The sequence below is a fragment of the Microbacterium sp. NPDC055599 genome, from assembly GCF_053618975.1.
On record NZ_JBSHIM010000003.1, the window covers coordinates 80,731 to 132,068 of the forward strand.

Consider the following 51,338-nt stretch of genomic DNA (forward strand, 5'->3'; position numbering starts at 1 on the left):
GGGGGGATTGGGGGCAGGGGGGGAATCAGGAGGGGGGGGGGGGGGGGGGGGGTGGGGGGCGGCGAAGGGCGCGGGGGGAGGGAAGAGAACCGGGGGGGGGGGGCGGGGGGTTCCCACCCCGTCACCCCCGGACCGGTGACCGGTCAGGGGAGGTCGGCGACGTCGAGGTCGTCGTCGTCTTCGCTGGCCGGAAGGTCGTCGGGCTCGGGGTCGTGATCGTTGGTGACGATGTCGGCGTCCACACCGACGGCGTCCACCTCGGGGCCATCGTCGGCGGCGTTGCTGTTCGGGTCTGACATGGGGATCTCCGTTCCTCGGCCTCGTGGAGCGCCAGTCTCCCGTGCCGGCGGGCCCGAGCGCAGGGGCTTGACATGACCTCCGGGTTCCGGATGGCCCGTGCGGCCGAGAGGCGCTGGCCATCGTCGGGCGGCCCGGCGCGCGCGGGGCCGGGTGTCACGGTCAGCTCTGCTCCCCGACGGCCTGTGCGGGATTAGACGAGCCAGCGGGGGCAGAACGCGCCGCAGGCTCAGCTCCGCTCCCCCGGCGGCCTGTGCGGGATCAGCCGAGCCAGCGCGGGCAGAACGCGCCGCAGGCTCAGCTCCGCTCCCCGGCCGCCTGCGCACTGACGGTGACGATCGCGAACACGACGGCGGCGATGCGGTCGTCGTCCGCGTGGGCGTGGGGGTCCCACAGCACGTCGGTGCCGATCACCTCGGCGGTCATGTCGTCGAGCGGCTGCTCCTCGTCGCGGGCAAGCCCGTCGGCGAGCCAGGCGGCCGCGCGGCGCAGGTCGGCGCGATCGATCGTGTGGTGGGGGTCCTCGATCGACGCGCCGAACACGTCGGCGATGGAGACTCCCCGGCAGCGGAGTCCGGCCACCGCACCGGACAGTGCGCCCGCCGCGACCGCGAGGCCGTAGCCCGCGGCGATGAGCGCGTCCCAGGAGACGGGGCCCGCGATGTCCTCCAGTCCGAGCGAGACGCCCGCCCTGTCCGTCACGGCGACCATCACCGCCCGGTGCGCATGGCAGTAGACAGCGGTCGCGGAGGGAGCGGGGGTCGGCACGGCGGTCCTCTTTCCGGGGAGCCCGCCTCGCTCGTCCGCGCGAGGGCACGGAACGGCTCTCACTCTAGTCCGCGGATACGACGAAACCCCCGGACGTATCCGGGGGTTTCGAGCTGTAGCAGGAGCGGGGCTTGAACCCGCGACCTCACGATTATGAGTCGTGAGGAGGGGTCTTGTTTGACTTGATTTTAGTCACTTTCGGGGTGTACGCTCTCAATAACGGCCCACACGGAACCATGCCGAACTACGACAATGGCTACACCGAGGGCTACACGATACAGATCCTTGGCCGGAAGGGAACCAGCTGTGATGAATTTCGTAAGCACGAGAAGAAGAGACGCGGACAATGGGGTCCGCGCCATGAACCCAACAGTTCAAACAAGGAGAGTCATGAGAGACCATGAACTGCTCACCGATGTCGCCCGAACGTATCTTGCGGCGGCGGCGACATCAAGGTCACCCCTCAAGCGGGTTGCGGAGAGGTTTGCCATGTCGCAAAGCACCGCGACTCGCTGGGTGGCGGAAGCGCGCCGAGCAGGCCTGATCCCCGCCGAGTCCAAGCCGACCAATCCATACCTTCCACTGATTGCAGAAGAGCTAGGGGTCGCTGTGGAGGAACTTGAGTCTGCTATCCGCAAGCACGCCCCGAACCGGAACCTGCGAGTCAAGGTATGAGCGTCGCGGAGCGCAAGCATGAGCTAGTCGCGAGGATCGCTGGCCTAATCGAAGCAGCAGGCGTGAGCCAAAGCGAACTAGCTCGGCGGATGCAGGATCGCGGTTGGGTCTCCTACAGCCAGATGACCGTCAGTCGCACCCTGTCTAACAGGCGGCCCATCGGCGCACTCGAATACCAGGATCTCCTCCTTTCGCTCGGGGTTCCCCGCGTTCTCGAATCAGCGGATGGTATCGAGTTGACGCAACTCCGCGCCTTCAAGTCCCGGATCTTGGCTGCGGTGAAGGATGAATGAGCCACACGCCATCATCGAGTACGCCCGCAGGGCGCACCTAGCGAATCGACAAGGAGAGATACAGGATGCGCGGTAAGGGAGAGGGCGCCGTCTACCGGGTGCCCAAGGACAAGAAGAAGCCGTTGAAGTACTGGACAGGAGTGCTCGAACTGCCCCCTGGCCCCAATGGGGAGCGGCGACGTAAGTCGATTCGGCGAAAGAACAAGCAAGAACTACTCGACGCACTCGCAGAAACCGGCGCTGAACTGAAGAAACGGGGCGATCTGCCAACGCGGAACGAAACGGCCGCTCAATGGTTCACGTACTGGGTAGACCAGATCGCGGCCAAGGAAGTGCGACCCAACACCCTCGACGGATACCGTCGCACCGTCACGAACCACATCATCCCCGCCATCGGGAAGATCAAGCTCGACAAACTCACCGCCGCACACGTGCGCCGAGTGCACGACGCAATCCTCGCCAAAGGACTCTCCTCTACTACAGCCCTGCTTGCACACCGCATCATGGCCGTATCGTTCAAGGTCGCAGTCCGCGAGGGGCGAATCGGACGCAACCCTGCCGAGCTCACCGCCGCGCCACGACGCGCCGCACCCAAACTTGAGGCCCTGGACCTCGACGAGGCAATCAAGTTCCTCGACTACGCCTCCACCGAACCCGTCATGGGTGCACGGTGGGCAACAACCATCCTCTCGGGCGCTCGACGAGGTGAAGTGATCGGACTCACCCGGGATCGAGTCACAGACGTACTCGACCTGTCCTGGCAGTTGATTCGCATCAAACTCACTGACACCACAGGTCGCCCAGATGTGCCCGCGGACTACGAGTATCAACACCTCGTCGGCGGCCTCTACCTCACCCGCCCGAAGTCCTCGAAGGGGTGGCGGATCATCCCGCTGGTGGACCCGTTGAAGGGGATTCTCGAGCGGCACATCGCGAACACTCCACCGAACCCGTGGAACCTGGTCTTCGTAAACCCGAAGGGTATGCCCATCGGCCCAGACGTCGATTCAAAGAACTGGCGCAAGGCCATCCAGGAGGCGGGCATCACGAAGAATGTACGCCTCCATGACGGGCGCCACACCGCGGCCGACCTCCTCTACGAGGCCGGCGTGCAAGAGGACATGATTCAGGAGATCCTGGGCCACACGACGCGCGCCACGACCCGCGGATACAAGACGCCGCAGAACCGGGCCCGTCTGCTCAAAGCGATGGAACAGTTCTCCGCGCCATTCGTTTCGCCGCCGACCGCTCGCCCCGTTCGCGAACTTGACGCGCCGTCACCGGGTCGGCTTTGATCCCCTCGGCCGAGTGTGCGGCGCGCAATAGGAGAGTGTAGTAGCGGACTTCGGTGGTCCGGAGTTGGTGGCGGATCGCGTGGGTTTTGTCTGGGGTGTGTGCGGGGTGTTGGTGCTCGAAGGCGAGTAGGTCGGCGGGCGTCATGGTTCCGATTTTGACCGTGGGGTCTGACATTGGCGGCGAGGGTCCGACCCCGCCACTGGTGTGACTTTCGGACCCTCGCCATGCACAAGTGTGCCCGAGAGTTCGCGGATCGTCCAGACCTTAGATAGAACGAATGTTCGAATCTTGGTAGCCTCGAACCTGCACCACAAGCAGGGAGGGCATCATGGGCAACCCGGGACCACTGCTCTCCGCCCACCACGACAGACAAGCCGACACGAAAACCATCCTCGAGGCCGCGAAACACGGGCCGCTGCAAACCCTCACAGATGCGGAACTGGAACGGTGGGACCAGCCCGTCACCATCTACCCGCGGGCGAAACGGGTGCTGGCGTGGGTGAGGTTCGGCCCTGAGCCCATCCGCATCAGCGCGAAACTCATGCGGTCTACTCCCCTGGCTGCGGGTATCGAGTTCAAAGCCGGCGACCGAACGTTCCGTTGCTGGGTTTGGGGCAACGCCGTACAACTAGCCGAGGAGATCACCTAGAGTCATGTCTGTGGATAAGCTGAACGATCTGATGTGGGCCGTCGCCGTCATGGCGCTCGGCGTACTAGGCATGGTGCTGAACTTCGGCGCGCCAATGTTCTGGTATGCCGCGATCATGTTCACTGTTGGAGCCGTCTGGGTGCTCCTCATCCGTATCCGCCGCGCCAAGTTCGGCACACGGAACTGAACGACGAAGAGCCCCCTGCCCGCACCCCGGAAGGGATGAGGCAGGGGGCTTTGGGTCTACAGGTTTCCTAGTGCGGAGACGGTCCCGGACGTTGCCGACATGTACTGCCATGACGCTGTGCCGTCCGCACCAGACTCGCCTACCGTTGACGGGTTAGGTTCCGTCGATCCCGTAGTGCCGGCGGTCAGATACCGGATGACACGGCCATCAGCGAGCTTCCACCATGCACCAGCGGTCACCGCAGTGGAAGCAGCCCATGTAGCCGCGGACAGAGCCCCGTTCGCGGTCTGAACCCAACCGTTCGGCTGTCCCACCGCGGGGGCACTATTCGCCCACCGCATGTTGCGCCGGTAGATCCCCCGTGTCGGGGCGGAGCCGGCCATGAAGTTGCCGCCGTCGCCCCAAGCGTTGCTGTGGGAATGGGTCAGTTCTTCAACCGGGATAGCGTCGTTGGACGCGCCGTTCCCGACCGATCGGATCTTCGGCAGCGTCCACCCGGAAGCCTTACCTGCATCGGTTCCGTTGCCCAACCGGACGGGCTTGACGATCCCGCCCCTCGCGTCGATGTTGATCTGCGCGATGTTGTTGTTGCCGGAACCGCGAAGCTCGATCTCGGCGGACGCGGAGTTGATGCCACCCGAATGCTGGTTCGTGATGGACACGTTCCCGATCGACACCATGTCGTGGGCGTAGAGGCTCAAGCCGAGACTGTCCACACCCGAAACGCTGTCGATCGCGATCTCCGCCACGCTGACCCGGCGACAGAAGTCAGCACCAACGAACTCGACCTGCCGTGCCCCCGTGGGAGCCGCCGACAGCTTCGTCCCCGAAAGGATGTTGCCCTTGACCCCGTCGACGTTCTGGAAGCTGGCGAGCCCGCCGCACCGTTCCGCGATCAGGTTTCCGAAGGTCACGTTGTCGCTGTACTTGATCTGATACGCGGCACCCTTGACGTTGTCTACCGTGTACCACTTTCCGATCACTCCGGAGAGTGCTCGAGCGCTGGCGTCACCGGAACCGTAGATCGCGTGTGTCGGGTTGGTGCCCGACGAGTCGTCGAGGTCCTCGTGACAGTAGGCGTCACCCCAGTCGAACGCATCCTGCTTCACGTATAGGAGTGCGAAGTTGTATCGGGTTGCTTCGAGGTACCCGATCCGGTTGCCGACACCCGTCCGGTCGTAGGGACCCGTGCCGTCCCACGATGAGAAGAAGATTGGGGTCGGCATGCCGTCCGTGCGCAGGTACTCGACGTAGTTGCGGTCACCGTTCGACCAGACACCACAACCCGAGTTGTAGGGTGCGGAACCACGGATCGCGGTACCGAGATGGGTGCCGCGCGTACCCGTGTACTTCACCATCCCCATCCGGTACCGGTGACCGTCCGCCCCACCGTTCGCACGCAGGGCAAGGAACGCCGGGGTGCCCCAGTTCGACACCTGGAACTCGATACCCATTGCGTCGATCGTCAGGTTGTTGGCCTTCAACGCGAACCCACCCGACGGCACAGCGACCGGGCTCATCGCCGGCGGAAAGTACAAGGTCGCACCAGCAGGTGCCGCGTCGATCGCGGCCTGAACAGACGGGAACCGTGCCACATTGATGACGAGCTCGTCCGCCTGCGTGAAGTCCGGAACGAGCGCCATCCTGACCGGTTCAGGGAGACGGTAATCCGCATCATCTACAGCAACAAGCCGATCAACCATGAGATCCCCCGCCCCTCAAACCCAACTCAATGCTCGTCAAGGTCATCCACAACCCGAACCACAAACTCACCCTCAGACGGCGCCGTACGAACCTCGCCACCATCCGCGATCTCAAGCTCCACAAAATGTCGGCCAACCGCCCACGTCCCATCAACGTCGTACACGACCTTCCCCGCCGCAGCATCAGTGACCGTATGAGCCAACTCCTCAAACGTCCCCTTACGGTCCAGGTGCCTCACGATCAGACGCGTCACCGCACCAGTCAGGTTGTGGTTCACCGTGAACGTGAGCGGGAACATGTCGCCCTGTTTGATGTTCACCATGCGGCCTCCAATGTCAGTTGCGGCACGGTTGCCGTGAGTTCGAGCGTGATCGTGTCAGCGGTGAGAGTGAGGCGTTCGGGGAACGGTGTCCCGTTTGCGACTCTCCCCGTGCCCGTGAGCTCGAGGATCCCGGCCGCGTCGACGTCAACCTGAACCGTGGCCGTTGCGCTGCCAGCAAGCAGGACCGTCCCGTTTGCGGTGCGCGTGATACCACCGGACTCGAGCGCCCCGGCACCCGTGAGCACCAGCGTTCCCGCCGAAGTGCGGGTGATAACAGTGGACGCCTCAACGGTCCCGTTCATCGTGAGCCCGCCGGCAACAGACCTGGAAACAACCAGCCCCGGAACGGCAGCACCGGACACTGCAAGAGACCCCGCCGCGGCACGAGCAACAGCAACCGTCACACTCGCGGAACCCGTCAGAACCAGACCTCCCGCAGCAGTAACCACAGTCGGCGTCGAAAGATCCACGACCGAATGGAACCGCTCAACCTCAGTTGGTGCCGAAGCGGTAGACGAATACCCCCACAGTTCCAACTTGAACCCGGACACATCATCCGTGACCTGCGCGACACCATACTGGCGGGCACCAGACACCGAGGTCGTCGGGTACTTGTCCCCGCTGACCGTGTAACCGTACGCCTGCCCCGTCGTGTGCAACGGTGCCGCGGAAGCCGTGGGGAACCCGCCCCACAGGTTGTTCGTCCCGTTGTCGTAGAACAGGGTGTGCGTGTCGCCGTGCAACCGTACGATCCGCACACCACTCGCCGCAATGTACGTGCCGAGCTCGGTTCGTTCCGTGTTGTACTTCGCCCACGAGTTGTACGTGGCAGACGAACCAGGCGCACCAGTTGGCTCAATCCAGGGCCCGTCACCAAACCACACCACAGCCTGACCGGCAGCCTTCGCCGCATCGATCTGACCCTTAAACCACGCCTTCTGCTCAGCCCCAAGCTTCGTCTTCGACGCGTCATCCGTGGAGTCACGAACCGACGCGGCCGCAGTCTCATCCGTATGAACGAACCGCACCCGGCCAACAGTCCACGACCGTGCACCAGAGTTCGTCAACGGCAGGGTCGGGTGTGCGAACTGTTGACGGTATGCGGCCTGCACCGCTCCCGTCGCATGCCCACCCGTCGTGCCATCCGCGTTCGCACCCGCACCGTCACAGTCCGAGTACGTGTACGAGATGGGTCGGCCAGTGAAGAACCCTTGCGGGGCGGTGGCAGCCAACACGGGCTCACGGTGGGTGCGTACCGTCGCAACATCAGTCGGTGACGTGTTCCCGTTAGCCCCGCCAGTGATGTACTGGTACCCCCAGTCGCCCAACATGGCGAAGAACGCCGGGTTGCGGGCAGACATCAGGTCGAACACGCCGGACGTGTTCGTGTCGAAACAGGAACCCCAACCGAACGTGAACCCGCCATTCGACGGGAGCGTTCGGACCGTCCCCGTGCGTCGAGACACACCATCAACGGTCACGTCGTACGTGTGAGAGGTGCCGGAAGCGAGGCCAGTCACAGACGCGCGGAAGTAGCCGGCGCTGTCCGGGGCGACCGTAGTGGACACTCCCCCGACCGTCACCGCCACCTCAACCGCACCAGCAACCTTGCCAACCACAACCGCCGTCGACTGGTCAGCCCACACGTTCGACAGGAACGACAACGTTCCCGGAGCCACCGCACCCGCCCTGATCTGCTCCCCGTCCGACGACCACAGTTCACCGAACCGCATCGTCATCCCGGTCACACCGGTCGGGTTGAACAGGCGCACGTTATCTACAGCCGCAGCAGTGCTCCCGGTGAACGTCTCATCCGCCGTGGCGGTCGTGTTCCCCGGCTTCCACAACTGCAACGTCAACACCGTCGCGTTGTACTCGAGCTCAACCCACCACACGTCACCGTTGTTGATCGTCGTGGTCGACTGTCCCGCATAGGTGGTCCCACCGGAACCCGCACGAAGGGCGATCTGCCCGCCGTTCTGGTTGCGGAGGAACACGTCGCCACGGTTCGTGGTCCCCGAGCGCAGCAGCATGAACGCGAGACCCGCAGTCTGCGTGCCCGACACCCGGTTAACCCACATGCCCAGACGCCAGCGTGTGCCCGGAGTCGTCCACACGAAGTCGCGTGCGTTGGTCGCCTCAACCGACTGACCCGACGACCCGGAAACCCCAGCCTGATAGGTCATGTTGGTGGATGTTCCACCCGCAGACGACGCCCACGGTTCCGTCACTGTAGAGGGGTTAGTACCGATCGCCCCGCCCGTGAACGATGAAAGCAGGGTCTTCGTCATGGCAGCCCCTTACTGTGGCAGTGCGTACACCCGCACGTAATCAACCTGGAAGTCGAGCGGCTGCGTCAGCGTCCGATTCGCCGGGTCCGGCAAACCCCAGTAGCGGGGATCCGGGCCGACGTGCAGATTCAGCCGCATGTGCAACGGGGAACCGAAGTAGTCCGGGTTCCACAGGTCCGGGTAAGACACGGGCGTCTCCCGCATCACCTGAACACCATCGACGGTCATCGACGCGTAGTCCGGGGTCAGCTCGAACACGTACGTGTGCAGGCCATCCCACGGGACAACCTTCGACCCGCCGTCACGATGCCGCCAGATACGCTTCCGCCCCGTTCCATCCGTCTTCGTGTGAATCGTCGTCGCCGCGGTGTCCTTCAAGTACTTCGTGTGGTCAGCGGCCATCACGCCGCCGTACCCCCACGCCTCGAGGATGTCGATCTCGCCGGTCTGCGAGTTCCGCAGCCAGAACGCCGGCAGGGCACCGCGAGTGTTAGGCCCGGTCGGAGTCTGGCACCGGATCTCCCACCGGCCGTACCGCTGAGCGTAGAACTTGTTCCCGGCCCTGAGCGACTGCGTGTCGAGGTAGCCGGTCGAGTGTGTCAACGTGGTCACCCCGGTCGCGGAGGCCGTGCGGGTGGAAGTTGTGGGTAGCCAGTCGCCACGCATATGCAAGGTGCCGTCAGTCACCGAAACCGCACTCGCGGTAGGAACGGCCGCATCAATCGTCAACCCCAGGTCCGAACGAGTGCGCACGTTCCACTTCGCCAGGTCACCGTCGAACTCGTCACGCCACACCGGCGAACCCCAGAACGGCAACACGGCAGGATCAGCAGGCGTCTCGAGCTCGGCGATACGAGCAAGCAGACGTGCACGCTCAGCCTCAAGCTCCCCCACACGCGACCCCGCCGAATCCAACGCGCCATCCAACGCCGCAACATCAGCCTCAAGCTCAACAATCCGGGCACGCAACGGGACAATCGCGTCAGCAACCTGAGCAGCCACATACCCATCAAGCAGCCCACCCACCGCCTCCGCGTGAGACATCAGGCCACCGTGATCGAAGGCGTCACATTCACCGTCGTCTGACCAGGCAAAGCACCCGTAGAAGACGACAACGCGAACCCGGCAACAAACGTGCCAGCCGTCGCAGCAGTCCACACGCCGATATGCGTGTACGTGCCAGCCGGAACCTCGAACGACACCTGCGAACCAGTCACCGCACCATCCGCGGCACCACCAGTCCACGTGGTCTGCTTGCGCGCGTACGCCGGGGAACCACCCGACGCCTCACCCGTACCCGTCGTTCCAGGATCGGACGTGTGCAAGCTGATCCAGTTGCCGAGACCGGTGACCGCGAGAGCCCCAGCCTCCTTCGTCGCATTCGGGAAAGCCATCTCAGACCTCCTCGGCGGGCTTCTCAGCGTTAGGCACCAGCAGAACAGCCAGCGCAGTCAGGAACGACACAGTGGCCGCCACCCACGGCGCATACTCTGCGGGAACAGCAAACGCGAACGACGTGGCCGCGAGACCCAACACCGCCGCCACAAACTTCGCGTACTCAGCGATCTTCTGCTTCATTTCTTCTCCTCGATCAAACTCAACGCCCCCGGATGCGGCGCTCCTGAGGGAGCTGCACCCGACGCTGATAGATGAAAACCACCCACGCGAGGGTGACCAAAAGGGTGTACAGCCCGAACGCAACCCACTCACGCCCGGGGAAATCTCCGATGAACCGGACGACCGCTATGAAAGCCACCACCAGAACCAGGGCAGCCTTCTGCGACACCAGAATCCGTGTGATCGGCTGCAACTCCTTCACGCGCAGCAAACGGCGCCGCCAACGCGAAAACGGGACCGCAGTCGTCACCTGGTAGAAGATGAACAGGCCCAACGGGACAACCCACGTGAACAAGACAAACAGGATGATGTCGTCGATCAGCATCACGCCCCCTTGATCCCCGCCAGCACACGCTCACCAATGTGATTCACGTACCCGTGTTCCTGAATGCGGCCAGTCAACTCCGCGATCTCCGCAGTGCGCGCCCGGGCCACATCCAACGACCGTTGCGCAACCTTCTGCGCCTCCACGGCCTCCGCCTTATCGGCGCGGCCCGCGAACTTCCGAAACAGTTTCAGCATCCGATTCACCCCCTGTCGGGACAGGGAGCGCATCCAGCACCCGGGCGGACACCGACGCGGAACCGGCAAGAAGCGTGATCTGCTTCTCCTTCTCCCGGCCAGACGCCTGCTCGGTGAAGTACGCCGTCTTCCAGGCGTCAGCGACACTCTTCGGCACGAGGCGTCCGGTGAGGATGAGCATGACCGTCACCGCGAGCAGACCGGTAGAACCGAGATCCATGATGCTCAGGCTGGAAACGAACGAGCTCCACGGGTCCATGGCTCCCCCAATCCCCGGGCGGTCATCCGGTCTTCACTACGGCATCGATCGAGTCAAGCCATGCCTGCCGCGACACAACCCGCGCATTGCCCCACACCTCAGCCCACCGGTTAGCCCGAACCTGAGCGTCGGGCTCGTTCTCCCGGATGGTGAGATATGGCCGCGCGTTGCGGGAGTCTTTCCGCCACCCGGGGTTCAACAATCCCCAACCGCCGACGTCGTTACCGTCGATGTTGTCTCGCACATACACGAATCGCATGTCACCGTCCTCCTCGAACGTCAGTGTGGGAGCGAACGGGACAGCCCCGCCGCCAGTAGCAGCACCCGCAGCCCACGGCCTCTTATCGACCACGTGCCACGGCTCATCCGGGTACCCCCGCACCGTAGAGATCAGCCCAGGCTCGAGCCCGACCGCCCGCACGTCACGGTAGAAGTTCCCCCGGTTGCCGTTGTATACGTACGACCAGTTGCCGTAGTCGATCGCGGCGCACTCGATGCGCTCCCAAAACATGCCGTGCGAGGACGTGCCCGGTGTGGCCGCCCAGATGCCGTGCACCCTCTTCGCGTACACCTGCACGTCATACGGCCGATAACACGACCACCCCTCGGACGGCTTCAAGACCCGACCGGTGTTCCGCTTCGCCAACGCCACCAGAGACAGGTGCTTCGCGTACGTCGCGGGCGGCAACTGGTGGTACCAGGTGCCCTCGTTTGGCAACCAGCCCGACGCGAACGTGATCAACCGGTCCTGCGGAACCCGGCCGTTCGGGAACATCAGTCCAGCTCCCACGTCGCACCAATGGGGTGCGCACCCAACGACGACGCCGTTCCATAGCCGCCCGGAACCTGCAACGTTCCAGCCGGCGTCAACAACAACTCGTAGAACTGGGTCGCGCCGTTACTGTGCGCCCCCAAGAACATGTTGCGTGCGGGACGGTGACCCACCGGGATCGTCAGAATGCTCGACAACACACCACCCGCGTTACGGCTCGCAGCACCCACCAGCGTCCGCCGCTTCCCCTGCACCAACAGGTACGGCTCATACCCCGCCAACGCAGACCAACCAGTCGAGAACGACGTGATCGGGATAGTCGTGCTCCCACCAGCAAGCACCCACCCCGTACCGTCATGCTCATACTCGGTCGACGTGTCCAACGCATGCCCACGCAGACCCTTCCGCTTGTACGGGTACGCGTCCAACGCGGCCAGGTTCGCCTTCACAATCCGGTTACCCACCTCGGCCGCATAGATCGCCACCGCCCGCGGATCAACCTTGATATCAGGCGCATCACTGTCACTGAACAGCGGCGACCCATCAACCGGGTCGTATCCGTTAGCTGCCATGTGTCCCCCTTAGAAACACGAAACGCCCACCCGCAGGTGAGCGTCGAAGATGAAGATGAGAACGGGTCAGCGGACCCCGATAAGACGGACAGCACCAGACATGCCATCAGTCGACGTACCACGCCACCGCGTGTACCCATTGCCGCCCGGGGCGAGAACACCCAACCCGCGGCCACCCGCAGCCAAGTACTGGCCAACAGACGCAGTCAAAGCGACCCAACCATTCCTGCCACCCAACGGCAGAGGCACAAGAGACGACGGCAGCAACGAAGGGCCACCGCCAGGGATCGACGGGTGAGCGTGCGCACCGATCGACGCAAGACCAACCTGCGAAATCAACGGCAGAAACACGTAAGCTGCGGTGACCGTCCCGCCGCCAACAGCATCAGCAATCGTCGACCCGTACACCCAAATGCCCTGGTTGCTCGAGCTCGCCCACGGGTCATTACCCCACCAGCCCGAACCACCCTGATAGCGGCCACTGTTCAACGCACGAACCGTCACATCAAACGGGGCACCACCACCACCAGACTCCCCCGGCGTCTCCGGAGTCTCAGCGCCCGTGATCTTCCCCTGAATGATGCCCGTCGCCCAATTCACCTCAACAGGATCATCCACCGCCGGCGTGTACCCGTCACGGTAGAACAAGCTGTACGTCGCACCATCGACCATCACCGTCGCACGCGGATTACCCGTCGCCGTGATCGTCCCCAACGGGTTCAACGGACGCACAGGCCCCGTCACAGACGGCGACCCATTCACCCAATCCACTCGCACCGGCATACCCACCACCGGCGGGTAAAACCCCACGCACGGAACCGAAACCGTAGACGTGCCAATGTTCACCACCGCGAACCGGCCATCCATCCGCACAAACACACCCGTCTCAGAACGAGCAGACGTCAACGCGTTCATTCGACGCGCCAGAACCTCCGCATCACTCATGACAGCTCCCGGTGCACCCTCAACGTCACATTCATGTACGGACTATCCGACAGAGCCACCGACCGGACGCGACCAACCAACGGCCGCTTCCAGCCCACCAACTCCACAACATCACCGATCTCAATCAACGGATTCACGTGACACTGCACCTGCACGTCGTACTGCTGCGACCCAATCGACTCCGCAAGCACCGCCTTCACCGCGGCGTTCGCCTGAGCCTGCGTCTTCACCAAATCCGACGAGTAGTAGCGGGTGTTCGTACGGTACGGCCCATCCGGGCTCAACGGTCCCGCCGGCGCCGTCGCAACCGCATAAATCGGGTTGCCGTTCGCATCCTCAAACGTCCCCACAACCTCGTTGTAGACCGTGTCCGTGTCGATCTCATCCGACACCTCAATGACCGTACCCAGATCCCCCAACCGCAACGTGGCCACCGGCTCACCCACAGTGTCAGGAACAACCGTCCACGCCCCACGACTGTTCACCACAGCCGCACCACCCAGAACACGCCCCAACTCAAGAACCGCATCCAACCGGCCGCCCTGCTTCGCCTCCCACGTCTTCAACGACGGAAGAACCACATCAGGAACCGACTGCTCCACCGGCATATTCGTGAACCGCCGAATCTCCCCAAACGCCGACACACCAGCCTTCGACGCCTCCGGAAACCGGAACCCCCACCGCTCAACATCCGACTCCAACGAATCGAACTTCAACCCCACACGAGAAGCCGTCACAACCCGACGCCCCTCATACTCCGCCACAAAATCCTGAGCAGACGGAACAGCAACCACCCGGAACGTCCCCAACGACACCGACTCCGCAAACTCACCAGCACGAATCGTCATCACCGGCTCCACCCGGGCACGAAACGGCGACAACACACCATCCGTACCCACCGGAACCAAAGACTCCCCATCCACCGACGAATGCACCACGACACCCGAACCCTGACCGCAAATACTCCGACCCAAATCAGAACTCAACTGCCACGATTCAAACCGGGCCCCAACCAGTGGACGATCGGCCCCGTTGAACACGTTCACAACCAGCTCGCGCTCAAACGATCCAGACAGAACATCCACCAGCTCAGCACTGTGCTGCCGCATCAGACCCCCTCAGCCCGCCGCCCCCGCAAGGTCATAGCGACGATTCACATCCGCGGCCGTCAAGTGCTCACTGTTCAACACCGCAGCACTCGGAAACGACACATTGATATCCGCAGCAGTCAGCAACGGGACAAACAACCCGGGAATCGGCGGATCAACCTCATCGCCCTGGAACTGGTGGGCAAGATCCGACCCGCCCCACCGGCGCCCCATGTCGATCTCAGCGACGGTCAACGCCGACAGAAACAGGGGCTGCGGGAGACGAAGCCCCGCATCATCCGAACCCAACCGGACGCACACGATAGGAGGCATGCCACGATCACCGACCATGACCTGAACCCGGTCCGCGTCCTCATCGTTCAGAGTCCGAACGACAGCACGCAGACCCGAAACGCCATGCCGCGGCTCGGAGAGAACAACGCCCACACCGCGCCCAAGAGGCCGCGACACAACCCCGGGCGTTGGGCGAGTAACCACCCAGTCGCCATCCTCACCAAACACGACTCGCACCGCCCCAGACGGGTCCAGCGGGTTGTGCATCCACGACTGGGCAACATCCAGTGTGATGGTCGCCGAATCGGTGAAGCCCAGTGACGCGCCAGACGCATCGAACAACTCCGCACGGTACGTCACCTGCCTGTTGAACGGCACCTCGAAATCGATCCGGGTGAACGCCCCCGCAGTAGGAGCATTCACCGCCCCACGAACCTGAAACTCCCGACCAGCCGCCAACCGGTACACCGTGACCGACACCGCCTCCGGGATCAGGTCATCAATGAACACCTCCACGAACGGCGCCTCGGTCACATCGCTCAGCAACGTAATACCCATCAGATCGCCTCCGCGTTGTAAGGGGTGATAGTCACGTACCCGATCGCATACGCCAACGCGTCGAACTCGTACAGGCCAGGTTCCGCCAACGGCAAAGCCTGCGTCTCATACAACTGACCACCAACCGGAACCGACTCCCTGTTCGGCTGAAACAAGTCCGGCGCGTACCGGTCGGGGCGGAATGAGGACATCACCTCACCCCACCCCGAGAAGCCAGCGCACGCTTCGAGTCATACGAACTGATGTGCCCGTCGATGATCCGAGCAAGCCCGTCACCACCGATCTCGAGCACACCGGTGATCGACAGGCCATCCAGAGACAACGGCGCCGGCTGAGCAGGGGCACTCGAGAACATCCCGAGCTCCTGTCCAGTCCGCACCCACACAGCCTCAGACCGCTCGCGCCGAGCGGGGTCCATCGAGATGTACGCCTCCGAGTACTCCTCAGCGAACTTGTGAATCCCGCCCCGCACATACGGGTAGATCCCCGGCTCGAACCCCGAGTCCGCGAACGCCTTCACCCCACCCTGGTAGAGCGCGCCATCCGCATTCGGAGAAACCGTGATGCCGCGCGGCGCCTGATAGTTGACGTCCGCCGTGATCGTGATCCGCTTGCCCTGATTATTGATGATCAACCGGTCAATCGCGTTCTGCGCCCGCGTCGTATCCGCGAGGATCTGGATGTCCTTCTCGGAAGGGATCGCATAGATCTTGTCCGCCAGGGCAACCGCCTGCTTCTGCGTGTACCCCATCGCAATCGCACTATCGATCAGCGCCTGTCGCCCCGTTTGCATGCGAGCGATGTAACCCTCCGTCGAGTTATCCAACGCCAACTGCGCCGCCGCAGCGGACTGCGAATCTGCCGCCAACCCAACGAGCATGGCCATGTTCTCGCGGCCAGCCTCAGTCGACTCATCCAACCCATACGCACCATCAGCGATGGCCTGACGCACCGCAGCCAGAGTCTCCTCGTAACGGATGTTCTGCGAGATCGCGTCCTGCCCAACCCCGTTCGCTTGGTTGATCGTGTCGATCAGCGCCATGAGCTGCGACTGGAGATCCTCAACCTCGCTCGCCTGATCCATGTACGCATCAGCGGCCGAGCGAGCAACGTCTTCCGCGTCGCCCATAGCCAGGTTCAACAGCGTCTGATCATCGGCGGCTTCACCCGACGCAGACGCCTGATCGGTCAATGCCCGCTTGAACGGCTCCATCTTGTCGATCAGAGCCAGCATCTGCTTCTCGTTCAGGTTTCCCTCGAGTGCGAGCAGGCGGAACTTCTCCTGCGCTAGCGGCAGATTGGACGATGCCAGGTCGCCCAGCTCCTCGCCGAGCTTCGAAACCGCGTTCGCCGCGTTGAGCACCGGACGAATGCTGTCCCCCGTGGCCTGAGCACCAGACGCCGCAAGATCCAACATCTCCGCCAGGCCCTCAACAGCCGACTCCGCAACCTTGATGTCAGCAGTCGAACCGAAACCCTTGCCGAGCGCCGCAGACAGAACCTCAGCCGCGTTCGACGCGGACACAAGCTTGTTGTCCGTGACCTCAGCCGCGTCACCCATGCTCTGCATCGCCTTGGTCAGCAAGTCCAAACCGGCCGAAGCAGCCGCGAACCCGAGCAGCGCACCGCCACCGATCCTGGCGAGCCTCCCAAGCTTTCCGGTCAAAGCGTCACCGTCGAGACCAAGCTGATTCAACGACTCCCGCAGCTCAACGAACTTCGGAATCGCGAGCAGCAGTGCGCCACCAGCGAGACCCACGCCCGCCGCCAACGCGGCCATGCCGATCCCAACCTGCTTAGCCCAATCGGGGAGGTCGTTGAACCCATCGACGAGCTCGGTGAGCGACTGAACCAGCCACCGCAGTGGCCCGTTCGCACCCTCACCCATGCTGATGAACGCCGTGTCCAGGGCGCCCGTCAGCGCTTCCCAGTCACCAACGAGGTTGTCCAGCCTGGTCGCGGCCGTCTCAGCCGCATACCCCTGGTCGTCGACCGCGGAAATCCATTCACGGATGCCCGACTCGCCCTCCTTGTAGATGACGTTCGCCGCACGCACAGCATCCGAACCAAACATCACCGACAAGGCCGCGTTACGCTGCTCCGGCGTCAGATCAGCCAACGCCTCCTGCAAGTTGCCGGCAAACTCCGCCAACCCAATGAAGTTGCCCGACGAGTCGTACGCCGAAACTCCCAGCTCCTCCATCTTCCGACGAGCCTCATCGGACTGTGGGGTGAGACGCTGCAACATCGTCTTGAACGACGTACCCGCATCCGAACCAAGAAGGCCCTGAGACGCGAACGAAGCCAGCGCCGCCGTCGTCTCCTCAATCGACAATCCCGTAGCCGCCGCAACCTGGCCGCCCTGCGCCAGAGCCTGCGACAGATCCCCAACGTCACCCATCGCCTTGCCCGCACCAGCCGCCAACAGGTCAGCGACATGCGACATGTCCGAACCCTCAAGGTTGAAGATCTTCAATGCCGTCGCCGCGATACCAGCCGCGTCAGCCACCTCAAGGCCACCAGCTGCCGCGAGATCCAGCGCCCCCGTCAGTCCACCGCCAAGGATGTCCCGAGCCGACAGACCAGCCTTCGCCATCTCCTCGATAGCGTTCGCAGACTCAGTGGCGGAGAACACGGTTGCCGCACCAGCATCAAGAGCCGCCTGACGCAACGCATCCAAGTTCTCGCGCGCGTCATCACCAGTCGCCGCAACAAACGACATCGCCTGGTCAAAATCGGCGAACTTCGCAACCGCCACACCCACACCAGCGGCAATCGCAGCACCCATCGCCACGCCCGCAGTACCAAGCGTCTGCATCGCCTGACGCGTCTGAGCAAGCTTCTCCGCCTGCGTCCCAACCGCGCGAGTTTCCTCCGCAGCCTCCCGCATACCCTTCCTGTAATCATCGACAACGGCCGACAGCCTGACCTTGACAACCCGTTCAGCCAAGACGCACCCCCAGGAACGCAAAAAGCCCCTACAGTGAGGGGCATGAAGTCGAAGATGGTGCGCGGGCTGCTCGTAGCAGCCGTCCTGTGCGCCACTGTGGCGATTGGTGTTTGGCTGACCTACGCGCTCAGCCGGACGCCCATGAACGATGCGGCGACCACTCTTGCTCTTGTCGCCGCCTTCATCGCGATCGTTCTAGCGGCAGCGGCCGGCGTGAGCGCCTTCAATCGTTCGAGTCGGTGACGCGTCGACGAACCGTCCAATGCAACGCGTGCAGGTTCGCGTCCGGATACTTCTTCTTGTATGTCTCCTGCGCGTCGTCGAGCGCCGCCTGAGCCCAATCCTTCTCGGGGCCCTCCACCTCGAACGCAAACTGATTGTCCGGGTCCATAGCCTCAGACATCAACACGCCATGAGAACCACGACGCAACCGCGAAACACGACGATCCTCAAGCATCGCCGCCACATCCCACGGCGAAAACTCCGGCTCCCGCAACGTGACCGACCGCAGCAACCTACCGGCACCGTCATACTCGTACGTCGTAACCTCGCCAGGCTCCCAACCGAAAAGCCTGCGAGGCGAAACCCCTAGTTCGCGGGCGAGGGAGACTTCCGGCCCGCTCGCGCTTTTCCCAGCTCACGCAACGCCCTCAACGACTCATTGATGTTCACACCCCAGATGGTGATCTCAATGTTGTTCCGCCACGTCGGATCCATGATCGCGAACCCCTCAGCCCACACCTCCGGGTCGATCTTCTCCCCATCAACCGTGATGTTCGGGTACTGGGAAGCCAACGCCTTCGGGTTGTACCCAACCTGCGCATCATCCTCACGACCAGGACGCGGCGGGCACGCACCGATCAGCGCATCCCACTGCTCAGGCATCACCTTCGACACCCCAACCGTGACCATCTCGCCGCCGAACTCAACGTCCAACGTCGACTCCCGCACCACCTCAAGCTTCTCGCGCTGCTTCGCAATCAACGCCCGAAAGTCAGTCATCTCACCTCTCACCGTCTCTCACCGAAGGAAGAACCTGGGCGGGGCCGGTGAGAGTAGCCCCACCCAGGTCGTCAATCACGCGACGAGAACCGCGTCCCGCTCCGTGGGCTTCGTGATGTAAATCGCGTACTTCGCCGTGTCCACACCGTTCTCAGTGGGAGCATCCGGACGACGCACACCAACCACACCCGTGATGACATCCGCACGCTGACCAACAGCATGCGTGTCAGCATTCGCAACAGCGCGACGCACCACGAACTGCGACTCCGCCTGCGACGCAGCCAGAGCCGACAGAATCCGGTCAGCAGAAGCCGCATCATCCGACTCCACAACCGTCACCTCAAGCGCCTCAGTCACCTTCCCCGGACGAGACAGATCCTGGATCAGCGTCAAACGCTTGTCCTCAACCGTCGCCTGGTTCACCGTGTGGTTCCAACCACCAGCAGTGATGCCGTAGGTGATCGGCTTCGCAGTGCCACCATTCAGAATCGCCACAGACTTCGCGTTCGACCCCGAAGGAAGGTTCGTGATCCGCCAACGCCCATCAGACTGAGTGCTCGCCGGTACAGTTTCAGCCGCCATAGCAGCCTCCTTTCATCTCCCCGTGAACCGGGGTTCGGTCACCCTTGGGGAGAGCCAAGGGGGCATAGAAAAAGCCCCACCAGGCGGCAGGGCTTGAAAGTTCAGTGAGGGTCAGGGCCGGCGGGACCAGAAACGGAACGAGAAATCCCGGTAGAACAAGTCAGCGGTACGGTCGTAACCGTCGCCCTCCTCCACATCAGGGACAAGAGTGATCGGCGAGCACGTTCGACCAGCAACCGCAAGCGTGTGGCCAAGCAACTGCTGAACCACGGGCTCCCCCAACGTGTCTAACGCAACATCCGACGTCGTAACCACCCGCACGTCATACGTGAACCGACGATCCGACTCGAACACGTTTACACCAGTCAGCCGCCCGTCGTCATACCGGTCAGGCTTCGACGACTTCGCCACCACATAGTTCGCACGAACAGTCTCATCACCGTTCTTCCGCACGATCGGGAACACCTTGCCCGCCAGAATCGGATGCTCCTCAAGACGAGCACGAAACGCCGCAAACTCAGCCTTCATCGCTCCACCTTGTCAATCACAGCCTCCGTGATCGCGATCTCAAGACCACGCACAAAGTCATCCTCGTTCGCCTCGAGAGCATCACGACCAGCATGCTGAGGCGCCGCAAGAACACCACCAGGCGCGTCTTCAAGGAAACCCGCCGAAGCGCCAGGGGTCTTACCCAGAGACGGACCAACCTCAGCCTCTATCGCGCCGCCCGGGTACTTGATCGTGTAATCCACTGCCGCCGCATACGACGCCGCATAGCCACGCGAAACAGTCGCACCCTGACGCCAGTCGTCCTTCACGCTCCGAGCCGTGACCTCGAGCGCCTTCTTGATGTTGCGGTTTGCCTCCGCCGGTACCCCACTCAGATCAGCAGCCAACTCATACAGCTCCGAGAAGTCATCAGCCATCAGCCCAACTCCTCCAACGGATACCGATGCGCCGTCACCTGACCCGCCACCGGAAACCCCTGCACACGAAACCGACGACCAACCAGCACCGGATCATCCGACCCAACCACCAGCACCTCATCGTTATCCCGCAACAACACAGTCCCAAACGGCACCGACAAATACGGCTCCTGAACCGTCACCGGAGTCGACGGCGCATCCGCATTCGTCACCTCACGCGAACCCCAACGGATACGAGCACGACCGGCAAAACGCTCCGTAACGATCTCCCAAGTGGGATTACCCGTCGTCTCATCAACGCCATCCTTGAACCGGCCAACCTGCACCCGATCAGTCATCCGCGACTCAGCCTCAGCACGCAACCCAGGAAGCGCCGCCGCAATATCCGAACCCAGGCTCACCATCCACCACCCGGCTCATAGATAGGGCCGCCAGCCATGTTCGTTCCGCACGAGCACGCACCGCCGAAGTAGATCGAGCACCACGGCGGGTGCGGGCGTGAATGGCTAACCATGTCGATCGCGAAGGCCCCCGAAGGGTCCGTGAGCCCGAGAAGGTTCCACCACTCGTCCTGGATGGCCACCCTCCCTCTACCAGAACGATAGGAACGGGAGGTTGTGCCATCGTCCACCGTGATGGAGACCTGCGTTGCGTCGTCAGGCTTCTTAACCTGCGCAACTACGGCCTCTCGGATCACATACTCGAGCTTCGCTTCGTCAATCGACTCGATGCCGACCCCAAGCTGATCTGCGCGGTTGTCGATGAGCATGGTGGCGTCATCTATCCACAGGTACCATTGCTGGTACTGGATCGAACCAGATACGGGGGCGACCACGCCGAGCGCAACCGCAATTGTTTCGGGAGTCACAGCCATGACCGCCCCCTCTCCGTTAGTCGTCCGACTTGTCAGCGGGCTTCCGCGGACGCGACTTGGGTGCCGCATCTGCGGGCTCCCAGTCGGCGCCGAGGCGCTTCGCAGTGTCGTCGGAGACGTTCACCACCGCTCCACTCGCCTTGTTCTTGAGTCGAGGCATCAGACCAGATCCTCGATGACCGCGAACTGGTCCGCGAACACGTACCACGCGAAGATGATCTCCGCACGGAACAGCACCTCGTTGTGGCCGGCAAGGTCGCGGCCGGTGTTGTCCGGGTCGCCGAACTCGAGCATCCGGAACGGGAACGTGCGCTGCACGCCCCAACGGATGCCCTGCTCGAAGTTGCCCACGATCGCACGAACCTTGTTGTCCGCCGCGTCGCCGTCCTTCGGCTTACCGGAAACAGTGCTCGAGACCGAAGCGCGGAGGCCCTCGAAGTTGGAGACGTTGGCACCAAGGCCAAGCTCCGGGTACTTCTTGCGGCCGTCAGCGTAGCGGGCCGTCGAGAGCTTCCACGCGTACTGCGGGTCAAGGGCCACACCGGTGGGGCTGTAGCCATCACCGATCACCAGACCCGCTGCCGCCTCGAAGTCGATGTCCGCGTTAGCGCCGACCTCAACACGGTTGGTGGTCGTGTTGAGGTAATTGCTCCACCCAGTGATCGCGTTACCCGTGCGAGGGTTGATGCGGTAGTAGGCGCCGAGGTCAAGGCCTCGAGCCAGCGCGCGAGCACACTTCTCCTCGAACTTGTCGAGGATTCCAAGCTGGTAGTCCTCATCGGCGATCTTGAACTCATCCGACGTGCGGAAGTTCACGACAGCCTTGTGAGGAACCGCGATCACCGAGCTCGGCTTGGCGTCGTCGGGGCTCTTGGCACCAGACTCCTCGACGAATTCGGCAGTCAGGTCGTCATCGAACGTGACGATGTTGACGTCACCGAATCGCATCGGCTCCTGACCCGAAAGGGCAGCGATGGTAGATCCGGTCTTGGACTTCTCGACGATCCCGTCCACGATCTGCGTGGGCAGGAGAACATCGGAACTGGTCAGCGTGACCATATGGGCCTCCTAGGCTTAGTCCCCACTGAGCGACTGAAGCCATTCGCGCTTCGCCGCATCCTTGGGAGAAAGGGTTGTTACGGTCTGTCTGCCCTCCTTGCGGGCGACGTTGCCGTTCTTTTTCTGATCTGCGGTGCGCTCCGCCAGCCTCTTGGCCTGGGCCTCGAGCGCTTCCGCATCGGAACCGGTAAGGAACAGGTCACGGTCCTCCGCGGAGATTCCGTGGCGCGTGGCGATCTCGGAACGCAGCGCGCGGGCTTCCGCCTCCGCATGCTTGGCCTCGAGCTCGGCAAGCTTCTGCTCTACCGACTTCGCGCCGTCCGCCTTCGCCTTCAGTTCCGCATAGTCGCCGAACTTGTTCTTGGCCTGCTGCGCAAGACGATCAGTGATGATCTGGTCAAGCTCAGCCTGCGTGAACGTCTTGCCCTGTGGCTGCTCGCCATCTTCCGGAGCCGTAGGGGCCTCGGGAGCAGGTGCGTCACTCATTGGTTCCATCCGTTTCTGTGCCGTCGCACGTCAGAACCCCGAAACTGTCGGGTACAGCTCGCCCGTGAGCGAGAAATCAATCCGGGTAGTTGCCTTCGAGGTAGTCGCGCAAGAACACACGCTCACGAGGGGATCGCCGCCGCTTCGAAGCCATGTACTGCACCGAGGAAGCCTCAGGCCCTACCTCTCCGCCCCTGAACACCGGAGCAGCCGTACACATGCAGTCGTCATGCGCCGCGAAACGAACCGTCGCCTCCCGGTAAACGGCCCCACGATCCGCGAGCATCCGACAGAACTTGCACGACTTAGCCCCACGCGTGATCCGCATCCACCCGACCGCCTGAGGATCACGCCGCCGATTCGACAACACCGTGTCCCTATACGGCCGCGCCATCTCAGACCGCATCAACTGCGCAAACCGTGCCGCCGCGAGCTCATCATCATCCGCCGACAACGGCTCAGACGCCCACACAACCCCCCGGCGAATCTTCACCGTCCGATCAAGAACCACCGGAGCCGCCGAGAACCGACCCGCCACCCCAACACGCGCATCATCGTAGAAATCCGCCGCCAACGCTGCAGAACCCTCCGAATAGAACCCGAGCACATCAGGCACCGTGTCCAACAACTGCACACGACGCGACTCCCACCGACCAGAAGAACGGCGCAGCATCCACCGCACCGTATCCTCCGCATCATCACCCAGCAGCGTCAGTTGCGCCTTCGACTCCAACGCGGTCACCATTCGCAACCTCCGCCTGACGAGCCTCGATAATCGACAACGCCGACTGCCGGCCAACCGCCTGACGCCGCTCCTGCAACGCCAAATCGATCTCCTGCTGAGACCAACCCAGCCGCCGCATCGCCACCGTCGTCTCCCTCACCCAATCGGGCAGAGAAGCAATCTCCTTAGCGCCCGCATCAGCCTGAGCCGCACGAGACAGATACATCGGACTGCGCCACTTCGCATCAATCGACGCCCAAGCCTCCGGAACCTCATCCAGACCGTTCTGAATCGCCAAAGCACGAGCAACCGCCCGCCTGATCGGAACCGACCAGTCATCCGTCGCACCCTCAGCCTCAGCAATCAGATCCTCACGAGACGCGTTGTACGCATCCGCCGACGTCGGATTCGCCATATCAGTCAACGCGAAAGCCGAATCCGGAAGGTCATACTCACGCGCCTCAAGCTTCGCCAACGCGTTCAGGTCAGCAAGGTGAGGGGCCGGCGACTGGGCCGCAATATGCTTCACATCAGCACGACCACCCTCAATCACGTCACCGCGGTCATCGACCGCATCCGGCAACGCCAACGCCCGCCCAAGAGCGATCTGCCACGACGCCTTATACGACCCGTCCTCGTTCTTGAACATGCCCTCACTGGCACCCAACAGAATCAACTGAGGGATCGTGAACACGTCCATGTGCGCCTCAAGCCGCACAAGCTCCCGCAACGCCGCATATTGATGCGAAATCGCAGCCGGAGTGATACGCGAACGCCCCATACGCTTCGACGTTCGCGGCTTGTACACCAGCGGATCAACCGGAACATGCCACGGGTGCTCAGACCGATCAACAACCCAACGCCCATCCTCAAGATCAGCGTTGATCGTCTCCCCATCCAGATACAGGACGAACCCCGTGATCCGGTTCCGCTCCCGAGACGTCACCGACAACAGATTGTCCAGGCGACGCTTCCGCGCGTTCCACTCCCCCGTCGCATTCAACGCATCCTTCGCGTGAATCAGCGCGGCCGGCTCATCCTCATCACCCTTCGTAGTGATCAGATACGAGATGCCATGGATCAGCGAATCAGTGCGCCCCTGAGACAACTCCGACAGCAGGAAGTTCGAATCCTCGAGTTCCTGCATACCCAACGCATCGAGGTCGCCGTCAGCCCACACCATCTCATCGAGATTGCAACGCCGCGCAAGACCATCAACGCCCTTGGCCGTCCACCCCAGAGCAAGACCCAACCGGTGATACTGCGGAGGGATGATCGAACCCACCTGCCGAAGCGCCGACTTCCCGTCATACAAGTCAGAACGCTTCCGGTTGTGATGCGTCTTATCCTTCAACTGCTTCGCCAAGAAGTTGACCGTCACAAGCTCGTCATCAGTCAAACCCGGAACACGGATCGCCTCATCAGTCACAGGATCACCGCCGTCCGTTCACTAGCCCTACGCCGCATCGGACGCTCCACGTCATCCTTACGAGCGCCCCACAACGCCAAAGTCGCCGACACCACGGGAGTGATATCCGACTCCTCGTCCTTCCGATTCCACGCCCAAGCACCAGCCAACGGACGCTTCCTCGCAACCGACAACGCCACATTCAACTGCAGCTGATCCGTATGCCGAACCAACGGCTCCGCAACCATCACCGCATCAAACAACTGCCCCGAAGCGATCGCCATGTCACGCCCCTCCGCCGCAGCCAACGTCACAACCACATCCGTGCCACGCAGATAATTCCGACCCCGACGTTCCTCAACCAGGCCCGTCATCTCATCCACAACAACCGCATGCAACCGGTTACGAGCAGCACGATCAGCAACCCAAGAAGCCACCCAATCAGTGCCCTTCTTCTGGTCATCGAGCTCCACATGCCACAACCCATCGGCACGCCGGCCAGCGAGAGCAACGGACGCCACACGACGGTCAGGCGCCACATCGATCGCCAACGTCAACCGCTCAACCGGCATCGACGCCGGATCAGCAGCCCGAGCCCACGACGCCGCATCGATAACCTCCGGCGTGCCCGCAGCATCCCAAATCCCCATCGCCTCACGACGAAACGAATCATCATCCGTCAACTGCTCACGCATCCGCTGCATCGACTCCAACGGAGTCCGAGACGGATACGACGGGTTCGCCTTCCTCCACTGCTCCCGATCATCCGGGTCAGCGTCATCATCGGCCGAGAACTCGATGTAGACCATGTTCTTGGCCTTGCCGCTCAGCGCCTTAAATCGCCGAGCGGTGAACTCCTCACCCGGATCGCTAGGCCGCGGCGGGGTCCCCATGAAGAACAACAACGCCCCAGTCGGCTGCAAGCTCGCGTTCGTCGCCGGCACCATGTCCTCAAGCGCCTTCTCCGAGAGAATCTGCGACTCGTCGAACACCTCAACGTCGACCGCATCGAAACCGCGGCCAAAACCCGCCTCGCGAGCACCGAACATGATCCGAGACCCGTTCGTGAACCAGATCTCCTGCTCACCGTTCGTCCGCCGAATCGCACGAACATGCGGCCAAACCTTCTTCCGGCGAACCATGCCCTGCATCGTCGTAAACGTCATCGAAGAAGTTCGCGTACGGTGAGCCGTCCACAACACCGTCATCTGTGGGAACAGGATGCACAACGCGATGATGATCATGCCGACGAAGAACGTCTTACCGACCTGGCGCGGAATGCTCAGAACAACGCCACCAACAGTCGCCGCATACTTACCGGACTTATCCAACCCCAGCGAGATCTTCCCAGCACCCTGCTGCCACGGATCGAATGTCACCCCAAACTCGGCACACTTCGGCTCAACCCGATCCCAAACCGTCTCGCGAATCGTCGGCGGGTAAACAACGTGACGGGCAGCCTCAGACAACCGCGGGCTCGAGCTAGATTTCGTCCGGGTCGAACTTCCCGTTGGGGACATCGGCGCCATGCTCAGCCTCCTGCTGCTTACGCGCGTCGATAGCCTCGATCTCCCGCACCGTCTCCATCAACCGCTTAGTCAACGCAGCCAAATCACGCGCAGGAGTCGAAGCATCCTCGACCGCAGTCGCAATACGATCCCTCGTCGCCTCCAACAAGTCCCGAGTCGTGCCGTTCTTCGCCGCATCAGCAACCGAACGCACGTTCGACGAACCACCATTCGAACCACTCACATGACCACCACCTTGTGGAAAAAAGGTCGGGGAGGGAGGACGGCAAGCCCCGGAGACCCGGCAGGGGTGGGCTGGTGGGGGCACTCCCCCTGGTCGTCGAAGCGAGGTTCGATGGTCAGTTGAGTGCACCTGATCTTTTGATGATTGGTGCGTCGAGTCGTGCGCGTTTCTTGCTGTTGCATCGCCAGTGCGCTGGTTGTGCGTTGCTGGTGTCGTGCCGTCCGCCTTTGTGGACGGGGATGATGTGGTCGGCGACGTATGCTTCGGGGTTTGGTTTGCGTGTTCCGGGTATGAAGTATGGGATGTCGTAGTCGATGGGTTCGCCGCAGAGTCGGCAGTTGCCCCCGATGCGGCGGACGTGTTGGCGCATGCGGTCTTGCATTGCGGTGTTGCGCCTGACCATGGTTGCCTCGCTACTGGTGACGAAGACCCAGCTGACGACTAGTCGGTGTCGCCTGGTGCTGCTGGGTCGCAGCAGAGGAGCATGGCGAGGATGCTGACGTGTTGTTCGTTGCAGGTGGTGCAGGTGTGGAGTGTGCGGGTCATCGTTGACCTTCTTTGCCTAGTCGTGGCCGATGATGGCTTTGGCCATGTTGACGTTCGACCAGCAGTGTTCGCAGAGCACGGTGGTTTCCGGCTCTGAGTACTCTCGGGCGGTATCGCGCATCTCCCTGGCCAGGAAGGGCGCTACCCGTAGGAGTGGAGACTGGTTTGTCGTGACGGAGAAGCTGACGCCCTCTCGTGAGGTGATCTCGATGGGCGTCAGGGACTCAAGAAATGCGGCCGCATCCTCAAGCAAGCGAACCTCGTCGTTCATCGTTGACCTTCTCTTACTGAGGTTTATGGGTGGTAACCCTCAGTAACGTCACTGTTGCTGAGGGTTGTGGGCGTGGAGTTCAGTCGTAGGAGAGTCGGTAGCTGAGCCGGCGCCTGCTCGGGTCGTACCCTGTTAGGTCGTCGTTGACACAGCATGCGTCGGCGCTTGCTTCGGAGTTCCAGCCCGTGCCGCAGTCTTCGCAGACGTGGGTATCGGTCATGTGTGTGCTCCGTGGATTCGGTTTCCGCAGGCGCATGTGATGGTCCCGCTGACCGGGTAGGTGGCGGGGCGTCCGCATCGTGCGCAGGCCGTGGCGGTCACTGTTCGATCCCGTTGATCCAGGTGCGCATTTTGGGTGTCCATCCGTCTGGTGTTTCGGGCTGGTCCGTCTTGTGGTTGAACGCCCAGTGGAGTGCGGGTTCGCGGACGATGTAGGCGAGGATGACCGTTGTGAGTGCGACGGCGGTCCATGTGATGGCGCGCATCATTCGGCCTCGCGGACGTGTTCGAGTGTCCGGTTGAGTTCGCGTGCTTCTTTGCGTCGGTGCCATGCGATGTGGCCGGCGAGTACGCGGTATTCCTCGGCTTGGTCGGTGTCGTTGCGGTCGATGGCTTCTTCGGCTTTTTGCCAGAGCCGTTCGATGCGGTCATCCATCGTCGTCGTTCCATCTCAGGATCTCTTGCTGTGCGACTACGAGTAGTCCGAGGTAGGCGGTCATGGATGAGTCGCCGGTTGCGTTCACGACGTATGCCGATCCGCCGTCTTGGGTGATGTAGGAGACGACGTGGATGCCGTGGGTTTCGACTGCGCCTTCGGGGAGCTCAATCGGCATGGCTTGTCCTTGTGTGTTCTTTCTGCCACCAGACGCATCCGTGCTCCATGGATGCGTCCTTGTGCGGACCGGCATGCCCGGCGGGTAGGTCACAGTAGAGCCGATCGTCAACTAGCTCAAACAGTTGTTCACACGACTCAGGCGTCATCGGGTACCCCTCCGAGTGCGTCGATCTCTTGATCGCTTGCGCCGGTAAGGAGTCGGATGGCCGAGCGCGTTGTGCCGTCGAGTTCCTGGAGCGCTTGAAGCACCGAAGCGTGGTTAGTCATCGTCTTCTCCGACGTGTGAGTCAACACTGAGCAGGAAGTCGCCCTCACCTTCGAGGGCTTGCACGGCCATTGCGTGCATGGTCTGTCGTTCGCTCTCCATGAGCGTGCCTTTCTAGGCGGGTGTGAGTTCTACGATGAGGGCGCCCATGTTGAGTGCGGTGTCTGCGTACTTGCGGGCGTGGTGTCCGCAGTAGACGAGTGTGCGGCCGCTGGGGAGCGCGAAGACTGCTTTGCCTCGGACGCTGGTCCCGCATGCGTCGCAGGTGGCTAGGGAGTAGTCCTCGGTGTCGATGCCATCCACATCAGCTCCAATCGTGGAGGGTGTGTGTTTCGCGACACAACTAAGAGTGTGTCGCGAAACACACACATGGTTCTGCCCACCGTTCCTCGACGCCGGTTGCCCTACATGTGTGGCTGTTGCCCTGTGGCTGTTGCGTGGGAGGTGGGAGGCTATGTGTTGGCGGTCCGTGTTGCTACCAACAGGTAGACCGCCAAGTGTTGGTGCCCGCTCAGACGCCGCGCACGATTGACATGCGCTGCGGTTCGAGGCTGAGACGCGAGTAACCACCGCAAGAGGTGCAGCGGAGCATCGTGTAGCTCAGCACGTTCGCGACATATCGCCGCGACGTCGGTTCCGTGTCAGAACCGCACCTGTTGCAGACGGTGAGCTTGTTCTTCCCGTCGACGAACAGTGCGGGGTGGTTCTTGATGTGCGGCCGGAACCAGTCGTAGAGGCCCTGAGTGGCGATCACGTCACCGGCGCAGTAGTCGACCAGGCGTTCCTGATCCTCGACGTTGCCGGCTACGGCGCGTTCCATCCGGTCACGGTCGTACTCGTCCGTCTTCGCGGGAATATCGAGGATCTGGCAGAGAGCGTTGAGCGACTTGAACGCGACGCCCGACTTGAATCGGCGGGCGACCTTGAGCGTGTCCACCGTCTTGAACGGCGGCAACGGGGGAAGGTTCGGTTTGTGCTTGTGCCCGATGCGGGGGAAGTACAGGTCACCCTCGAGCCACGGGATGTCCGCATTGTCGAGGTTGTGGCCAACGATGATGTCCGCAGTCGACATGAGAGCGTGGACACGTTTCAGGAACGCCCCACGCCCGCCCTTGTCCCACTCAGCGAGGCGGATCACCTCGGGGCTGTCGTACCACTTCGCACACACGATCGTCGTGCGCGGTTCACGGACCACCGTCTCATGGTGGATGTACCGCTTCTGCAAGTCGCGGCGTTCCCACCATGCCTGCTGAGTGATGCCAGCGACGCGTTCAACGTCGAGGATCAGGATGCGGTTGTTAGCCGCAGGGTTGATGGTGAGCCGGTCAGCGAGTGCCACGGTAGCCCCGCTCTCGACGCCACGAACCGAATGTTGTCACGCTCACCGCGGGGGCACCTTCGTTGGTGAGCTCGCGGAGTAGGTCAGCGTGTTCCCAACCGTTGTTAGTGACGGCGGCGAGTACCGCCTGTCTGTCCGTTTCGGTGAGGCTTGCGAGCCAGGCTTCCAGGCCTGACTTGGTGGGCTTGGGTGCGGGCGGTGCCGCGAGACGGGTTGAGAGCGACACTGGGGTCACCTTTCATAGCCGGTTTGGGCATAAGCCGTGAACATGCTCTGTGAAGTTATGAAGACGTGCCCCGGCCGCATGCAGCGGCAAAGCGATTGTCCGGTTCCTCCAACCGGGCCGGGGTCTTCTGCGAGGGTTGCAACTTCCCGTCACGCGATGCTGTGACGGCCTCGCATTGTCGGGGATGAGGGGGTCGAACCCTCACGTCCTTTCGGACGCGCGATCTTGAATCGCGCGCGGCTGCCAGTTACGCCAATCCCCGGTTGCTCGCCGCGGCTTTACCCGGACACGAGCGTTTGACACGACGGGTTGCGCGCTTTGTGAGAGCCGCCGGATTCCGGAAGTCTCACTGTGGGGCTGTCGTGTTTTTGTGGCACGCGCGTTTGCGTGCAGTGTCGCCGGCGTCGACCCGGCTTGTCCTCGACCGACCATTCGCCACGGGTCATTCCATGAGCCGACCGGGAGGAACAGAAAAGCCGCCCACCATAATGGTTGAGCGGCTGATTTCGGACACAACAATCCGAAGCAATATCAGGATAGCAGACTTCAGCCCATTTGTGCTACCGCTTCCTGAAGCGTGTCGATATCAATTTCGATGCCGAGAGATCGTCCGAGATCCTGTAGGCCTTTCACGCCGATCCAGACGGCCGCGCATTCCCGGTTGCGGCATTCGGCGGTGAACTCGTGTCCGACCCGGAAGGTGATTGTGAGGTTGTCGCTTGATTCCCCCTCCGCGTTGCTCACCTTGTCGGCTCCGCATTTTGGGCATTCCGTTCGACGCAGCGGGACAGTCTTCGGCGGTTCGATGAGATCCCACACTTTCGCCGCCCACGTGTCCGGGTACGACGAGAGGTGTTCGAAGGTGGTGTCGTCCATTGCACCCGTGTTGTGGAGCGTGTTGAGGCGTTCCCAGAAACCGCGAAGATCCAACTTGAGCTCGCCGGCACCCTGAACACCCCATTCCTGCAACCATGCCCGGGTGACGTCCTGCATGTGGATGAGCAGGTCGAGGGACTGGACGTCGAGGATGTTGCGGGTCGACGGCAACCCTCCCCCGCTTCCACCTTCCATTCCGGGTGCGAGCTGCCCGCTGAGCATGTCGACGAGGGCTGGGAAGTGTTGTTGTCTGGCCTGGTTGTCGACGGTTACGGTGAGTGTCCATGGTCCGATCAGTCGGGCCATCCCATCAGACAGTTCGGTCATCGTTTCTCGCTTTCCTTGGCTTGTGCGGCGTGTGCGTCCCAGGGCTCTTTGCCCCAGTCGGCGGGAGCGTCCACTTCGACTCCTGCCAGCCGCGCCGCGAACATGAAGTCTGCGACCGAGTCGCCCGTGGACCAGACGCGCCCGAACTCGACCTTGATGGTCTCCCATTGAGCGCGGGTCAATCCCAGAGTCATCGCAAGGATCTGGTACTGCAACCAGAAGTGCGCCTTGCGCACGTTCGCCAACGGATCACTAACCTGTCGCCGCTTCCTGAATAGTCCCACGTCAGAAACCGCCCTCGGATTGCGCTGCTGCCCCGGCTGGCATCACGGCCGCGAACATACTTCGGATCTCGTTGAGTACCTCGAACGTCAACTCCTCGTGGTCACCGAGTTGCGAAGCCGGAACGCACTGCTCGATGGCAGTCACAAACGTGTCTGTTTCTAGCTCAATCCGCATCTTGAACATCATGGGTTCTCGCTTTCGTGGCAGTTGCATGTGCAGGTGGGGTACACGCATCCGGTGTGGTCGCGGGTAGACGGGAACGCACAAAACCCCGACCGCGACATCACCACCCGCGACTCAGCCATAGTTCTGTTCCTGTTCGATGACGGGTGCGATCCAGTCGGCTATGGCGTAGATGAGCGTGTCCCCGCCCGCCGAATATGCCTCGGCGCTCGGGGTGCATGATTGCCGCGTCATTCGGGACACCACGGTCAGAACGTCTCGCGCCACGTCGTACGGGTCGCGGTCTTCCTGGTAGCCCGTGTGGATCACTCCGCCGACCGCTTCGACCATCGTCTGCTCGCTCATCGGTTCTCTCCCTGCTCGGCGACGGCGAACGCAGCACACAGAGCAGCACGGGCTTCCGCTCGGTGCTGCTCCTTGTCTGCCATCCGTGCGTCCTGCCACGACGCTCCGCTCTCGGCGACCGAGTGGATGGCACGCGCCGCGGCCTCGATCTGCGCGTCGGACGCTTCGCCCTGCGGCTCGGGGTGTCGTTCCTCCTGCACAAGCCAGCGCGGAATACTCCCGTCGTGCGTTTCGGGTTCGTCGCAGTTGCAGGGCGCGGGCCAATCACCGCAGAGGGCATCGGCTCCCCGCTCGGCGCTTGGCTCCGGCACCTCGGAACGACGGAAGACAGCAGCGAGGATGCGCTCAATCAGGCCGTCTCGGTCGGCGGTCGTCCGATACTCGAAGCGGATCTCCGGGTGGTCCCGGATGCTGAGCGGGACCGGGTCGTAGCCAATCGCGTTCTTCAGCGCTTCCCGCTCGTCGTCGGTAGCGGTGGGCGTGTTGTCAGAAGGGTGTGTCATCGCCGTAGCTCCCCGGTGTCGTCCATGCGTCGGTCTGGGTGGCGGGTTCGGGTGTGGGCGCCGGGCGAGACTGGCCCGTGTTCCGCAGCACCGTCACCCCATCAACCCACACGAGCAGGTCGTAGTACTTCTTCCCGTCGTGCTCACGTTCGACGGTCTCTTCCCGGCCGAAGAACGAGATCCGGTCCTTCTCACGGAACTGGGTCCAGTCGATGTTCTTGCCGCGGATGGTTCGGAAGGTGCGGCCCGTGGTGTCGTACCCGCCGGCGTCGTTCTTGCGGGAGTGGGGTTCGCTGGTTTTGAGTCCCCACGGGCCGTCTGTGCCGACGAGTACCTTGTCGACGAACGCGGATCGGACCTGAACATCAGCCATCAGTTGGCCTCCTTCGAGTTGCGGGTCTGGCGTTTCTTCCGCGCCAGCCGAATCTTGATCGTGCTTACGGCGGCGACGGTCAGGGAAAGCAGGAACAGCGCTACAGCTCCGGCAATGCCTGAGAGAATGAGCCAGCCGATGACGTCCCAGGGGTTCACGTGTTTCTCCTTGTGTTGATGGTTTCGTCGATGAGGTCAGGCCTGTATCCCGACCAGTGCCGCACCCCGTCCATGACGACAGGCGCGGACTGGTGGCCCATTGCTTGCAACAGGTCGGTGTAGTCGGCCGCAGCGACCTCCTTGACCGGGATGCCTGCGGTGTTGAACCTGCGGAGTGTGGCTTTGCAGGGTTGACAGTTGGGTTGGGTGTACACAACAACTTCGGTCATGCCCAATCCTCAGGATCTCGGTCCAGGAGCGTCCTGCACAGCTTGCATGTGACGTCGTCCGGGTAACCAGTCAAGAACTTGAAGGATGCGGGTCCGTTTGCATGCAGCGTTTTCGACCAATCCCCCACCCAGTGAACGAAACGCGTCTCCGTGTATGCCTCAGTCACGCGACCTCCCCATAACGTCGAACCAGCCATGCAAACCGGCCAACCTCCGACCTTGACCAAGGCTCACGGTCAGGGAACCAACGCTTGACGGTCGACCGGTCGACACCAACCGTCCTCGCCGCCTCCAAGAAAGAACAACCCTCGTCGAGCAAGCGTTCGACGAGGGCGCGATCACTGGGAGGGTGCGCAGTAGCGGGGGGTAGATGATTCACTCCGAGCCGGGTGCGCCACCTAGTGACGGTGCGGATGCTTACGCCGTACTTTTCCGCGATCTGAGTGGCGGTCATGCCGGATCGTTCGCAACGGAGGAAGTCCAGGTCGCGTTCTGCCTGTGATTCCAGGGTCATGTTTCGCTTCATTCGTCTCTCCTTCCCGTGCATGGGTAGCGAACACACGACCCATCCACAGCCCACTTATGACCCCCCGCGCACGGGTCAGCCTGTTCACGCATCGCCGCATCCCACTGCGCGTTGATCGTCGCCGTGTCCGCGACAGGTGGTTCGTCGTTCCACCGCTCACCGTTCAACCAGACGACAAGCGCCGGCACATACCTCTTGTCAGTCGTGTCCGTGTACGCCTTACCGAACCGGATGATGTCCGCCACCAGGGCGTCCACGTTCATCGTCTTCGCGAGGCTCAAGAACTTCGCCAACGAGCGCTTCTTCTCCGTCTTCTTCGGCCACCACTCATAGGCTCTTTCGAACTCACTCTCGAGCGATCGTTCGCCGATCGCGGGTAGGTGGTTGTCAGTCGCCAGTAGTAAGTAGTTAGTAGTAAGTAGTGGGGCCTTTTTTTCGGAAGGGTTCGGGGAACGGTTTGAAACCAACTCGGAAGGGTTAACCGAACGGTTCCCGAGCAGTGTTTGAACCTCTGGGAGAACGAACCCACGCCAGTCCGGGAACTTCTCGTGAAGCCGGTTGAGCTCGTGCACGATCACGCCCTTGAGGACCATCGAGTACACCTGCCCGTACGCGGTAACCATCGCCTTGGTGACGTTCGGCTTCTGCAACAGGCCGTCGTGCTTCAGGAACGACCGGATCAGCACTTCCTCTGTCTCCTCGTCGATCACCACGAACAGGCCGTCCACGAGTTCCTGCGCAGCGTCTTCGGTCTGCTTCGGGGTGCGGCCGGCTGCTAGTGCCGCGATCCGCTTAGGACGCCAATCGGCCACCCCCGCGTATGTGAGGGTGGCCGATGTGAGGAGCTGCAAGTACAGCAACTGGGCGTGTGGACTGAGGCTTCGGAAGTCGTCGTCGTTCCAGATGTCAGTCCGGATATTCGCTCTGTCACGTGCCACGGTTCCTCCTCATCGTTCTGGCGCCCTGTGGCATGTGCAGGTGTTGATGCGGCATGCTTCGTCGCCACCCCAGTTTTTGCCGGGGTGGCAGCGTGGGCAGCGACCGCATGCGGGCTGTTCGCGGGCGTACGTGGTTGGGATTGCGCCCGGTGCTGTCAGGTAACTCATGCGCCCCTCCTTCTCCTGATTGCTTGCAACGACTTCGCCGAGAACCCAGCCCAGATGCCGGTTGACTGGCCTGTACGTAGCGCGAACTCGAGGCACTGTGCTTGCACGGGGCATGTTTCGCGGCAGATGCGTTTCGCTTCGTCTGCGGTCGGTTTGTCGCCGTGGAGGGGAAACCAGAGGTCGGGGTTCGTGTTGGCGCATGCGGCCTGTTGCATCCATTCCTCAGGGGTCAGGTTGTCCTCCGTATACACACGGATCGTCATGGAGTCACCTTGCGCCGCGGCGATCGCGCCCTGTCCCGCATCTGGATGCAGGAACGGCAATGCCGGCGACCTCGATACCAGACGGCATCCTCGAAGGAATGGCCCCGCTTGCAGAACGGCTTGCGTTCACGCTGGGCACGCAAGTTCTCGGCGTGCGTCATAATCCTGAGATTGGCTACGGCGTTGTTGGACGTATCGCCGTCCGCGTGATCTACGTCCATTCCGACGACCGATCCGATGAACGCGGCGGCAACCAGGCGGTGAACATACTCCCGACGCGCTCGGCCAAGTTGAACGCTGAGATATCCGTACTTCCCGTTCGGTTGTGGGATAAGAACTCGCCCTCGCGGAGACTTGACGCTTCCGAAGTTGCTCACTTCGTATCCGGGCGATCCGGGAATACCAACCCACGATTCGCTCACGACGTAACCCCCTGTTCGAGCAAGATTGCGAATGTCTCGGCGGTCATGGCGACGTACTGCTGCGATGGATCGGTCGTTCCGCGTCTCTTGAACATGACGACTCCGATGAGTGCGTCGTCGTTGCCGCGTTCGGTTTCGGCTTCACGTACCCATGCGGGGAGGTTGTCGCGGCTGGTGTTCTTGCATTCGATGACTACGCGGTTGCCGGCGAATCTGACTCCGCCGATGTCTCCGCGGTCTTTGGTGCCTGTTTTCACGCGCCGGTCGATGCGGTCGTCGTTGAGTCTCTTGGCGAGCCAGTCTGCTTGTGCCCGTTCGAACGAGCTCCCGGCCTTCCTCGCGGATGCACGGTTGCGCGTCACGATTTCTCTCCTCGTGCGGGCGCAAGGTCCGGGTAAGGGACGGTGAGACTGATGCCGTTGCCGATCTTGATCGCCGCTCTGAGGCCAGTGGGTGAAGGGACGATGTGTTCGAGTTCGCCTTCGATAGTTGCCCTTACGCGGGCTCCTGGTTCGAACATGGGTGTCTCCTGGGGTGCAGTGAGGGCGCGCATCCGTGATCGGTTGCGCGCCCTCAAGTTGGGTCGTCAGTTTGTGAGCTGATCGGTCGTCAGTTTGTGAGTTCTGCCCGCCGCTGGTCGATCGCGGTTTTCACCTGGTTGTGGATGCCGATGCGTGTTGCGTGTGCGGCGATCTCGTCGAGTTTCACGGTGGTGGTTGCCTGGTTGATGGCGGCGTGTGCAGCATCAACCACCGACGGGTCCACGGGTGTCTCGGCGAGGGGCTGGACCCTCCACGGCTTGGGCGCACGACCGCGACCGGATGCGCGGATGGGCACGGACTGTTCGCCGTCGATGTGTGACAGGTGGCTAACTCGGATGCCACCCACGCGGTCTTTGCCGAACATGACGTCGGGGTCGTTGTAGAGGGTGACGCGGCGGCCTACCCACTGTTTCGCGTCGGAGCCCCAGCATCGGGCGAGCACGTCGAGCATGCCTTTGCTGGGTCGCCATACGCGGGGGAAGCCCTCGAGCGCGATTTCGGCCACCGTCTTGCCGTCGCGGACAGCCAGCCGCCCGCCAGCGGCGATGGTGAATGTGCGAGGGGCAACGAGTTCGATCGCGTCGAGCTGGTCGCTGTTCGGCGCCAGAGCATCGGTGATGTCCACGTTCACTCTCCCGCCGTTCGAGTCGCTGAGATCCATCGGATGATGAGCTCATCGTCATCGTGAGTCACCGTGAAGGTGTCGTCTCGCTCAGTTCCAGGAACCAGAGACCTGCGAGCGGCTCCAATTGCCTTCTCCACCTCCGCGACGTTCGTTGGCCACTCAAGCGAGATCTCCTGGTACACCTCAGTGCGTGTGCGTCGGTTGTAGGCAGCCATCAGAATGTGATCTCCTCGATGCTTGCCCGCCGTTCGGTCATGGGTAGGCCGTGCGTGGCGGTGGTGAAGTTGTTGACGATGTTGGTGACGTTGATCTCGAACGTCTCGGCGGCGGCGTGGATGGCGTCGATCCACCGCTGGTCGGGGTGGACGCGTTTGGCCCAGAGCGGGAGGCCGGCGCTGTAGGAGATGTAGTCACACCATTCGCGGCCAGACACGAGCATGCCCGCGTGCATTTGGGCCATGTTCTCGAGCGGCGGCAACCCTTTGAGTACGGTCTTGAGGTGTTCCTTGGGGCGCCGTGACTTGATCTCAATCAGCCCGTCATCTCCTACGAGTCCGTCCGGTGAGTAGCCGATGCGGTATGCCCCGAAGTCGCGGACCATGAACCCGACCTGTTCGACCGGTGCGAAGTGCTCGGCGTAGGCATCACGGGCGTACGGTTCGTCATCCGTGCCCCGCTGCATGTCCGCGGTCGGGTACACAAAGTCGACATGTCCGGTGATGCGTTCAGCGGCGAGCTGCATGGTGAGGCCGCGTGATGTTTCGTTGTCCGCAACCTTGAGTGTCGCCGGAGTGATGAGCTTTCCGACGGTGGACGCGGTGAGTAGGCCACATCTCGCGTCCAGCCATTCCTGTTCTCCTTGGACGAGATTCGAGTACACCTTGAGCGTCATGAGCTTTCTCCCAATCCGACCCAGCTCTGGCCGGTTGCTACAAGCTGGATGGCCGACGTGGAAACGCCGAATCGTTCTGCCATGGACTTCTGAGTTTCGGTTCGCTCGCGCCAATTGCGGCGGATCTCATTGACCTGCTCCAGCGTCAGCTTGGATCGCCCCTGAGTTTCGCCCCGCGGGTAAAGGCCCCGCTCCACCGCGTCCCGCGCGTTGTCTCTTGCGGTCCCAGTGATCAAGTGCGCAGGGTTGACGCACCTCTTGTTGTCACAGGTGTGACGGATCAGCATTCCTTCAGGAATCTCCCCGTTGGTCAACTCGTATGAGACGCGGTGCGCCCGGTCGGGTTTCCCGTTGAACCAGAACTGTCCGTATCCGTTCTTCTTGACCGTTCCGAGCCACGGCCAGCACTCCTGTTCAGAACCCTTGTCGACGTATCGGTAGAACCGGGCCACGACGGTGAATGGGCGCGTCGGGATCACTCCCGTGTTGCGCCATTGGGTGTAGTGAGAGCTGCACCACCCGCGGGTGCGCCTATCTCTGTCGCAGCCATCGACAGAGCAGCCCTGATCGAGCTCGGCGTACGCCGTGAGCGTCATGGCAACGGATCTTCCTGTTCGAGTTTGATGAGTGCGCTCGCGAGGTCAGCGCGACGTAGACACTCCGGATGGAAACAGTCCATGCAGTTCCCGCGCTGGATGAATGCGATTGCATCGTCGAGGGTCATGCGCTCATCTCGATTCCGGTGATGCCGAGGTTCTGGTAGATGGCTTCGTTGAGTGCTGCTCTGTATGCGTAGGCCCACATGAAGGAGGGGTAGATGTCGAGGACGTAGGTGCCGCGGTAGGCGGCCCAGCATCCGGATTCGGTGTGCGCGACACGGATACGGCTGGTCATGGCTGCCTCGCGTTCACGGTTCGACGGGAGTCATGGCCCTGCGGAAACGGAATCTGCTGCCGCCAAACCCAGGCGTCATCTCCGAAGTGCGCGCGGGAGCCGATCACCGCGGTTGGCCTGGGCGCCCTACCTCGAACGCATGAGTCTGTTCCGGATGCGCCGCACGTGGGACAAGGGATGCTCATGGTCGCCAACCTCCTTGGTCTTCGAGTCGTTTCTGTGCCACTACGGATTCCCAGTAGCGGACGTGGGATTGTGCGAGTGCGATGGCTGTGTGGTTGGTGCCGTGTTGGGTGTGGTTGAGGTATGCCTGTTCCTGCGCCAACCGGTCGAGTGCTTCATCAAGAGTCATGGCCTCTCCTCGCACGGTTGGGTTCGCGGCATGTCAGGCAGACGATGGCGAAGAAGGTAAAGAAGAGCCCCGTCAACCAGAGGGTTGCGGGGCTGTTGGGGGTGAACGCGATACACCCGAGGGAGAGGGCGGCGAGTGTGAACGCCGCAAACCTGACCGTCATCACGTTGTGGCCCCTTCGCGCCAGGCGGCGGCATCCGTTAGTGCTTCCGCGATCGTCGCCGCCGTGGTGTCATAGCCGGTGTCGTAGATTCGGGCGAGCCCGGCCGCTTCACGGAACGTTCGCGCCCTCACCTCGGCGTCATGAGCAGTCAGGGCCGCGTCGAACCGTTCTTCGGCGGTAATCACGTCGGCCTCAGCGGTGAACCTGTTCGCGTACTGCCGCCGGAAGTAGTGCATGGACGGTGTGTAGTCGTTCATCGCATGGCTTCTCTCTGTGTTTCGGTGAGGAATCGGACGGGCCGTTTGAGGATGACCCGTTCAACCTCGTCCCACATGTCCATCAGGCCGATACGCCACATTGTGTTGAGTTGTAGGCCGTCCGATAGTTCACGGAAGATGCGGTCATCCATCACGGTTCTCCTTTGATCGTGTTGACGGCGACCTGTGCGCGGCTGATCCACCATGCGTGGTCGTCGGGTTGGGTTGGTGGCCACGGGCAGATGGTCTCTTCGGGGTCGTCAGGGTCGGGCGCTTCATACATCGCCCTCGCTACCCGTTCGATCAGCTCATCCATGCGTCTACCCCCAGCAAGCCCGGCAGCTACAGTGAGGCACGAGGCGGCCTCTGTAGTGGCAGAGTCTCGATTGATTGAAGTGGCCCGGCCCACCGTGAGCGTTCGCTAGCTCGCATTTGTCGCAGCCTTCAACGGTGAACATCAGTGGCCTTCCTTGTGTAGTGCGCGTTGGTAGGCGGCCGTTTCGACCAGGAACCCCGCAACCCGCAACCGCCTATCCCGACGCGCCGCCAACAAACGACGAACGATGTTCATGGCCCTGCTCCTTTGCTTCGAAACCAAAACGGTGGGGGTCCGGGTAACCCCATGCACCCGAACCCCCACCACGCACGCAGCCCCACACCACGCACACCCCCCGCAACCACCCCAGCGGTGCAGGGACAACAAAAGAACCGGCCCCCAACATGGGAACCGGTTCAAGAACAGACGGGCGCTAAGAGCTACAACGGCAACTCTTCAACTCGGAAAGACACCGAGAAGCGCGCGATCGGCTCGTTCGTCTCCAACGAGTACTGCACGAACTGCACATCTAGAGCTTCATCGCCTTCACAGCCTTCGATAGACACCTCGTCATCCATCGCCGCATCCACATAGGCGAATGCCAACGCTTCCCGGAGGCGCTGGACAACCTCTGCCCGTTCGAACTTGCTCATGTCCTTCATCCTTCCATGTGGTTGAGAAGGGGGCTGATGCTGCAACATCAGCCCCCGGGTCGGTGGGAGTACGCGCGGATTCCCAACCGCGCAACAACTCAAGAAACCACCAACCAAGTGCCCGTGCGCCGATCCGCGAGCGCACGCACGAGCCAAGTACTACGAAACTTCCAGATCGTTCATGTCTCCTCCCCGGTTGGGGAGTTGTATGCCTCGGGGAAGTCGCGGCCGAAGTACATGTCCTTCACCTGCTCCCAGATGCGGAACGATCGCTCCCTCTTGGCGGGGTCCAGTGGCGCATACCACGGGTCGCCCTCAGAGGACTTCCGCCCCTCGTTGCCTTCGTTTGGAATCTGATCGTTCATGCTGCGACCTCCCAGTGCAGTACCTCTGCGTGCGCCCTGGGGAGTCGAACCCCAGCAAGGACCGTCAGCGCGTTCCGGGCCGTTCCTGACGAGTCGTAAGCGCACCCCTATGCGCCTCATCGCCGTGTAGCAGCAGACACCACATACGTGATGGAGAATGCCTGCCCCCGTAGCTCCCGGAGTAAAACTGAACTCCACACCCAACAGGCCCGCACTCATCTCGGAGCCCCGTAGTCGGTGTTCTGTGAAACGTCGCCTTCCTCAACCGGGCCCTGAGCGGGCATCGGCTTACGGTGTATCTCCTGCCCCGAAGGGGTTCCGGAAGACGACTATGTGTTGTTGTGGTGCCCCGTTTTTGGGTGCACTCGTCCGCGCTATGAGCGGTGAAGCCCATAGGCGGGAGCCGGTAAGGCCGGCTAGCGGTGACTCAAACCCGCTCGGGTCTTTCGGCTGGGCGAGTTCGCAGCCAGCGCTCGCCCTCTTCGCGCATGATCAGCGGCTTGGAGTCGACGTACGAAGCAACTAGCTCCCCACGCTCGATGTGCTGGCGAACCTTCTCGATCGACAAGTCGACCGCGACTGCGAAGTTCGGGATCGAGTACGCGAGCTTGTCGAGGGTGGGTGAGGTCATCCGAAGACCTCCCGTGCAGCACGAAGACCGCCGGTCGCCAGAAGCTCACGCACGGACACGTCCCTCTCGGAACGCACCAGCGCGTCGGCTTCACGGCGACCGGCGGTCAGTGAAACATCGTCGGCCTCGAAGGGCCTTCTCCTGGAGGGGATGTTCTTGGTCATGTTTGAACTCTAACAGGTCTTGTTTGACCCACGCAAGCACATCTGACACTTTTTTGGCCAATGAAGGATGCTGAGGGGCCTAGGATGAGGGCATGCCTCGTCCCAAAAAGATCATCAGCGACTTCGACGTCTGCCTCGGAAAGGTGGTGAAGTCGAAGCGCGTCAAGGCTGGGCTCACCCGTGAGGCGTTGGCGGATGCTGCCGGTATCGCCGACTCGAACCTAAAGCGACGTGAGGCCGGGGAGAACGAGATCACCGTCTCGGAGCTCGAGCGCATTTCGACGGCCGTGGAGGTTCCCGCGTTGGAGATGGTGGAGGAGGCGTTGAAGGACTATGGCGGGGTGGAGAAGTTGGTGGCCGAGTTCACCCGAACGTCGGAGCCTGCAACTAACGTCGACCCCGCCGACGACATCCCCTACATCGGCCGTGTTGTTCCCCCGCAGGGTATGGCGGCGAACGACGACCCGCGCACTCCCCCGAAGGAATGACATATGAAGGAACTGCTCGCCCATGCAGCGTCGCTGGGCGTGTCCGTTCATGTGGCTCATATAGATGGGCCGCAACGCGGGTTCTACGACGCTGACCGAAAGGTCGTCGTCTACGACTATGAGCTGACCCCGGTGGAGCGGGATACGGTTCTCGCTCACGAGTTAGGTCACGCGTTCTACGATCACCGCTGCTACGGAAATCCCCGGTTCGAGGAAGCCGCCGACTACTACGCCGCCTGTCTGCTGATCGACCCGGCCGCATACATCGCAGCGGAGTCCCTGGACCCGTCGATTGGCGCGATCGCTGAGGAGTTAGGTGTGGAGCCGAAGCTTGTGAGGGTGTTCGAGAAGAAGGCGCTCACGAGGCTTCACGGGGTGACATACGTGAACTCAAGGATGGGCGCCGGCCAGTACCGGTGGGTCGCTTTGTCCTGAAAATCGCGATGGGCTACACCCGCGGCTACACTCGGGGGAATCGCCCGTGAACGAAGAAAGCCCCTCTCCCAGTCGAGACTAGGAGAGGGGCGATGTAGCAGGAGCGGGGCTTGAACCCGCGACCTCACGATTATGAGTCGTGCGCTCTCACCAACTGAGCTACCCTGCCGCACGGCATCCGCATCGCAGATGCGAACTCCGAGCCCCGAGTCAGGATTGAACTGACGACCCCTTCCTTACCATGGAAGTGCTCTGCCACTGAGCTATCGGGGCGTGCTGCCCCTCGCGGGGCAACCACACGAGAATACCATCACTGTGGCGTCCTCATGAAATCAGGCCGGTCAGTACGACGTGCGTCCGGCGTTGGCACGGAGCCACGGCATCGGGTCGATCGTCGTGCCGTTGACGATGAGCTCGAAGTGGAGGTGCGCGCCGTAGGAGCGGCCCGTGTTCCCGGTCTTGCCGATGACGGTGCCGACGGTGACCCGGTCGCCCGCCTTCACCTGGAGCGAGCCGTACTGCATGTGCGCATAGTGGCTGGTGATGGTCTGGCCGTCGATCACGTGGTCGATGTAGACCGTGACCCCGTAGGCGCCGCCCTGCTCCGTGGCGGTGCGCACCACGCCGTCGGCGATCGCCTGGATGGGCGCGCCGTTGCCGGGGGTGAAGTCGATGCCCTCGTGCAGGCGTCCGCTGCGCATGCCATAGCCGTACGACATGCCGACGCCGACCATGAACGGCCACTGGATGGCGGCGTCGGGGTCGTTCGTGAAGACCTCGCCCGAGTAGTTGATGCCCTGCTCGGCCGCGACCTCGACGAGGGAGACCGTGCTGTAGTCGTCGTTGCGGGTGAGCGGTGCGTTCTGCACGTCGGAGGGCGCGACGAAGGCCTGGATCTCGTCCTTCGCCGACCCCGCGGCGTCGGCCGCGGCAGCGGTGACGAGGGAGGTGGAGGCCATCGACCCTCCGCGCGCGGCGGCGACGGCCTCGGCGGGCAGCGTCATGGAGACCGCGAGCAGTCCGGCCAGACCCATGACACCGACGGTCGCGCCGACCGTCACGAAGCGCCGGAGACGGCGGGGACGCGATGCGACGTGTTCGGCCGCCGCACCCTGCACGTCGGCGGCGCTGGCGAATGACGGGGCACTCGCGGCCGCAGCAGCGACGGTACGCACGGTGCCGGTGCTGCGGAAGGCGCGCGAGGCACGCTCGAACGCGTCTCCCTCGGCGTCGGCTTCGGCCACGAACGGCTCGGAGGCCGGCGGGATGACCTCGGCGCCTGCGGCCTCGGCGGGTGCCTCGTGCGTCGCCGCGAGGGGCACGGCGGGGACGTCGGCCACGGCGGGCGCGGGCGTCGCGGCGATGAACGGTTCGGCGGGAGCCTGCGGCACCGGCGGGACGTCGTTCGGCCGCTGACGTGCGGCGCGACGGGAGAGGGGTGCGACGGCGGCGAGCGCGACCACGGTCTCCGCGTGAGCGAGGGGTGCCGTCGTCCCGGTCGCCGGGGCCTCGGTGGCCGCAGTGCGATGACGGCTGGAGCGACGCGTGGGCGCAGCGGCAGCCTGGGGATTCTCGAAGGGCAAAACTAGTCTCTCGGTCGTTCGTGTTGCTCGGGGGCGCAATGACAGCTTTCACCTTCGGGTGGTGAAAGTAACGATCGGGTAAACACTACCCCGATCACCCTGGGAATGCCATGTATCAGTTCAGGTTTCTCAGCACAGGATCTCGGTGAGCCGCGCGTGCACGGCTGGTCCTCCGGCGATCAGCAGCGGCCGAGGGGAGTCGGTGTCGACGCGCGTCACGATGCCGCCCGCCTCGCTCACCAGGAGCGCGCCCGCCGCGAGGTCCCAGGGGGCCAGTCCGCGCTCGAAGTAGCCGTCGAGTCGACCAGCGGCGACGTACGCGAGGTCGAGTGCGGCCGACCCCATCCGCCGGAGGTCCCGCGCGATGGGCATCACCCGGCGCACGGTCGCGAGGTCGCCGTCGTGGGTCGCGGGGTCGTAGCCGAACCCGGTGGCGAGGAGCGCGCCGGCCGGTGTCTCCTGCGTGACCTCGAGGCGCCTGCCGTCGAGCCAGGCTCCGTGACCTCGAGCGGCGGTGAACGTCTCCCCCACGGCCGGTGCGTGCACGGCGGCGGCGAGCGCCTCCCACCGGCTCGGGTCGGGCTCTCCCTGGACGGCCGCGATGCTGACGTTGTAGGCCGGGATGCCGTAGGCGTAGTTGACGGTGCCGTCGATGGGGTCGACCACCCAGGTGATCCCGCTGTCGCCCGCCGCCGTACCGGACTCCTCGCCGAGGAAGCCGTCGTGCGGCCGCGCCGTCAGCAGACGGTCGCGGATGAGCGCCTCGACCTCGCGGTCGGCCTCGGTCACGATGTCGGCCAGTGTCGACTTGGTCGCGGCCAGGGTGACCCCCTGCTGTCGGCGTGTCCTGGCGAGCTCCCCCGCCTCCCGAGCGACCTCCGCGGCGAGCGCGCCGAGCTCCTGCTCCTGTGACACTGTCACGACGCCCGGTTCCCCGGCGCGGGAGGGGGCGGCGGGAACGCGGGAGGTTCGCCCTGATGCGGCGCGGGGGGCTCCGGCGCGGCGGGTCGGGGCGGCACCGGTGCGTCCGGTACCGGAGGGCCGGGCTGGGCCACCGGGGGTGCGGAGGGCGCAGCCGGAGGCGCGGGCTGCGCGACCGCGGCCTCGGGAACCACGGGGAACGCCGTGGTCTGCGGCTGCGGGAGAGCCTGCTGCGGAGCCGTCGGGTAGCCGGTGTAGTACGCGTTCCAGTCGGGCGAGCCGTCGGGCAGTGCGGGGAGCGGGGTGCGGCCGTCGGCGAACGTGGGCCACGCGGGAGCCGGGTTCTGCGGCGTCGGCGTGGCGGCCCTCCTCGGCGCGAAGAGCGCGTTCAGCAGGGGGATGAGCGTGGTGCCCACCGCGACCAGGATCGTGAGGGCGACCACGATGCGCCAGTACAGCTCGCTGTAGTCGAACGTGTTCGGGAACGCGAGGAAGAACACGAGCATCGCCACGAGCGCACCGAGGAACACGACCGTCACGATGAAGATGACGCGCGTGAAGGTGGTGACGTGGCGCTGCGCCGCCTTCGTGAACAGACGCACGTGCAGCAGGGCGAGCTGGAGCACTCCGATCACGAGCAGGAGTTGGAAGAAGCGCTCCGCCCCGAAGTAGATGCCGTCTTCCGGGAGCCAGATCTTCACGAGCCCCACCAGGAGCGCCACGACCCAGCTGACCATGCTCGCGAGCTGGAGCCAGTCCGGGCGGTTGGGGGCGAGCCCGGCCTCCAGGATCGCGATGCCGGCGAACGCGGCCAGGAGCAGGATCGTGAGGAAGGCACGACCGATCAGGCCGTTCTGGTCGCCGATCAGCACCCACACCACGCACACGAGCGCGGCCGCGATCAGCGCGCCGATCGCCACCCAGATCGAGCCTCGGATGAGTAGCGACATGTTCTTCTTCTCAGCCTGCGGCGGCGTGCTGATGTCCGGATGGGACATGGGGGTCCTCTCGTCGAGTGGCGATCGATGTCCACATCCTCCCACGCGCGCCGGTCCCGGTTCGGGGATCTTCGCGCCGTGCGGACGGACGCGAGGAAAACCGGTGGCTGGGGAGGAAGAGTCAGGCCGTCTTGCGCGCCGATGCCGCAGCGAACGCGGCGACCCGCGCCTGCGCGTCGGGAGTCTCGAGCGCGGCACCGATCGAGCGCGCCTCCTCCGACAGCTGCTCGACGAAGGTGCGCTCGGGCTGCGACCGCACCAGCCGCTTGGCCTGGCCATAGGCATCCGCGGCCCCGGCCAGCCAGAAGCGGGCGACCTCCTCGGCGCGCGAGCGCACGGCCTCCGCCTCCGCAGCCGCGTCCTCGCCCTCCACGACCTCGGCCACCAGTCCCCACTCCAGCGCCTCGGCCGCCGTCAGCAGCCGATCCTGCAGCACGAGCTGCAGCGCTCTGCGCTGACCGATCGCACGGGCCAGCTGCGCCGACACCGACAGGTCGGGCGTGAGACCGATGTTGGCGTACAGGCTCCCGAGCTTCGATCGTGCCCCGACCACGGCGTAGTCGGTCGCGAGCAGGATGCCGAGCCCGCCACCCGCCGTCGTACCGTGGGCGGCGGCGACCACCGGGATGCTCGACTCGGTCAGCGAGCGGATGCCCGCGTTGATCACCTCGGCGAGCGCGGTGATCTCGGCACCGGAGGCGCCCATCGTGGTCGCCATGTCGATCACGTCGCCGCCCGCGCAGAACGCCGGCCCCGCCGCGTCGAGGAGGATCGCCTTCACGTCGCTCCGCGAGGTGGCCTCGGCCGTGGCGTCACGCCAGGCGTGGGCCAGATCGGCGTTGAAGGCGTTGAGGCGAGCCGGACGGTTCAGCGTCAGCCGCGCCATCCCCTCGTCGACCGCGAACAGGATGGCTTCACTCATGGCGTCTCCCTCGAGCACAGGACGTGTGGATCCAGGCTAGCCGGACTCAGCCCTGCTCCCACACGCGGGAGACGAACCCCTCCATCCGGCGGCGCGTGCCGTCGAGGCGGAAGTCGGCCTGACCCGCCGCGCGGATCTCGTTCGGCGCGAGCGGATGCGCGAGTCGCACGTTCTCGTGACAGGAGAGGTCCGCGCAGATGTACGTGCCGAAGGAGTCGCCGCGAGCGCCGGCCTCGCCCGCCCGTCGCGCGGAGAACAGCGCGACCTGGTTGCCCGGCTGCATCGTGTGGCAGATGTTGCACATGCCGGAGCGCCCGCGACCGGGCTCCGACGCCCGCAGCACGACACCGACCACGCGGCTCTCGTGCTGGATCAGCACGTAGCCGCGCTTGCCCGCGCTCGGGTCGCGCCAGGCGAAGAAGTCGAGGTAGTCCCAGTCGACCAGGAGGAAGTCGTGCGGCATCTCCATGACGCGCAGCTCGTCCGCGTCCGCGTTCACGAACGAGGCCCGGACGTCGGCTTCGGTGAGGGCTCGCATCACTCCAGTCTAGGAAACGCCCTCGACGGCGGGCGCGGTCCGTGCTTCGGACGCACCGCTGCGCTCGCGGATGAGGAACCCGAAGCCGAACGCGATGAAGAACATCAGCACCCCGTAGACGGCTGCGGGGAGGCTCAGCTCCACCGAGCCGAGCACGGACTGCGCGATCACGATCGCCAGGGTCGCGTTGTGGATGCCGATCTCGAACGACGTCGCGATCGCCTGACGCTTGCCCACCCGCAGCATCCGCGGGATGAGGAATCCGACCGCGAGGCTGACCAGGCAGAACAGCACGGTGATGAGAGCCAGACGCGCCACGTTGTCGACCAGGAGCGTCCAGTTCGAGGCCACGGCGCCCGCGATCACGACGATCAGGATGACGACCGAGGCGATGCGCACCGGCTTGTCCATGCTCGCGGCGAACCGTGGCCAGAACCGCCGGATCAGCATGCCGAGCGCGACGGGCAGCAGCACGATCGCGAACACCTCGAGGGCCTTCGACCACTGCAGCCCCAGCGTGTCATCGAACGGGCGGAAGTAGGCGATCGCGAGGTTCGTGATGATCGGCAGCGTGATCACCGCGATCACCGAGTTCACCGCCGTGAGCGAGATGTTGAGGGCGATGTCGCCGCGGAACAGGTGGCTGTACAGGTTCGCCGTGGTGCCGCCCGGCGACGCGGCGAGCATCATCATGCCCACCGCCAGCACCGGCGGCAGCTGGAACAGCAGCACGAGCCCGAAGCAGACGGCCGGCAGGAGCACCAGCTGACACAGCAGCGCGACGATCACCGCCCTCGGCTGCTTGAGCACCCGCGCGAAGTCGCCGAGGGTGAGGCTGAGGCCCAGACCCAGCATGATGATGCCGAGCGCGACGGGCAGTCCGATGGTGGTCAACGCTGATCCCATGGCACTCAGTGTGGCGGACCGAGGGCCTCGGTGTCACGGGTTCGTGAGACGCGCGCCGAAACGGAAGAAGCCCCCGACGAGCGGGGGCTTCCGTGGTGGCGAGTGAGGGATTCGAACCCCCGAAGTCGAAGACGGCTGATTTACAGTCAGATCCCTTTGGCCACTTGGGTAACTCGCCAGAGCGCACCCGTCCGACTTCAACAGCCAACCGGGGGCACGAAGATCCATCATACCCGCACGATGCGGGGTCGAGAAATCGAGGCGTCAGCTGCCGTGCACCCCGCGGTCGGACTCGGCGAGCGACTCGGGCGTGCGCAGCAGACCGCCCTCGGCACGGCACGTCGCGGCCGCGATGTCCATGGCCCGTCGCAGCAGGGCGTCCCACTCCCCTGCGGCCTGCGGAGCAGCGGCGACCAGACCGCCGGCGACGGCGGCGAGCGTCGCATCGCCCGCCCCCACGGTGTCGACGAGGCGCCCGGGCAGCGCGGAGATCGGGGCCGTCGAAGTGCCGGCGTCGGACTCGAGCACCGCGCCGTCCGCCCCCGCGGTGGCCAGCACCGCGCGCACGCCGAGCCCCCGGAGACGGGAGCGCAGCACGTCGAGGTCGCCGTCGTAGAGCACCGCCGCGTCGTCGGCGCCGACCTTCACGACCTCGGCCTGCGCGGCCAGACGCTCGAAGCCGCGCACGAACTCGTCGCGGTCGCTCAGCATGCCCGTGCGCGGGTTCGGGTCGATCGCGAGGCGCGCACCGTCCAGGGCGGCCGCGAGCGCGTCGACCTCGGCGGGAGCGTCGAACGGGAAGCAGCTGACGACCGCGAGGTCGGCGTCCGCGATCGCGGCCACCGCCTCGTCCGAGTAGCGGATCGTGCGCTCCTGGGCGGCACGGTTGAAGACGTAGCTCGGCTCGCCGTTCGCGGCCCGGGTCACGACGGCGCGCGACGACCCGTGCGGCGCCGCGCTCGCGATCAGGCGCACGCCGTGGTCCGCCACATACTCGCGGATGTGCGCGCCTGCGACGTCTTCTCCCACCATCGCGATGAGCGTCGTGGGGATTCCGAGCCGCCGCAGACCCACCGCCACGTTCAGGGCGGCTCCGCCGACGAACTCGCGGACGCCGCTGTCATCCCGGATCTCGTCGATCAGGGCGTCTCCGATGACGACGGCCGAGCCGCCGGGGGAAGTCTCAGTGCTCACTCGCCGACCCTACCGCGCCCGCCCGCGCTCCGGAGCGCTGCCGAACTGCGCGCCCGAACGCGGCGAGGGACGACGAAGGCCCCGGGCGATGCCCGGGGCCTTCGTTCACTCAGTCACACCTCAGTTGTAGGTACCGGGGGTGATGTCGTCCGTCGAGAACGCGTCGAAGTCGACGTAGCCGAAGTCGCCGTCCGCGTACGCGCCGTCGGATGCGAAGATCCGGTTCGGGTAGCGCTCGCTCTTGGCTTCCTCGGTGGCCTCGACCGTGACGTCGCGGTACTTCGAGAGACCGGTTCCGGCGGGGATGAGCTTACCGATGATGACGTTCTCCTTGAGACCGACCAGCGGGTCGCGCTTGCCCTCCATGGCGGCCTGCGTGAGCACGCGGGTCGTCTCCTGGAAGGACGCGGCGGACAGCCACGACTCGGTCGCGAGCGACGCCTTCGTGATACCCATCAGCTCCGGGCGACCCGACGCGGGGCGCTTGCCCTCGGCCACGGCCTCGCGGTTGATCTGCTGGTAGCGCTTCAGGTCGACCATCTCACCCGGCAGCAGGGTCGTGTCGGCGTGGTCGACGACGGTGACCTTGCGGAGCATCTGGCGGACGATGACCTCGATGTGCTTGTCGTGGATCGGCACACCCTGCGAGCGGTACACGCCCTGCACGCCGCCGACGAGGTACTTCTGCACCTCGCGGGCACCCATGACGCGCATGACCTCCTTGGGGTCGAGCGTGCCGACCTGCAGGGGCTGACCGACCGAGACGTGCTGGCCGTCCTCGACGAGGAGCGTCGCACGCTTCAGCACCGGGTAGACGACGGGCTCGTCGCCGTTGTCGGGCGTCAGGATGACCTTCTTGGCCTTGTCGGTCTCGTCGATCGTGATGCGGCCGTCGGCCTCGGCGATCGGCGACGCACCCTTGGGGGTACGGGCCTCGAACAGCTCCTGCACACGGGGCAGACCCTGCGTGATGTCGTCGGCCGACGCGGAACCACCGGTGTGGAAGGTACGCATCGTCAGCTGGGTACCGGGCTCACCGATCGACTGGGCCGCGATGATGCCGACGGCCTCGCCGATGTCGACCGTCTTGCCGGTCGCGAGCGAACGGCCGTAGCACTGCGCGCACACGCCGACGGCGGAGTCGCAGGTCAGGACCGAGCGGACCTTGATGGTCTCGACACCCGCAGCGACCAGCTTGTCGATGAGCACGTCGCCCACGTCGTCGCCGGCCGAGGCGAGGACCTCGCCCGCCGCGTTCACGACGTCGGAGGCCAGCGTCCGGGCGAACACCGAGTTCTCGACGTTCGCGTCGCGCACCAGCTCACCCTGCGAGTTCGGCGCGGCGATCGGGAGCTCGAGGCCCTTCGACGTGCCGCAGTCCTCTTCGCGGATGATGACGTCCTGCGAGACGTCCACCAGACGACGGGTCAGGTAACCCGAGTCGGCGGTACGCAGAGCGGTGTCGGCCAGACCCTTACGGGTACCGTGCGTCGCGATGAAGTACTCCGCCACCGACAGACCCTCGCGGTACGAGGAGATGATCGGACG

General features: G+C 63.6%; 78 protein-coding genes and 4 tRNA genes (1 of these 82 running past the window's edge). 7 read left to right on the forward strand and 75 right to left on the reverse strand.

The features are described from left to right. Positions 1-143: 143 nt before the first annotated feature. A complete protein-coding gene (locus ACWGQ1_RS03460; RefSeq protein WP_168442828.1) occupies positions 144-299 on the reverse strand; it encodes a hypothetical protein in 156 nt (51 codons plus the stop codon). Between the two features lie 295 nt (positions 300-594). Next, positions 595-1,065 (reverse strand): hypothetical protein, encoded by a 471-nt coding sequence (locus ACWGQ1_RS03465; RefSeq protein ID WP_452312331.1) that lies wholly within the window; start codon positions 1,063-1,065, stop codon positions 595-597. Positions 1,066-1,736: 671 nt separating this feature from the next. On the opposite strand from ACWGQ1_RS03465, the gene ACWGQ1_RS03470 reads away from it, so the two are divergent. After that, on the forward strand, positions 1,737-2,033 hold the full coding sequence (locus tag ACWGQ1_RS03470; protein ID WP_452312332.1) for a hypothetical protein: 297 nt from the start codon (positions 1,737-1,739) through the stop codon (positions 2,031-2,033). A 65-nt stretch (positions 2,034-2,098) separates the two neighbouring features. Further along, entirely contained in the window at positions 2,099-3,328 is a 1,230-nt protein-coding gene (locus ACWGQ1_RS03475; RefSeq protein WP_452312333.1) for a tyrosine-type recombinase/integrase, read from the forward strand. Here the strand turns inward: ACWGQ1_RS03475 and ACWGQ1_RS03480 are convergent. Next, complete coding sequence (locus tag ACWGQ1_RS03480) at positions 3,234-3,503, reverse strand: DUF3263 domain-containing protein (RefSeq protein WP_452312334.1); 270 nt, start codon at positions 3,501-3,503, stop codon at positions 3,234-3,236. The two genes, ACWGQ1_RS03475 and ACWGQ1_RS03480, sit on opposite strands and share 95 nt — an antisense overlap. Positions 3,504-3,657: 154 nt before the next feature. Between ACWGQ1_RS03480 and ACWGQ1_RS03485 the strand changes: the two genes are divergently transcribed. Both ACWGQ1_RS03485 and ACWGQ1_RS03490 read left to right on the forward strand, forming a co-directional pair. Beyond that, entirely contained in the window at positions 3,658-3,978 is a 321-nt protein-coding gene (locus ACWGQ1_RS03485) for a hypothetical protein (RefSeq protein ID WP_452312335.1), read from the forward strand. Between the two features lie 10 nt (positions 3,979-3,988). Continuing rightward, positions 3,989-4,165, forward strand: a complete 177-nt coding sequence (locus tag ACWGQ1_RS03490; RefSeq protein ID WP_452312336.1) for a hypothetical protein — start codon at positions 3,989-3,991, stop codon at positions 4,163-4,165. A gap of 56 nt (positions 4,166-4,221) precedes the next feature. On the opposite strand, the gene ACWGQ1_RS03495 is transcribed toward ACWGQ1_RS03490, so the two are convergent. From ACWGQ1_RS03495 to ACWGQ1_RS03565, 15 genes are all read right to left on the reverse strand, one after another. Then, the gene (locus ACWGQ1_RS03495) at positions 4,222-5,868 is read right to left on the reverse strand and encodes a hypothetical protein (protein ID WP_452312337.1); all 1,647 of its coding nucleotides are present in this window, start codon (positions 5,866-5,868) and stop codon (positions 4,222-4,224) included. Between the two features lie 26 nt (positions 5,869-5,894). Then, on the reverse strand, positions 5,895-6,191 hold the full coding sequence (locus ACWGQ1_RS03500; RefSeq protein WP_452312338.1) for a hypothetical protein: 297 nt from the start codon (positions 6,189-6,191) through the stop codon (positions 5,895-5,897). Beyond that, positions 6,185-8,482, reverse strand: coding sequence for a hypothetical protein (locus ACWGQ1_RS03505; protein ID WP_452312339.1), 2,298 nt, complete (start codon positions 8,480-8,482; stop codon positions 6,185-6,187). The genes ACWGQ1_RS03500 and ACWGQ1_RS03505 overlap by 7 nt, the downstream gene beginning before the upstream one ends. A 9-nt stretch (positions 8,483-8,491) precedes the next feature. After that, the gene (locus ACWGQ1_RS03510) at positions 8,492-9,526 is read right to left on the reverse strand and encodes a family 16 glycosylhydrolase (RefSeq protein WP_452312340.1); all 1,035 of its coding nucleotides are present in this window, start codon (positions 9,524-9,526) and stop codon (positions 8,492-8,494) included. Then, positions 9,526-9,876, reverse strand: a complete 351-nt coding sequence (locus tag ACWGQ1_RS03515) for a phage tail fiber protein (RefSeq protein WP_452312341.1) — start codon at positions 9,874-9,876, stop codon at positions 9,526-9,528. Before ACWGQ1_RS03515 ends, ACWGQ1_RS03510 begins: the two co-directional genes overlap by 1 nt. Position 9,877: 1 nt before the next feature. Next, a complete protein-coding gene (locus ACWGQ1_RS03520) occupies positions 9,878-10,060 on the reverse strand; it encodes a DUF7439 family protein (protein WP_452312342.1) in 183 nt (60 codons plus the stop codon). Positions 10,061-10,079: 19 nt separating this feature from the next. After that, a complete protein-coding gene (locus tag ACWGQ1_RS03525) occupies positions 10,080-10,424 on the reverse strand; it encodes a hypothetical protein (RefSeq protein WP_452312343.1) in 345 nt (114 codons plus the stop codon). Next, positions 10,424-10,570, reverse strand: coding sequence for a DUF7620 family protein (locus ACWGQ1_RS03530; protein ID WP_452312344.1), 147 nt, complete (start codon positions 10,568-10,570; stop codon positions 10,424-10,426). Before ACWGQ1_RS03530 ends, ACWGQ1_RS03525 begins: the two co-directional genes overlap by 1 nt. Positions 10,571-10,580: 10 nt before the next feature. Beyond that, positions 10,581-10,880 (reverse strand): hypothetical protein, encoded by a 300-nt coding sequence (locus ACWGQ1_RS03535; protein WP_452312345.1) that lies wholly within the window; start codon positions 10,878-10,880, stop codon positions 10,581-10,583. Between the two features lie 22 nt (positions 10,881-10,902). After that, positions 10,903-11,655: a hypothetical protein gene (locus ACWGQ1_RS03540; protein ID WP_452312346.1), complete on the reverse strand. Its 753-nt coding sequence runs from the start codon at positions 11,653-11,655 to the stop codon at positions 10,903-10,905. Then, positions 11,655-12,224: a hypothetical protein gene (locus ACWGQ1_RS03545; RefSeq protein WP_452312347.1), complete on the reverse strand. Its 570-nt coding sequence runs from the start codon at positions 12,222-12,224 to the stop codon at positions 11,655-11,657. Before ACWGQ1_RS03545 ends, ACWGQ1_RS03540 begins: the two co-directional genes overlap by 1 nt. Positions 12,225-12,290: 66 nt before the next feature. Next, a complete protein-coding gene (locus ACWGQ1_RS03550; RefSeq protein WP_452312348.1) occupies positions 12,291-13,169 on the reverse strand; it encodes a hypothetical protein in 879 nt (292 codons plus the stop codon). After that, entirely contained in the window at positions 13,166-14,278 is a 1,113-nt protein-coding gene (locus tag ACWGQ1_RS03555; protein ID WP_452312349.1) for a hypothetical protein, read from the reverse strand. The genes ACWGQ1_RS03550 and ACWGQ1_RS03555 overlap by 4 nt, the downstream gene beginning before the upstream one ends. A gap of 9 nt (positions 14,279-14,287) precedes the next feature. After that, positions 14,288-15,109, reverse strand: coding sequence for a hypothetical protein (locus ACWGQ1_RS03560; protein WP_452312350.1), 822 nt, complete (start codon positions 15,107-15,109; stop codon positions 14,288-14,290). A 190-nt stretch (positions 15,110-15,299) separates the two neighbouring features. Beyond that, entirely contained in the window at positions 15,300-18,059 is a 2,760-nt protein-coding gene (locus ACWGQ1_RS03565; RefSeq protein ID WP_452312351.1) for a phage tail tape measure protein, read from the reverse strand. 42 nt (positions 18,060-18,101) lie between these two features. Between ACWGQ1_RS03565 and ACWGQ1_RS03570 the strand changes: the two genes are divergently transcribed. Next, positions 18,102-18,302: a hypothetical protein gene (locus tag ACWGQ1_RS03570; RefSeq protein WP_452312352.1), complete on the forward strand. Its 201-nt coding sequence runs from the start codon at positions 18,102-18,104 to the stop codon at positions 18,300-18,302. Here ACWGQ1_RS03570 and ACWGQ1_RS03575 read toward each other — a convergent pair. The 46 genes from ACWGQ1_RS03575 to ACWGQ1_RS03800 form a co-directional block, all read right to left on the reverse strand. After that, a complete protein-coding gene (locus ACWGQ1_RS03575) occupies positions 18,283-18,573 on the reverse strand; it encodes a hypothetical protein (protein ID WP_452312353.1) in 291 nt (96 codons plus the stop codon). The genes ACWGQ1_RS03570 and ACWGQ1_RS03575 overlap by 20 nt on opposite strands. Positions 18,574-18,647: 74 nt before the next feature. Beyond that, complete coding sequence (locus tag ACWGQ1_RS03580; protein WP_452312354.1) at positions 18,648-19,061, reverse strand: hypothetical protein; 414 nt, start codon at positions 19,059-19,061, stop codon at positions 18,648-18,650. 75 nt (positions 19,062-19,136) lie between these two features. After that, a complete protein-coding gene (locus ACWGQ1_RS03585) occupies positions 19,137-19,643 on the reverse strand; it encodes a phage tail tube protein (RefSeq protein WP_452312355.1) in 507 nt (168 codons plus the stop codon). A 111-nt stretch (positions 19,644-19,754) separates the two neighbouring features. Next, positions 19,755-20,171, reverse strand: a complete 417-nt coding sequence (locus tag ACWGQ1_RS03590; RefSeq protein WP_452312356.1) for a hypothetical protein — start codon at positions 20,169-20,171, stop codon at positions 19,755-19,757. After that, positions 20,168-20,569, reverse strand: coding sequence for a hypothetical protein (locus ACWGQ1_RS03595; RefSeq protein WP_452312357.1), 402 nt, complete (start codon positions 20,567-20,569; stop codon positions 20,168-20,170). The genes ACWGQ1_RS03590 and ACWGQ1_RS03595 overlap by 4 nt, the downstream gene beginning before the upstream one ends. After that, on the reverse strand, positions 20,569-20,973 hold the full coding sequence (locus ACWGQ1_RS03600; protein ID WP_452312358.1) for a DUF6093 family protein: 405 nt from the start codon (positions 20,971-20,973) through the stop codon (positions 20,569-20,571). Before ACWGQ1_RS03600 ends, ACWGQ1_RS03595 begins: the two co-directional genes overlap by 1 nt. After that, complete coding sequence (locus tag ACWGQ1_RS03605) at positions 20,967-21,443, reverse strand: hypothetical protein (protein WP_452312359.1); 477 nt, start codon at positions 21,441-21,443, stop codon at positions 20,967-20,969. The genes ACWGQ1_RS03600 and ACWGQ1_RS03605 overlap by 7 nt, the downstream gene beginning before the upstream one ends. A 16-nt stretch (positions 21,444-21,459) precedes the next feature. Then, positions 21,460-21,603 (reverse strand): DUF7302 family protein, encoded by a 144-nt coding sequence (locus tag ACWGQ1_RS03610; protein WP_452312360.1) that lies wholly within the window; start codon positions 21,601-21,603, stop codon positions 21,460-21,462. Further along, positions 21,603-22,502, reverse strand: coding sequence for a phage major capsid protein (locus tag ACWGQ1_RS03615; protein ID WP_452312361.1), 900 nt, complete (start codon positions 22,500-22,502; stop codon positions 21,603-21,605). Before ACWGQ1_RS03615 ends, ACWGQ1_RS03610 begins: the two co-directional genes overlap by 1 nt. Before the next feature lie 15 nt (positions 22,503-22,517). Then, the gene (locus ACWGQ1_RS03620) at positions 22,518-22,988 is read right to left on the reverse strand and encodes a hypothetical protein (protein WP_452312362.1); all 471 of its coding nucleotides are present in this window, start codon (positions 22,986-22,988) and stop codon (positions 22,518-22,520) included. Positions 22,989-23,064: 76 nt separating this feature from the next. Then, the gene (locus ACWGQ1_RS03625; protein WP_452312363.1) at positions 23,065-23,733 is read right to left on the reverse strand and encodes a VG15 protein; all 669 of its coding nucleotides are present in this window, start codon (positions 23,731-23,733) and stop codon (positions 23,065-23,067) included. Continuing rightward, positions 23,687-25,141 carry a phage portal protein gene (locus ACWGQ1_RS03630; protein WP_452312364.1) on the reverse strand — a complete coding sequence of 485 codons (1,455 nt, stop codon included), beginning with the start codon at positions 25,139-25,141 and terminating at the stop codon, positions 23,687-23,689. The genes ACWGQ1_RS03625 and ACWGQ1_RS03630 overlap by 47 nt, the downstream gene beginning before the upstream one ends. Then, positions 25,138-26,499 carry a hypothetical protein gene (locus ACWGQ1_RS03635; RefSeq protein ID WP_452312365.1) on the reverse strand — a complete coding sequence of 454 codons (1,362 nt, stop codon included), beginning with the start codon at positions 26,497-26,499 and terminating at the stop codon, positions 25,138-25,140. The genes ACWGQ1_RS03630 and ACWGQ1_RS03635 overlap by 4 nt, the downstream gene beginning before the upstream one ends. Positions 26,500-26,602: 103 nt before the next feature. Further along, a complete protein-coding gene (locus ACWGQ1_RS03640) occupies positions 26,603-26,872 on the reverse strand; it encodes a hypothetical protein (protein WP_452312366.1) in 270 nt (89 codons plus the stop codon). Positions 26,873-26,987: 115 nt separating this feature from the next. Next, the gene (locus ACWGQ1_RS03645; protein WP_452312367.1) at positions 26,988-27,275 is read right to left on the reverse strand and encodes an HNH endonuclease; all 288 of its coding nucleotides are present in this window, start codon (positions 27,273-27,275) and stop codon (positions 26,988-26,990) included. 159 nt (positions 27,276-27,434) lie between these two features. Continuing rightward, positions 27,435-27,689 carry a hypothetical protein gene (locus tag ACWGQ1_RS03650; RefSeq protein ID WP_452312368.1) on the reverse strand — a complete coding sequence of 85 codons (255 nt, stop codon included), beginning with the start codon at positions 27,687-27,689 and terminating at the stop codon, positions 27,435-27,437. Between the two features lie 317 nt (positions 27,690-28,006). Further along, positions 28,007-28,177, reverse strand: coding sequence for a hypothetical protein (locus ACWGQ1_RS03655; RefSeq protein WP_452312369.1), 171 nt, complete (start codon positions 28,175-28,177; stop codon positions 28,007-28,009). Further along, entirely contained in the window at positions 28,174-28,344 is a 171-nt protein-coding gene (locus tag ACWGQ1_RS03660) for a hypothetical protein (RefSeq protein WP_452312370.1), read from the reverse strand. The genes ACWGQ1_RS03655 and ACWGQ1_RS03660 overlap by 4 nt, the downstream gene beginning before the upstream one ends. Next, the gene (locus ACWGQ1_RS03665; RefSeq protein WP_452312371.1) at positions 28,337-28,522 is read right to left on the reverse strand and encodes a hypothetical protein; all 186 of its coding nucleotides are present in this window, start codon (positions 28,520-28,522) and stop codon (positions 28,337-28,339) included. The genes ACWGQ1_RS03660 and ACWGQ1_RS03665 overlap by 8 nt, the downstream gene beginning before the upstream one ends. Before the next feature lie 381 nt (positions 28,523-28,903). Beyond that, entirely contained in the window at positions 28,904-29,359 is a 456-nt protein-coding gene (locus tag ACWGQ1_RS03670; protein WP_452312372.1) for a DUF7455 domain-containing protein, read from the reverse strand. After that, positions 29,301-30,128, reverse strand: coding sequence for a hypothetical protein (locus ACWGQ1_RS03675; protein ID WP_452312373.1), 828 nt, complete (start codon positions 30,126-30,128; stop codon positions 29,301-29,303). The genes ACWGQ1_RS03670 and ACWGQ1_RS03675 overlap by 59 nt, the downstream gene beginning before the upstream one ends. A 404-nt stretch (positions 30,129-30,532) precedes the next feature. After that, positions 30,533-30,616: transfer RNA gene (locus tag ACWGQ1_RS03680), tRNA-Leu, on the reverse strand. Between the two features lie 284 nt (positions 30,617-30,900). Beyond that, a complete protein-coding gene (locus ACWGQ1_RS03685; protein WP_452312374.1) occupies positions 30,901-31,557 on the reverse strand; it encodes a hypothetical protein in 657 nt (218 codons plus the stop codon). Beyond that, entirely contained in the window at positions 31,554-31,802 is a 249-nt protein-coding gene (locus ACWGQ1_RS03690; RefSeq protein ID WP_452312375.1) for a hypothetical protein, read from the reverse strand. The genes ACWGQ1_RS03685 and ACWGQ1_RS03690 overlap by 4 nt, the downstream gene beginning before the upstream one ends. Before the next feature lie 40 nt (positions 31,803-31,842). Continuing rightward, positions 31,843-32,028 (reverse strand): hypothetical protein, encoded by a 186-nt coding sequence (locus tag ACWGQ1_RS03695; RefSeq protein ID WP_452312376.1) that lies wholly within the window; start codon positions 32,026-32,028, stop codon positions 31,843-31,845. Between the two features lie 111 nt (positions 32,029-32,139). After that, positions 32,140-32,370 (reverse strand): hypothetical protein, encoded by a 231-nt coding sequence (locus tag ACWGQ1_RS03700; RefSeq protein ID WP_452312377.1) that lies wholly within the window; start codon positions 32,368-32,370, stop codon positions 32,140-32,142. After that, complete coding sequence (locus ACWGQ1_RS03705; protein WP_452312378.1) at positions 32,367-32,873, reverse strand: hypothetical protein; 507 nt, start codon at positions 32,871-32,873, stop codon at positions 32,367-32,369. The genes ACWGQ1_RS03700 and ACWGQ1_RS03705 overlap by 4 nt, the downstream gene beginning before the upstream one ends. After that, positions 32,857-33,246 carry a hypothetical protein gene (locus ACWGQ1_RS03710; protein WP_452312379.1) on the reverse strand — a complete coding sequence of 130 codons (390 nt, stop codon included), beginning with the start codon at positions 33,244-33,246 and terminating at the stop codon, positions 32,857-32,859. The genes ACWGQ1_RS03705 and ACWGQ1_RS03710 overlap by 17 nt, the downstream gene beginning before the upstream one ends. After that, the gene (locus ACWGQ1_RS03715) at positions 33,246-33,404 is read right to left on the reverse strand and encodes a hypothetical protein (protein ID WP_452312380.1); all 159 of its coding nucleotides are present in this window, start codon (positions 33,402-33,404) and stop codon (positions 33,246-33,248) included. Before ACWGQ1_RS03715 ends, ACWGQ1_RS03710 begins: the two co-directional genes overlap by 1 nt. Next, positions 33,401-33,634 (reverse strand): glutaredoxin domain-containing protein, encoded by a 234-nt coding sequence (locus ACWGQ1_RS03720; RefSeq protein ID WP_452312381.1) that lies wholly within the window; start codon positions 33,632-33,634, stop codon positions 33,401-33,403. Before ACWGQ1_RS03720 ends, ACWGQ1_RS03715 begins: the two co-directional genes overlap by 4 nt. Before the next feature lie 163 nt (positions 33,635-33,797). Then, the gene (locus tag ACWGQ1_RS03725; RefSeq protein WP_452312382.1) at positions 33,798-34,181 is read right to left on the reverse strand and encodes a helix-turn-helix domain-containing protein; all 384 of its coding nucleotides are present in this window, start codon (positions 34,179-34,181) and stop codon (positions 33,798-33,800) included. Next, entirely contained in the window at positions 34,157-35,098 is a 942-nt protein-coding gene (locus tag ACWGQ1_RS03730) for a hypothetical protein (protein ID WP_452312383.1), read from the reverse strand. Before ACWGQ1_RS03730 ends, ACWGQ1_RS03725 begins: the two co-directional genes overlap by 25 nt. A 164-nt stretch (positions 35,099-35,262) precedes the next feature. Beyond that, the gene (locus ACWGQ1_RS03735) at positions 35,263-35,529 is read right to left on the reverse strand and encodes a WhiB family transcriptional regulator (RefSeq protein ID WP_452312384.1); all 267 of its coding nucleotides are present in this window, start codon (positions 35,527-35,529) and stop codon (positions 35,263-35,265) included. Continuing rightward, positions 35,526-35,951, reverse strand: coding sequence for an HNH endonuclease (locus ACWGQ1_RS03740; RefSeq protein ID WP_452312385.1), 426 nt, complete (start codon positions 35,949-35,951; stop codon positions 35,526-35,528). The genes ACWGQ1_RS03735 and ACWGQ1_RS03740 overlap by 4 nt, the downstream gene beginning before the upstream one ends. After that, positions 35,948-36,313: a hypothetical protein gene (locus tag ACWGQ1_RS03745; protein WP_452312386.1), complete on the reverse strand. Its 366-nt coding sequence runs from the start codon at positions 36,311-36,313 to the stop codon at positions 35,948-35,950. Before ACWGQ1_RS03745 ends, ACWGQ1_RS03740 begins: the two co-directional genes overlap by 4 nt. Positions 36,314-36,560: 247 nt before the next feature. Further along, entirely contained in the window at positions 36,561-37,118 is a 558-nt protein-coding gene (locus tag ACWGQ1_RS03750) for a hypothetical protein (protein WP_452312387.1), read from the reverse strand. Positions 37,119-37,332: 214 nt separating this feature from the next. Next, positions 37,333-38,010: a YqaJ viral recombinase family protein gene (locus tag ACWGQ1_RS03755; RefSeq protein WP_452312388.1), complete on the reverse strand. Its 678-nt coding sequence runs from the start codon at positions 38,008-38,010 to the stop codon at positions 37,333-37,335. After that, on the reverse strand, positions 38,007-38,606 hold the full coding sequence (locus ACWGQ1_RS03760; RefSeq protein WP_452312389.1) for an HNH endonuclease: 600 nt from the start codon (positions 38,604-38,606) through the stop codon (positions 38,007-38,009). The genes ACWGQ1_RS03755 and ACWGQ1_RS03760 overlap by 4 nt, the downstream gene beginning before the upstream one ends. A 124-nt stretch (positions 38,607-38,730) precedes the next feature. Continuing rightward, positions 38,731-38,904: a hypothetical protein gene (locus tag ACWGQ1_RS03765; RefSeq protein WP_452312390.1), complete on the reverse strand. Its 174-nt coding sequence runs from the start codon at positions 38,902-38,904 to the stop codon at positions 38,731-38,733. 514 nt (positions 38,905-39,418) lie between these two features. Beyond that, positions 39,419-39,676: a hypothetical protein gene (locus tag ACWGQ1_RS03770; RefSeq protein WP_452312391.1), complete on the reverse strand. Its 258-nt coding sequence runs from the start codon at positions 39,674-39,676 to the stop codon at positions 39,419-39,421. Further along, positions 39,673-39,828: a hypothetical protein gene (locus ACWGQ1_RS03775; RefSeq protein WP_452312392.1), complete on the reverse strand. Its 156-nt coding sequence runs from the start codon at positions 39,826-39,828 to the stop codon at positions 39,673-39,675. The genes ACWGQ1_RS03770 and ACWGQ1_RS03775 overlap by 4 nt, the downstream gene beginning before the upstream one ends. After that, on the reverse strand, positions 39,828-39,992 hold the full coding sequence (locus ACWGQ1_RS03780) for a hypothetical protein (protein WP_452312393.1): 165 nt from the start codon (positions 39,990-39,992) through the stop codon (positions 39,828-39,830). Before ACWGQ1_RS03780 ends, ACWGQ1_RS03775 begins: the two co-directional genes overlap by 1 nt. A 440-nt stretch (positions 39,993-40,432) precedes the next feature. Continuing rightward, positions 40,433-40,645, reverse strand: coding sequence for a hypothetical protein (locus tag ACWGQ1_RS03785; RefSeq protein WP_452312394.1), 213 nt, complete (start codon positions 40,643-40,645; stop codon positions 40,433-40,435). A 179-nt stretch (positions 40,646-40,824) separates the two neighbouring features. After that, entirely contained in the window at positions 40,825-41,010 is a 186-nt protein-coding gene (locus ACWGQ1_RS03790) for a hypothetical protein (protein ID WP_452312395.1), read from the reverse strand. Between the two features lie 427 nt (positions 41,011-41,437). Continuing rightward, positions 41,438-41,641: a hypothetical protein gene (locus ACWGQ1_RS03795; RefSeq protein ID WP_452312396.1), complete on the reverse strand. Its 204-nt coding sequence runs from the start codon at positions 41,639-41,641 to the stop codon at positions 41,438-41,440. After that, on the reverse strand, positions 41,638-41,805 hold the full coding sequence (locus tag ACWGQ1_RS03800) for a hypothetical protein (RefSeq protein WP_452312397.1): 168 nt from the start codon (positions 41,803-41,805) through the stop codon (positions 41,638-41,640). The genes ACWGQ1_RS03795 and ACWGQ1_RS03800 overlap by 4 nt, the downstream gene beginning before the upstream one ends. A 92-nt stretch (positions 41,806-41,897) precedes the next feature. Here ACWGQ1_RS03800 and ACWGQ1_RS03805 point away from each other — a divergent pair, with 92 nt between their 5' ends. Together ACWGQ1_RS03805 and ACWGQ1_RS03810 are read left to right on the forward strand one after the other, a co-directional pair. After that, positions 41,898-42,293 (forward strand): helix-turn-helix domain-containing protein, encoded by a 396-nt coding sequence (locus ACWGQ1_RS03805; protein WP_452312398.1) that lies wholly within the window; start codon positions 41,898-41,900, stop codon positions 42,291-42,293. Between the two features lie 3 nt (positions 42,294-42,296). Continuing rightward, complete coding sequence (locus tag ACWGQ1_RS03810) at positions 42,297-42,728, forward strand: ImmA/IrrE family metallo-endopeptidase (protein ID WP_452312399.1); 432 nt, start codon at positions 42,297-42,299, stop codon at positions 42,726-42,728. Positions 42,729-42,823: 95 nt separating this feature from the next. On the opposite strand, the gene ACWGQ1_RS03815 is transcribed toward ACWGQ1_RS03810, so the two are convergent. From ACWGQ1_RS03815 to rpoC, 11 genes are all read right to left on the reverse strand, one after another. Next, a tRNA-Met gene (locus tag ACWGQ1_RS03815) sits at positions 42,824-42,897 on the reverse strand. 32 nt (positions 42,898-42,929) lie between these two features. Beyond that, positions 42,930-43,001 (reverse strand) — tRNA-Thr (locus ACWGQ1_RS03820). 68 nt (positions 43,002-43,069) lie between these two features. Then, on the reverse strand, positions 43,070-44,311 hold the full coding sequence (locus ACWGQ1_RS03825) for a peptidoglycan DD-metalloendopeptidase family protein (RefSeq protein WP_452312400.1): 1,242 nt from the start codon (positions 44,309-44,311) through the stop codon (positions 43,070-43,072). Positions 44,312-44,440: 129 nt separating this feature from the next. Then, entirely contained in the window at positions 44,441-45,226 is a 786-nt protein-coding gene (locus ACWGQ1_RS03830; protein WP_378823202.1) for an inositol monophosphatase family protein, read from the reverse strand. 2 nt (positions 45,227-45,228) lie between these two features. Further along, entirely contained in the window at positions 45,229-46,182 is a 954-nt protein-coding gene (locus tag ACWGQ1_RS03835) for a hypothetical protein (RefSeq protein WP_452312401.1), read from the reverse strand. Between the two features lie 169 nt (positions 46,183-46,351). Then, positions 46,352-47,152, reverse strand: coding sequence for an enoyl-CoA hydratase/isomerase family protein (locus tag ACWGQ1_RS03840; protein WP_136031649.1), 801 nt, complete (start codon positions 47,150-47,152; stop codon positions 46,352-46,354). A gap of 46 nt (positions 47,153-47,198) precedes the next feature. Beyond that, positions 47,199-47,690 carry an FBP domain-containing protein gene (locus tag ACWGQ1_RS03845; RefSeq protein ID WP_136036359.1) on the reverse strand — a complete coding sequence of 164 codons (492 nt, stop codon included), beginning with the start codon at positions 47,688-47,690 and terminating at the stop codon, positions 47,199-47,201. Positions 47,691-47,699: 9 nt separating this feature from the next. Continuing rightward, on the reverse strand, positions 47,700-48,596 hold the full coding sequence (locus ACWGQ1_RS03850) for a bile acid:sodium symporter family protein (RefSeq protein ID WP_136036358.1): 897 nt from the start codon (positions 48,594-48,596) through the stop codon (positions 47,700-47,702). Between the two features lie 93 nt (positions 48,597-48,689). After that, positions 48,690-48,774: transfer RNA gene (locus ACWGQ1_RS03855), tRNA-Tyr, on the reverse strand. An 86-nt stretch (positions 48,775-48,860) separates the two neighbouring features. After that, complete coding sequence (locus tag ACWGQ1_RS03860; RefSeq protein WP_206251715.1) at positions 48,861-49,790, reverse strand: PfkB family carbohydrate kinase; 930 nt, start codon at positions 49,788-49,790, stop codon at positions 48,861-48,863. A 120-nt stretch (positions 49,791-49,910) separates the two neighbouring features. Next, a protein-coding gene (rpoC, locus tag ACWGQ1_RS03865; RefSeq protein ID WP_136045924.1) for a DNA-directed RNA polymerase subunit beta' crosses the window boundary here: on the reverse strand, positions 49,911-51,338 show its 3' end. The gene runs 2,448 nt beyond the window's last position; only the last 1,428 of its 3,876 coding nucleotides appear in the window; its start codon lies off the right edge, out of view; its stop codon occupies positions 49,911-49,913.

What these genes read in the sequence shown, in the direction of transcription:
- ACWGQ1_RS03560 (WP_452312350.1), bottom strand. Translation starts at nt 15,109, where the DNA reads ATGGGTATTACGTTGCTGAGCGATGTGACCGAGGCGCCGTTCGTGGAG.
- ACWGQ1_RS03725 (WP_452312382.1), bottom strand. Translation starts at nt 34,181, where the DNA reads ATGCACGGGAAGGAGAGACGAATGAAGCGAAACATGACCCTGGAATCA.
- ACWGQ1_RS03605 (WP_452312359.1), bottom strand. Translation starts at nt 21,443, where the DNA reads ATGGCTGTGACTCCCGAAACAATTGCGGTTGCGCTCGGCGTGGTCGCC.
- ACWGQ1_RS03795 (WP_452312396.1), bottom strand. Translation starts at nt 41,641, where the DNA reads ATGACCTCACCCACCCTCGACAAGCTCGCGTACTCGATCCCGAACTTC.
- ACWGQ1_RS03600 (WP_452312358.1), bottom strand. Translation starts at nt 20,973, where the DNA reads ATGGTGAGCCTGGGTTCGGATATTGCGGCGGCGCTTCCTGGGTTGCGT.
- ACWGQ1_RS03665 (WP_452312371.1), bottom strand. Translation starts at nt 28,522, where the DNA reads ATGCCGATTGAGCTCCCCGAAGGCGCAGTCGAAACCCACGGCATCCAC.
- ACWGQ1_RS03540 (WP_452312346.1), bottom strand. Translation starts at nt 11,655, where the DNA reads ATGTTCCCGAACGGCCGGGTTCCGCAGGACCGGTTGATCACGTTCGCG.
- ACWGQ1_RS03735 (WP_452312384.1), bottom strand. Translation starts at nt 35,529, where the DNA reads ATGACGATCCGTGTGTATACGGAGGACAACCTGACCCCTGAGGAATGG.
- ACWGQ1_RS03495 (WP_452312337.1), bottom strand. Translation starts at nt 5,868, where the DNA reads ATGGTTGATCGGCTTGTTGCTGTAGATGATGCGGATTACCGTCTCCCT.
- ACWGQ1_RS03645 (WP_452312367.1), bottom strand. Translation starts at nt 27,275, where the DNA reads ATGGTCAGGCGCAACACCGCAATGCAAGACCGCATGCGCCAACACGTC.
- ACWGQ1_RS03650 (WP_452312368.1), bottom strand. Translation starts at nt 27,689, where the DNA reads ATGAACGACGAGGTTCGCTTGCTTGAGGATGCGGCCGCATTTCTTGAG.
- ACWGQ1_RS03700 (WP_452312377.1), bottom strand. Translation starts at nt 32,370, where the DNA reads ATGAGCGAGCAGACGATGGTCGAAGCGGTCGGCGGAGTGATCCACACG.
- ACWGQ1_RS03480 (WP_452312334.1), bottom strand. Translation starts at nt 3,503, where the DNA reads ATGTCAGACCCCACGGTCAAAATCGGAACCATGACGCCCGCCGACCTA.
- ACWGQ1_RS03765 (WP_452312390.1), bottom strand. Translation starts at nt 38,904, where the DNA reads ATGACCAGCCGTATCCGTGTCGCGCACACCGAATCCGGATGCTGGGCC.
- ACWGQ1_RS03695 (WP_452312376.1), bottom strand. Translation starts at nt 32,028, where the DNA reads ATGATGTTCAAGATGCGGATTGAGCTAGAAACAGACACGTTTGTGACT.
- ACWGQ1_RS03550 (WP_452312348.1), bottom strand. Translation starts at nt 13,169, where the DNA reads ATGAGTGATGCGGAGGTTCTGGCGCGTCGAATGAACGCGTTGACGTCT.
- ACWGQ1_RS03545 (WP_452312347.1), bottom strand. Translation starts at nt 12,224, where the DNA reads ATGGCAGCTAACGGATACGACCCGGTTGATGGGTCGCCGCTGTTCAGT.
- ACWGQ1_RS03475 (WP_452312333.1), top strand. Translation starts at nt 2,099, where the DNA reads ATGCGCGGTAAGGGAGAGGGCGCCGTCTACCGGGTGCCCAAGGACAAG.
- ACWGQ1_RS03570 (WP_452312352.1), top strand. Translation starts at nt 18,102, where the DNA reads ATGAAGTCGAAGATGGTGCGCGGGCTGCTCGTAGCAGCCGTCCTGTGC.
- ACWGQ1_RS03535 (WP_452312345.1), bottom strand. Translation starts at nt 10,880, where the DNA reads ATGGACCCGTGGAGCTCGTTCGTTTCCAGCCTGAGCATCATGGATCTC.
- ACWGQ1_RS03685 (WP_452312374.1), bottom strand. Translation starts at nt 31,557, where the DNA reads ATGACCGAACTGTCTGATGGGATGGCCCGACTGATCGGACCATGGACA.
- ACWGQ1_RS03625 (WP_452312363.1), bottom strand. Translation starts at nt 23,733, where the DNA reads ATGGTGACCGCGTTGGAGTCGAAGGCGCAACTGACGCTGCTGGGTGAT.
- ACWGQ1_RS03615 (WP_452312361.1), bottom strand. Translation starts at nt 22,502, where the DNA reads ATGGTCACGCTGACCAGTTCCGATGTTCTCCTGCCCACGCAGATCGTG.
- ACWGQ1_RS03720 (WP_452312381.1), bottom strand. Translation starts at nt 33,634, where the DNA reads ATGACCGAAGTTGTTGTGTACACCCAACCCAACTGTCAACCCTGCAAA.
- ACWGQ1_RS03840 (WP_136031649.1), bottom strand. Translation starts at nt 47,152, where the DNA reads ATGAGTGAAGCCATCCTGTTCGCGGTCGACGAGGGGATGGCGCGGCTG.
- ACWGQ1_RS03460 (WP_168442828.1), bottom strand. Translation starts at nt 299, where the DNA reads ATGTCAGACCCGAACAGCAACGCCGCCGACGATGGCCCCGAGGTGGAC.
- ACWGQ1_RS03595 (WP_452312357.1), bottom strand. Translation starts at nt 20,569, where the DNA reads ATGGCTGATGACTTCTCGGAGCTGTATGAGTTGGCTGCTGATCTGAGT.
- ACWGQ1_RS03760 (WP_452312389.1), bottom strand. Translation starts at nt 38,606, where the DNA reads ATGACGCTCACGGCGTACGCCGAGCTCGATCAGGGCTGCTCTGTCGAT.
- ACWGQ1_RS03810 (WP_452312399.1), top strand. Translation starts at nt 42,297, where the DNA reads ATGAAGGAACTGCTCGCCCATGCAGCGTCGCTGGGCGTGTCCGTTCAT.
- ACWGQ1_RS03755 (WP_452312388.1), bottom strand. Translation starts at nt 38,010, where the DNA reads ATGACGCTCAAGGTGTACTCGAATCTCGTCCAAGGAGAACAGGAATGG.
- ACWGQ1_RS03505 (WP_452312339.1), bottom strand. Translation starts at nt 8,482, where the DNA reads ATGACGAAGACCCTGCTTTCATCGTTCACGGGCGGGGCGATCGGTACT.
- ACWGQ1_RS03585 (WP_452312355.1), bottom strand. Translation starts at nt 19,643, where the DNA reads ATGGCGGCTGAAACTGTACCGGCGAGCACTCAGTCTGATGGGCGTTGG.
- ACWGQ1_RS03835 (WP_452312401.1), bottom strand. Translation starts at nt 46,182, where the DNA reads ATGTCGCTACTCATCCGAGGCTCGATCTGGGTGGCGATCGGCGCGCTG.
- ACWGQ1_RS03510 (WP_452312340.1), bottom strand. Translation starts at nt 9,526, where the DNA reads ATGTCTCACGCGGAGGCGGTGGGTGGGCTGCTTGATGGGTATGTGGCT.
- ACWGQ1_RS03580 (WP_452312354.1), bottom strand. Translation starts at nt 19,061, where the DNA reads ATGACTGACTTTCGGGCGTTGATTGCGAAGCAGCGCGAGAAGCTTGAG.
- ACWGQ1_RS03790 (WP_452312395.1), bottom strand. Translation starts at nt 41,010, where the DNA reads ATGAACGATCAGATTCCAAACGAAGGCAACGAGGGGCGGAAGTCCTCT.
- ACWGQ1_RS03785 (WP_452312394.1), bottom strand. Translation starts at nt 40,645, where the DNA reads ATGAGCAAGTTCGAACGGGCAGAGGTTGTCCAGCGCCTCCGGGAAGCG.
- ACWGQ1_RS03660 (WP_452312370.1), bottom strand. Translation starts at nt 28,344, where the DNA reads ATGGATGACCGCATCGAACGGCTCTGGCAAAAAGCCGAAGAAGCCATC.
- ACWGQ1_RS03800 (WP_452312397.1), bottom strand. Translation starts at nt 41,805, where the DNA reads ATGACCAAGAACATCCCCTCCAGGAGAAGGCCCTTCGAGGCCGACGAT.
- ACWGQ1_RS03710 (WP_452312379.1), bottom strand. Translation starts at nt 33,246, where the DNA reads ATGGCTGATGTTCAGGTCCGATCCGCGTTCGTCGACAAGGTACTCGTC.
- ACWGQ1_RS03500 (WP_452312338.1), bottom strand. Translation starts at nt 6,191, where the DNA reads ATGGTGAACATCAAACAGGGCGACATGTTCCCGCTCACGTTCACGGTG.
- ACWGQ1_RS03470 (WP_452312332.1), top strand. Translation starts at nt 1,737, where the DNA reads ATGAGCGTCGCGGAGCGCAAGCATGAGCTAGTCGCGAGGATCGCTGGC.
- ACWGQ1_RS03515 (WP_452312341.1), bottom strand. Translation starts at nt 9,876, where the DNA reads ATGGCTTTCCCGAATGCGACGAAGGAGGCTGGGGCTCTCGCGGTCACC.
- ACWGQ1_RS03555 (WP_452312349.1), bottom strand. Translation starts at nt 14,278, where the DNA reads ATGCGGCAGCACAGTGCTGAGCTGGTGGATGTTCTGTCTGGATCGTTT.
- ACWGQ1_RS03850 (WP_136036358.1), bottom strand. Translation starts at nt 48,596, where the DNA reads ATGGGATCAGCGTTGACCACCATCGGACTGCCCGTCGCGCTCGGCATC.
- ACWGQ1_RS03610 (WP_452312360.1), bottom strand. Translation starts at nt 21,603, where the DNA reads ATGCCTCGACTCAAGAACAAGGCGAGTGGAGCGGTGGTGAACGTCTCC.
- ACWGQ1_RS03590 (WP_452312356.1), bottom strand. Translation starts at nt 20,171, where the DNA reads ATGAAGGCTGAGTTTGCGGCGTTTCGTGCTCGTCTTGAGGAGCATCCG.
- ACWGQ1_RS03805 (WP_452312398.1), top strand. Translation starts at nt 41,898, where the DNA reads ATGCCTCGTCCCAAAAAGATCATCAGCGACTTCGACGTCTGCCTCGGA.
- ACWGQ1_RS03620 (WP_452312362.1), bottom strand. Translation starts at nt 22,988, where the DNA reads ATGAGTGACGCACCTGCTCCCGAGGCCCCTACGGCTCCGGAAGATGGC.
- ACWGQ1_RS03775 (WP_452312392.1), bottom strand. Translation starts at nt 39,828, where the DNA reads ATGGATGACCGCATCTTCCGTGAACTATCGGACGGCCTACAACTCAAC.
- ACWGQ1_RS03780 (WP_452312393.1), bottom strand. Translation starts at nt 39,992, where the DNA reads ATGGATGAGCTGATCGAACGGGTAGCGAGGGCGATGTATGAAGCGCCC.
- ACWGQ1_RS03655 (WP_452312369.1), bottom strand. Translation starts at nt 28,177, where the DNA reads ATGATGCGCGCCATCACATGGACCGCCGTCGCACTCACAACGGTCATC.
- ACWGQ1_RS03485 (WP_452312335.1), top strand. Translation starts at nt 3,658, where the DNA reads ATGGGCAACCCGGGACCACTGCTCTCCGCCCACCACGACAGACAAGCC.
- ACWGQ1_RS03705 (WP_452312378.1), bottom strand. Translation starts at nt 32,873, where the DNA reads ATGACACACCCTTCTGACAACACGCCCACCGCTACCGACGACGAGCGG.
- ACWGQ1_RS03525 (WP_452312343.1), bottom strand. Translation starts at nt 10,424, where the DNA reads ATGCTGATCGACGACATCATCCTGTTTGTCTTGTTCACGTGGGTTGTC.
- ACWGQ1_RS03770 (WP_452312391.1), bottom strand. Translation starts at nt 39,676, where the DNA reads ATGAACGACTACACACCGTCCATGCACTACTTCCGGCGGCAGTACGCG.
- ACWGQ1_RS03520 (WP_452312342.1), bottom strand. Translation starts at nt 10,060, where the DNA reads ATGAAGCAGAAGATCGCTGAGTACGCGAAGTTTGTGGCGGCGGTGTTG.
- ACWGQ1_RS03845 (WP_136036359.1), bottom strand. Translation starts at nt 47,690, where the DNA reads ATGCGAGCCCTCACCGAAGCCGACGTCCGGGCCTCGTTCGTGAACGCG.